This window comes from Serpentinimonas sp. SSL01, from assembly GCF_056323735.1.
Genome location: NZ_CM150487.1, coordinates 2,412,496 through 2,468,422, shown reverse-complemented (window position 1 = coordinate 2,468,422; position 55,927 = coordinate 2,412,496). Strand labels below are relative to the sequence as shown.

48 protein-coding genes and 6 pseudogenes (1 of these 54 cut by a window edge) are annotated in these 55,927 nt (G+C 67.1%); 32 read left to right on the top strand and 22 right to left on the bottom strand.

The features are described from left to right. Positions 1–820: the 5' portion of an aminoglycoside phosphotransferase family protein gene (locus ACVMK0_RS11545; protein ID WP_045537202.1), read on the bottom strand. It extends 290 nt beyond the left edge of the window; the window shows 820 of its 1,110 coding nt (coding positions 1–820); it begins with the start codon at positions 818–820; its stop codon lies beyond the left edge, outside the window. Between the two features lie 58 nt (positions 821–878). On the opposite strand from ACVMK0_RS11545, the gene ACVMK0_RS11540 reads away from it, so the two are divergent. The 3 genes from ACVMK0_RS11540 to rsmA are packed head-to-tail and all read left to right on the top strand — an operon-like array spanning position 879 to position 5,841. Beyond that, on the top strand, positions 879–3,497 hold the full coding sequence (locus ACVMK0_RS11540; protein ID WP_476463873.1) for an LPS-assembly protein LptD: 2,619 nt from the start codon (positions 879–881) through the stop codon (positions 3,495–3,497). Continuing rightward, the gene (locus tag ACVMK0_RS11535; protein WP_045537201.1) at positions 3,490–4,920 is read left to right on the top strand and encodes a peptidylprolyl isomerase; all 1,431 of its coding nucleotides are present in this window, start codon (positions 3,490–3,492) and stop codon (positions 4,918–4,920) included. The genes ACVMK0_RS11540 and ACVMK0_RS11535 overlap by 8 nt, the downstream gene beginning before the upstream one ends. Positions 4,921–4,935: 15 nt before the next feature. Continuing rightward, a complete protein-coding gene (gene rsmA, locus ACVMK0_RS11530; protein ID WP_476463872.1) occupies positions 4,936–5,841 on the top strand; it encodes a 16S rRNA (adenine(1518)-N(6)/adenine(1519)-N(6))-dimethyltransferase RsmA in 906 nt (301 codons plus the stop codon). Positions 5,842–5,978: 137 nt separating this feature from the next. On the opposite strand, the pseudogene ACVMK0_RS11525 reads toward rsmA, so the two are convergent. The 4 genes and pseudogenes from ACVMK0_RS11525 to ACVMK0_RS11510 all read right to left on the bottom strand — a co-directional run. Then, positions 5,979–6,374, bottom strand: a pseudogene (locus tag ACVMK0_RS11525) (barstar family protein); the annotation flags it as partial. Between the two features lie 304 nt (positions 6,375–6,678). Next, positions 6,679–9,006 (bottom strand): NADP-dependent malic enzyme, encoded by a 2,328-nt coding sequence (locus tag ACVMK0_RS11520; RefSeq protein ID WP_476463871.1) that lies wholly within the window; start codon positions 9,004–9,006, stop codon positions 6,679–6,681. Between the two features lie 145 nt (positions 9,007–9,151). Beyond that, positions 9,152–10,057: a CoA transferase gene (locus ACVMK0_RS11515; protein WP_476463870.1), complete on the bottom strand. Its 906-nt coding sequence runs from the start codon at positions 10,055–10,057 to the stop codon at positions 9,152–9,154. Further along, positions 10,054–10,623 (bottom strand): thioredoxin family protein, encoded by a 570-nt coding sequence (locus ACVMK0_RS11510; protein WP_476463869.1) that lies wholly within the window; start codon positions 10,621–10,623, stop codon positions 10,054–10,056. The genes ACVMK0_RS11515 and ACVMK0_RS11510 overlap by 4 nt, the downstream gene beginning before the upstream one ends. A 250-nt stretch (positions 10,624–10,873) precedes the next feature. On the opposite strand from ACVMK0_RS11510, the pseudogene ACVMK0_RS11505 reads away from it, so the two are divergent. The 3 genes and pseudogenes from ACVMK0_RS11505 to ACVMK0_RS11495 all read left to right on the top strand — a co-directional run. Then, a pseudogene (locus tag ACVMK0_RS11505) lies at positions 10,874–11,182 on the top strand (sodium-dependent bicarbonate transport family permease); the annotation flags it as partial. Positions 11,183–11,243: 61 nt separating this feature from the next. Next, positions 11,244–11,687 carry a sodium-dependent bicarbonate transport family permease gene (locus ACVMK0_RS11500; RefSeq protein WP_476463868.1) on the top strand — a complete coding sequence of 148 codons (444 nt, stop codon included), beginning with the start codon at positions 11,244–11,246 and terminating at the stop codon, positions 11,685–11,687. Between the two features lie 79 nt (positions 11,688–11,766). Then, positions 11,767–12,147, top strand: a complete 381-nt coding sequence (locus ACVMK0_RS11495; protein WP_476463867.1) for a hypothetical protein — start codon at positions 11,767–11,769, stop codon at positions 12,145–12,147. Here the strand turns inward: ACVMK0_RS11495 and fba are convergent. The 8 genes and pseudogenes from fba to ACVMK0_RS11455 all read right to left on the bottom strand — a co-directional run bounded on the left by fba (position 12,144) and on the right by ACVMK0_RS11455 (position 21,039). Then, positions 12,144–13,211, bottom strand: a complete 1,068-nt coding sequence (gene fba, locus ACVMK0_RS11490) for a class II fructose-bisphosphate aldolase (RefSeq protein ID WP_476463866.1) — start codon at positions 13,209–13,211, stop codon at positions 12,144–12,146. The genes ACVMK0_RS11495 and fba overlap by 4 nt on opposite strands. A 65-nt stretch (positions 13,212–13,276) precedes the next feature. After that, complete coding sequence (locus ACVMK0_RS11485; protein ID WP_476463865.1) at positions 13,277–14,467, bottom strand: phosphoglycerate kinase; 1,191 nt, start codon at positions 14,465–14,467, stop codon at positions 13,277–13,279. Between the two features lie 13 nt (positions 14,468–14,480). Further along, positions 14,481–15,488: a type I glyceraldehyde-3-phosphate dehydrogenase gene (gap, locus tag ACVMK0_RS11480; RefSeq protein WP_476463864.1), complete on the bottom strand. Its 1,008-nt coding sequence runs from the start codon at positions 15,486–15,488 to the stop codon at positions 14,481–14,483. Between the two features lie 62 nt (positions 15,489–15,550). After that, on the bottom strand, positions 15,551–16,249 hold the full coding sequence (gene gph, locus ACVMK0_RS11475) for a phosphoglycolate phosphatase (protein ID WP_476463863.1): 699 nt from the start codon (positions 16,247–16,249) through the stop codon (positions 15,551–15,553). Between the two features lie 80 nt (positions 16,250–16,329). Further along, positions 16,330–18,351 carry a transketolase gene (tkt, locus tag ACVMK0_RS11470; RefSeq protein ID WP_476463862.1) on the bottom strand — a complete coding sequence of 674 codons (2,022 nt, stop codon included), beginning with the start codon at positions 18,349–18,351 and terminating at the stop codon, positions 16,330–16,332. Between the two features lie 27 nt (positions 18,352–18,378). Beyond that, a pseudogene (locus tag ACVMK0_RS11465) lies at positions 18,379–19,262 on the bottom strand (phosphoribulokinase). Between the two features lie 55 nt (positions 19,263–19,317). Next, a pseudogene (locus ACVMK0_RS11460) lies at positions 19,318–20,192 on the bottom strand (class 1 fructose-bisphosphatase). A 79-nt stretch (positions 20,193–20,271) separates the two neighbouring features. Then, positions 20,272–21,039: an HAD-IA family hydrolase gene (locus tag ACVMK0_RS11455; RefSeq protein WP_476463861.1), complete on the bottom strand. Its 768-nt coding sequence runs from the start codon at positions 21,037–21,039 to the stop codon at positions 20,272–20,274. A gap of 99 nt (positions 21,040–21,138) precedes the next feature. On the opposite strand from ACVMK0_RS11455, the gene ACVMK0_RS11450 reads away from it, so the two are divergent. After that, on the top strand, positions 21,139–22,086 hold the full coding sequence (locus ACVMK0_RS11450) for a LysR substrate-binding domain-containing protein (protein ID WP_476463860.1): 948 nt from the start codon (positions 21,139–21,141) through the stop codon (positions 22,084–22,086). On the opposite strand, the gene pyk is transcribed toward ACVMK0_RS11450, so the two are convergent. Then, positions 22,064–23,494, bottom strand: a complete 1,431-nt coding sequence (pyk, locus tag ACVMK0_RS11445) for a pyruvate kinase (protein WP_045537177.1) — start codon at positions 23,492–23,494, stop codon at positions 22,064–22,066. The genes ACVMK0_RS11450 and pyk overlap by 23 nt on opposite strands. Before the next feature lie 127 nt (positions 23,495–23,621). Next, entirely contained in the window at positions 23,622–24,566 is a 945-nt protein-coding gene (locus ACVMK0_RS11440; RefSeq protein WP_476463859.1) for a LysR family transcriptional regulator, read from the bottom strand. A gap of 154 nt (positions 24,567–24,720) precedes the next feature. Between ACVMK0_RS11440 and ACVMK0_RS11435 the strand changes: the two genes are divergently transcribed. From ACVMK0_RS11435 to ACVMK0_RS11410, 6 genes are all read left to right on the top strand, one after another. Beyond that, positions 24,721–26,142, top strand: coding sequence for a form I ribulose bisphosphate carboxylase large subunit (locus ACVMK0_RS11435; RefSeq protein WP_476463858.1), 1,422 nt, complete (start codon positions 24,721–24,723; stop codon positions 26,140–26,142). A gap of 53 nt (positions 26,143–26,195) precedes the next feature. Then, entirely contained in the window at positions 26,196–26,522 is a 327-nt protein-coding gene (locus tag ACVMK0_RS11430; RefSeq protein WP_476463857.1) for a ribulose bisphosphate carboxylase small subunit, read from the top strand. 108 nt (positions 26,523–26,630) lie between these two features. Then, positions 26,631–28,478 carry a CsoS2 family carboxysome shell protein gene (locus ACVMK0_RS11425; RefSeq protein WP_476463856.1) on the top strand — a complete coding sequence of 616 codons (1,848 nt, stop codon included), beginning with the start codon at positions 26,631–26,633 and terminating at the stop codon, positions 28,476–28,478. Positions 28,479–28,525: 47 nt separating this feature from the next. Then, positions 28,526–29,581, top strand: coding sequence for a carboxysome shell carbonic anhydrase (locus ACVMK0_RS11420; protein WP_476463855.1), 1,056 nt, complete (start codon positions 28,526–28,528; stop codon positions 29,579–29,581). Positions 29,582–29,585: 4 nt separating this feature from the next. After that, positions 29,586–30,413 carry a S1 family peptidase gene (locus ACVMK0_RS11415; protein WP_476463854.1) on the top strand — a complete coding sequence of 276 codons (828 nt, stop codon included), beginning with the start codon at positions 29,586–29,588 and terminating at the stop codon, positions 30,411–30,413. Between the two features lie 74 nt (positions 30,414–30,487). After that, positions 30,488–30,781, top strand: coding sequence for a DciA family protein (locus ACVMK0_RS11410; protein ID WP_052468525.1), 294 nt, complete (start codon positions 30,488–30,490; stop codon positions 30,779–30,781). Here ACVMK0_RS11410 and ACVMK0_RS11405 read toward each other — a convergent pair. The 4 genes from ACVMK0_RS11405 to ACVMK0_RS11390 all read right to left on the bottom strand — a co-directional run bounded on the left by ACVMK0_RS11405 (position 30,753) and on the right by ACVMK0_RS11390 (position 36,154). Continuing rightward, positions 30,753–32,156: a sensor histidine kinase gene (locus tag ACVMK0_RS11405; RefSeq protein WP_476463853.1), complete on the bottom strand. Its 1,404-nt coding sequence runs from the start codon at positions 32,154–32,156 to the stop codon at positions 30,753–30,755. The two genes, ACVMK0_RS11410 and ACVMK0_RS11405, sit on opposite strands and share 29 nt — an antisense overlap. Positions 32,157–32,225: 69 nt before the next feature. Further along, positions 32,226–33,710, bottom strand: a complete 1,485-nt coding sequence (locus tag ACVMK0_RS11400) for a nickel-dependent hydrogenase large subunit (protein WP_476463852.1) — start codon at positions 33,708–33,710, stop codon at positions 32,226–32,228. Between the two features lie 21 nt (positions 33,711–33,731). Further along, positions 33,732–34,727, bottom strand: a complete 996-nt coding sequence (locus tag ACVMK0_RS11395) for an NADH-quinone oxidoreductase subunit B family protein (RefSeq protein WP_476463851.1) — start codon at positions 34,725–34,727, stop codon at positions 33,732–33,734. Then, the gene (locus ACVMK0_RS11390) at positions 34,724–36,154 is read right to left on the bottom strand and encodes a sigma-54-dependent transcriptional regulator (RefSeq protein WP_476464699.1); all 1,431 of its coding nucleotides are present in this window, start codon (positions 36,152–36,154) and stop codon (positions 34,724–34,726) included. Before ACVMK0_RS11390 ends, ACVMK0_RS11395 begins: the two co-directional genes overlap by 4 nt. Positions 36,155–36,405: 251 nt before the next feature. Here ACVMK0_RS11390 and ACVMK0_RS11385 point away from each other — a divergent pair, with 251 nt between their 5' ends. From ACVMK0_RS11385 to ACVMK0_RS11340, 10 genes and pseudogenes are all read left to right on the top strand, one after another. After that, positions 36,406–36,852, top strand: a complete 447-nt coding sequence (locus ACVMK0_RS11385) for a single-stranded DNA-binding protein (protein WP_476463850.1) — start codon at positions 36,406–36,408, stop codon at positions 36,850–36,852. A gap of 53 nt (positions 36,853–36,905) precedes the next feature. After that, entirely contained in the window at positions 36,906–37,253 is a 348-nt protein-coding gene (locus tag ACVMK0_RS11380; RefSeq protein WP_250960372.1) for a hypothetical protein, read from the top strand. 15 nt (positions 37,254–37,268) lie between these two features. Then, positions 37,269–37,703 (top strand): annotated as a pseudogene (gene dgt, locus ACVMK0_RS11375) (dGTP triphosphohydrolase); the annotation flags it as partial. After that, positions 37,652–38,602, top strand: coding sequence for a dGTP triphosphohydrolase (gene dgt, locus ACVMK0_RS11370; RefSeq protein ID WP_476463849.1), 951 nt, complete (start codon positions 37,652–37,654; stop codon positions 38,600–38,602). The pseudogene dgt (ACVMK0_RS11375) and the gene dgt (ACVMK0_RS11370), both read left to right, overlap by 52 nt. Before the next feature lie 82 nt (positions 38,603–38,684). After that, entirely contained in the window at positions 38,685–39,497 is an 813-nt protein-coding gene (locus tag ACVMK0_RS11365; RefSeq protein ID WP_476463848.1) for an HNH endonuclease, read from the top strand. A 43-nt stretch (positions 39,498–39,540) separates the two neighbouring features. Further along, positions 39,541–39,870 carry a type II toxin-antitoxin system RelE/ParE family toxin gene (locus tag ACVMK0_RS11360; protein WP_250960367.1) on the top strand — a complete coding sequence of 110 codons (330 nt, stop codon included), beginning with the start codon at positions 39,541–39,543 and terminating at the stop codon, positions 39,868–39,870. After that, positions 39,863–40,021: pseudogene (locus ACVMK0_RS11355) on the top strand (helix-turn-helix transcriptional regulator); the annotation flags it as partial. The gene ACVMK0_RS11360 and the pseudogene ACVMK0_RS11355, both read left to right, overlap by 8 nt. Positions 40,022–40,084: 63 nt before the next feature. Next, on the top strand, positions 40,085–41,017 hold the full coding sequence (locus ACVMK0_RS11350; RefSeq protein ID WP_476464698.1) for an ImmA/IrrE family metallo-endopeptidase: 933 nt from the start codon (positions 40,085–40,087) through the stop codon (positions 41,015–41,017). 174 nt (positions 41,018–41,191) lie between these two features. Continuing rightward, positions 41,192–42,886 (top strand): long-chain-fatty-acid--CoA ligase, encoded by a 1,695-nt coding sequence (locus ACVMK0_RS11345; protein ID WP_476463847.1) that lies wholly within the window; start codon positions 41,192–41,194, stop codon positions 42,884–42,886. Between the two features lie 12 nt (positions 42,887–42,898). Continuing rightward, entirely contained in the window at positions 42,899–43,654 is a 756-nt protein-coding gene (locus tag ACVMK0_RS11340; RefSeq protein ID WP_476463846.1) for a 5'-methylthioadenosine/adenosylhomocysteine nucleosidase, read from the top strand. A 43-nt stretch (positions 43,655–43,697) separates the two neighbouring features. On the opposite strand, the gene corA is transcribed toward ACVMK0_RS11340, so the two are convergent. Beyond that, on the bottom strand, positions 43,698–44,684 hold the full coding sequence (gene corA / locus ACVMK0_RS11335; protein WP_476463845.1) for a magnesium/cobalt transporter CorA: 987 nt from the start codon (positions 44,682–44,684) through the stop codon (positions 43,698–43,700). A gap of 409 nt (positions 44,685–45,093) precedes the next feature. Here corA and hpf point away from each other — a divergent pair, with 409 nt between their 5' ends. The 3 genes from hpf to hprK all read left to right on the top strand — a co-directional run bounded on the left by hpf (position 45,094) and on the right by hprK (position 47,019). Then, on the top strand, positions 45,094–45,426 hold the full coding sequence (gene hpf, locus ACVMK0_RS11330; RefSeq protein ID WP_476463844.1) for a ribosome hibernation-promoting factor, HPF/YfiA family: 333 nt from the start codon (positions 45,094–45,096) through the stop codon (positions 45,424–45,426). Between the two features lie 132 nt (positions 45,427–45,558). Continuing rightward, positions 45,559–46,029: a PTS sugar transporter subunit IIA gene (locus ACVMK0_RS11325; protein ID WP_045537135.1), complete on the top strand. Its 471-nt coding sequence runs from the start codon at positions 45,559–45,561 to the stop codon at positions 46,027–46,029. A 39-nt stretch (positions 46,030–46,068) separates the two neighbouring features. Beyond that, entirely contained in the window at positions 46,069–47,019 is a 951-nt protein-coding gene (hprK, locus tag ACVMK0_RS11320) for an HPr(Ser) kinase/phosphatase (RefSeq protein ID WP_045537134.1), read from the top strand. A 52-nt stretch (positions 47,020–47,071) separates the two neighbouring features. On the opposite strand, the gene fur is transcribed toward hprK, so the two are convergent. Then, on the bottom strand, positions 47,072–47,509 hold the full coding sequence (gene fur / locus ACVMK0_RS11315) for a ferric iron uptake transcriptional regulator (RefSeq protein WP_045538129.1): 438 nt from the start codon (positions 47,507–47,509) through the stop codon (positions 47,072–47,074). A 108-nt stretch (positions 47,510–47,617) separates the two neighbouring features. Here fur and ACVMK0_RS11310 point away from each other — a divergent pair, with 108 nt between their 5' ends. From ACVMK0_RS11310 to ACVMK0_RS11285, 6 genes are all read left to right on the top strand, one after another. Further along, positions 47,618–48,178 carry an outer membrane protein assembly factor BamE gene (locus ACVMK0_RS11310; protein WP_250960363.1) on the top strand — a complete coding sequence of 187 codons (561 nt, stop codon included), beginning with the start codon at positions 47,618–47,620 and terminating at the stop codon, positions 48,176–48,178. Positions 48,179–48,319: 141 nt separating this feature from the next. Next, positions 48,320–49,081 carry a 4-hydroxy-tetrahydrodipicolinate reductase gene (gene dapB, locus ACVMK0_RS11305; RefSeq protein WP_250960444.1) on the top strand — a complete coding sequence of 254 codons (762 nt, stop codon included), beginning with the start codon at positions 48,320–48,322 and terminating at the stop codon, positions 49,079–49,081. A 77-nt stretch (positions 49,082–49,158) separates the two neighbouring features. Next, positions 49,159–52,020, top strand: coding sequence for a leucine--tRNA ligase (locus ACVMK0_RS11300; RefSeq protein ID WP_476463843.1), 2,862 nt, complete (start codon positions 49,159–49,161; stop codon positions 52,018–52,020). A 58-nt stretch (positions 52,021–52,078) separates the two neighbouring features. Beyond that, the gene (locus ACVMK0_RS11295; protein ID WP_250960361.1) at positions 52,079–52,624 is read left to right on the top strand and encodes an LPS-assembly lipoprotein LptE; all 546 of its coding nucleotides are present in this window, start codon (positions 52,079–52,081) and stop codon (positions 52,622–52,624) included. A gap of 8 nt (positions 52,625–52,632) precedes the next feature. Beyond that, the gene (locus ACVMK0_RS11290) at positions 52,633–53,412 is read left to right on the top strand and encodes an MBL fold metallo-hydrolase (RefSeq protein ID WP_045537125.1); all 780 of its coding nucleotides are present in this window, start codon (positions 52,633–52,635) and stop codon (positions 53,410–53,412) included. A gap of 72 nt (positions 53,413–53,484) precedes the next feature. Further along, on the top strand, positions 53,485–53,946 hold the full coding sequence (locus ACVMK0_RS11285; protein WP_476463842.1) for a FecR family protein: 462 nt from the start codon (positions 53,485–53,487) through the stop codon (positions 53,944–53,946). Here ACVMK0_RS11285 and ACVMK0_RS11280 read toward each other — a convergent pair. Further along, positions 53,933–55,891: a TolC family outer membrane protein gene (locus ACVMK0_RS11280; protein WP_476463841.1), complete on the bottom strand. Its 1,959-nt coding sequence runs from the start codon at positions 55,889–55,891 to the stop codon at positions 53,933–53,935. The two genes, ACVMK0_RS11285 and ACVMK0_RS11280, sit on opposite strands and share 14 nt — an antisense overlap. Positions 55,892–55,927: the final 36 nt, after the last annotated feature.

The following is a 55,927-nucleotide window of genomic DNA, read 5'->3' as shown; positions in this document are numbered from 1 at the left end:
GCTCCCAGTAGCGCACCGTCACGTCGAGCACCACTTCTTCGTCCCAGCTCAAAAAGGCGTCGCGCATCAGGCTGGCGATGTCGTAGGTCAGCGGGCCATAGACGGCGTCCTGGAAGTCGAGCACGCCCAAGCGGCGCTGCGCTTGGCTGGGCTCGAAACCGCCGTGGGGCAGCATGAGGTTGCGCGGCATGAAGTCGCGGTGCACAAAGCCCAGCGGGGCCGCGAGGTTGCGCTGCACGATCAGATCGAAGCTGTGCTGCAAGCTGGCCTGCTGCGCCGCGCTCAGTTCGAACGCCTTGTGGCGCCCCAGATACCAATCGGGGAACAGCTGCAGCTCGCGCCGCAGCAAGGCAGCGTCGTAGGCCGGCAGCAGCCCCGGCTGGCTGGCTTGCTGCCAGGCCAGCAAGGCGGCGAGCGCGTCTTTGAAGTAGGGCAAGGCGGCGTCGGGCTGGGCCGGGTCCAGCACCTCGAGCAAGGTCTGCGCGCCCAGGTCGCTCAGCAGCATGAAGCCCTGCTCGGGCTGCCACGCCAGTACCTCGGGCACGCGCACCCCGGCTTGGCGCAGCAAGGCCGCCACCTGCACGAAGGGCCGGCAGTCTTCGCGCTCGGGCGGCGCGTCCATGACGATGCAGCTGCCCCCCTGCAGGCGGTCGAGGCGCAGGTAGCGCCTGAAGCTGGCGTCGGCCGAGGCCAAGCGCAAGCTGGCGGGCACCAAGGCGTGCGCCGGCGCTTGCTCGGCCAGCCAGGCCTCAAAGGCGGCCGCACGCGCCGGGTCGCTCCAGGTGATGGGCTCGGGCGCAATCGGGTCGGCAGGGTTCATGGGTGGAGCGGTCGGGCGCAGCGCTGGTGGATAATGGCCGCTGATTCTACGCAGCCGCATGGACCGTGCCTTTGGCCGTGCTGGCTGGCTGCTTGGCTCGGTGGCCACGCCACCTGATCGCCCCCCGATCGTTTTGCACCTCATGCCCTTGTTGCCGCGCTCCGCACAACTTCTGACTCCAGGCAGCCCCGTCCAGCGCGCCGCGCCCGCTTCGGTGCGGCTGCGCTTGAGCGCGCTGGCGCGCGCCAGCCTGCTGGCCTGCTGCGCACCGGCGCTGCTGGCGCAAGCGCACGCACAGGCGGCGCAGGCCGCCGCAGCCACGCCAGCTGCGGCTGCTCTGGCGCCTGCTGCGCCCAAACCCAGCGCAGCCGGCGCTGGCGCCGTTGCATTGACGCTGAGCGAACGCTTGCAAGAGGCGCTGCCCGCTGCGGCCTTATCCGAAGCGGCGCTGCTGCTGTCGGCAGAGCGCATGAGCGGGCAAGCCGGGCACGAGGTGCAGCTCGAGGGCCAAGCCGAGTTGCGCCGCCACGACCTCGTGCTGCGCGCCGACACCCTGCGCTACGAGGCGGCCACCGGCACCGCCCATGCCCAAGGGCAGGTGCGCATCAACCGCCTAGGCGATGTGTTCGAGGGCCCGGCGCTGACGCTGCAACTCGACACGCGCCAAGGCCAGTTCGAATCGCCTAAATTTAGCCTTTTGCGCCACGGCGGCTACGGAGAAGCGAGCCGGGTGGACTTTGAGGGGCCGGGTCGCACCGCGGCGCACCAGGTGCGCTACAGCACCTGCCCGCGCCCGCGCGACGGCAGCTGGGAGCCCGACTGGTACCTGAGCGCCAACCGGATCGTGTTCGACCAGCAGACCGATACCGGCACCGCCACCGGCGCGGTGCTCAATTTCAAAGGTCTGCCGATTCTGGCCGCGCCGTGGATCAGTTTTCCGCTCTCGGACCGGCGCAAATCGGGCTTTCTGGCCCCGACTTTCAACCTTGACAACATCAGCGGCCTCGAGCTCACCCTGCCCTACTACTTCAACCTGGCTCCGAACCGCGACGCCACCCTGTTTCCGACCCTGATGAGCGAGCGCGGCATCGATTGGGCGGGCGAGTTTCGCTACCTTGAGCCGCGCTACGCCGGCCAGGTGCGCGCCGCCTTCATGCCCGACGACCGCCTGCGCGACGCCGACCGCTGGGGTGTGTCGCTGCAGCACCAGCACGCGCTGCCTGCCTTGGGCGGGCTCGGCGCGCCCAGCCTGCGGCTGGACCTGAACCGCGTCAGCGACGACAACTACTGGCGCGACTTCCCGCGCACCGGCACCTCGCTCACCTCGCGCCTGCTGCGCAACGACATCGAACTGCTTGCCAACCGCGGCAACTGGGCCTTGCGCGCTGGCGCCTACACCTGGCAGACGCTGCAAGACCGCGACGCCCCCATCGAAGCCCCCTACGACCGCCTGCCTTCGCTGTCGGCCAGCTACCGCAGCGGCCCCTTTGGCTGGGCCGGGAGCGCGGGTTGGAGCGTGTCGCTGCTGACCGACGTGACGCAGTTTCGCACCGACCGCCAGCCGCTGATCGGCGCCTTCAACCAGCGCACCGACGTCAACGGCACGCGCTGGCTGGGCGTGCTCAACGTGGACAAAACCTGGCAGACCCCCGGCGCCTACCTGCGCCCGGCTTTGCAGCTGCACGCTCGACAATATCAGCTCGAACAGGCCGTGGGGCCGCTGGGGGCACGCGAACGCAACCCGAGCGTGCTGGTGCCCACGGTCTCTGTCGATACCGGCTTGGTGCTGGAGCGCGACGCGGTCTATTTTGGTCGCGCGGTGCTGCAAACGCTGGAGCCGCGCCTGTTTGTGGCGCACACCCCGTACCGCCGCCAAGGCTATCTGCCGGTCTATGACAGCTCGGCCTTCGACTTCAACCTGAACTCGATTTTTTCTGCCAACCCCTTTGGCGGCCACGACCGCATCGCCGATCTGAGCGCCGTCACCCTGGGGGCCACCACGCGCCTGCTCGACCCGGCCACCGGGGCCGAATGGGCCAACTTGAGCGTGGCGCAGCGGCTGCGGCTGCGCGACCAAGAGGTGGTGCTGCCCGGGCAGCAAGCCATACGCGAGGAGCTGAGCGATGTGCTGTTCGCTGCCAACCTTAACTGGAGCCCGCAGTGGGCCTTCAACGGCACGCTGCAATACAACCCCGAACTGGGCCAGACCGAGCGCACCACCTTGGCCGCGCGCTACAGCCCGGGCGATTTCCGCGTTTTCAACGTCGCCTACCGCTTGCAGCGCGACACCAGCGAGCAGATCGACTTTGGCTGGCAGTGGCCGCTGAGCGATCTGCTGCGCGGCCCCTCGGTGGCTGCGCTGGGGCCAGGGCGCGGCTTGGGGCCGGGGCACTGGTTCAGCGTGGGGCGCGTCAATTACAGCTTCACCGAGCGCCGCATCGTGGATCTGATCGCTGGTTTCGAGTACGATGCTGGGTGCTGGATCGCCCGCATCGTGGTCGAGCGGCTGCAACAAAGCCGCACCCAGGCCAACCAGCGCATCCTGTTCCAGCTCGAGTTTGCTGGCTTTTCGCGCCTTGGCTCCAACCCCTTGCAGGTGCTGCGCGACCACATCCCGCGCTACCAGTTCCTGCGTGAAGAGATCAACCCGCCCAGCCGCTTTCAGCGCCATGAATAAACACCCCTCCAGCCGCCGGGCCCGCCCCGCTCCCTTGGCCCTGTTGCTCTGGGCCACGTTGGCCTGCCTCTGGTCGCCCGCCCACGCCCAACTGCAAAGGCCGGCCCAAGCCGCCCCGGCGTTGCAAGCCGCCCCCGTTTCCGCCCCGCAAGCCGCACCCACTGCCCCCCGCCCAGCGCCGCTGCCCGCCGCCGCGCCGGCGCGCGAGCTCAACCGCATCGTGGCCTTGGTCAACTCGGAGCCGATCACCGAGCGCGAGCTGCGCCAGCGCATCGAACGGGTGCAGGCCACCCAAGCGGCCAACTTGCCGCCCCCGGCGCAACTCGAGGCCCAGGTGCTGGAGCTGCTGATCGTCGAGCGCACCCAGATCCAATGGGCGCGCCAGACGGGCATGCGCATCGACGCCGCCGCCTTGGCCGAAGCCGAAGCCACGGTGGCGCGCCAAAACGGTGTGACCGTGGCACAACTGCACCAGCGCCTGCAAGCCGATGGCCTGAGCCTGAGCGGCTTTAGGGCCAACCTAGAAAACGAGCTGCTGCTGCTGCGCGTGCGCGAGCGCGAAGTGGCGGCGCGGGTGCGCATCAGCGAACTCGAGATCGACGCCTACCTGCGCCAGCACGGCGGTGCGGTGGCCTTGGCCCAGACGGCCCTGCACCTTGCCCAAATCGCCATCGCCGTGCCCGAGGGCGCCGACGCGGCCACGGTGGCCGAGCGCCAAGCGCTGGCCACCGGTTTGGCGCAGCGCGCCCGCGCCGGCGCCGACTTCGCCGCGCTGGCGCGCCAGTATTCCGAAGGCCCCGAGCGCGCCATGGGCGGCCAGATGGGCTTGCGCAGCGCCGACCGCTACCCCACGCTGTTCGTGGAAGCGGTGCTGGGCCAGCCGCGCGGCGCCGTGGTGGGGCCGCTGCGCAGCGGCGCCGGCTTTCACGTGCTGCAGGTGCTCGAGCAGCGCAACCTCAACCTGCCGCCCACGCACCAGGTGCAAACCCGCGCCCGCCACATTCTGCTGCGCCCGACCAACGCCGCCGAAGAAGCCGCTGCCGTACAGCGCCTCAACGAATGGCGCGCGCGCTTGGTGGCCGGCACGGCGCGCTTCGAGGAGCTGGCGCGCGAGCACAGCGCCGACGGCTCGGCCTCCGAGGGCGGCGACTTGGGCTGGGCCAGCCAAGGACAGTTCGTGACCGAATTTGAGCAAGTCATGAACCGGCTGGCACCGGGCGAGGTGTCGCAACCGCTGCGCTCGCGCTTTGGCCTGCACCTGATCGAGGTGGTGCAGCGGCGCGAGGTCGAGACCACGGCGCTGGAGCGGCGCAACTGGGTGCGCGCGCGGTTGCGCGAGCAGCGCAGCGATCAGGCCTACGAAGAGTGGGCGCGCGAACTGCGCAGCCGCGCTTTCGTCGAGCTGCGGCTCACCGAGCGCTAAGCGGCTGCAACCCCGGTGTCGCCGCGCAACCCCGCACACAGCCCATCGGCCAAGCTCGATGGCCACCGGGCGCGCAAGCGCTTTGGCCAGCATTTTTTGTCCGACCCAGCGATCATCGGCGCTTTGGTGGACGCTATCGCGCCCCGCCCCGGCCAGCTCATGGTGGAGATCGGGCCCGGCCTGGCGGCCCTGACGCAACCGCTGGTCGAGCGCCTGGGCAGCCTGACGGTGATCGAGCTCGACCGCGACCTCGCGCAGCGCCTGCGCGCGCACCCGCAACTGCGGGTGATCGAGTCCGACGTGCTGCGGGTCGATTTTGCCGCCCTATTCCCCACACCCGAGCCCGGCCCCGCGCCGTGCGCTGTGGACGCACCGGAGGCCGCTCCAGCGCCGCGCTTGCGCATCGTCGGCAACCTGCCCTACAACCTCTCGAGCCCGATTCTGTTTCACCTGCTGCCTTGGGCGCAGTGGGTGCAAGACCAGCACTTCATGCTGCAAAAAGAGGTGATCGAGCGCATGGTGGCCGCCCCGTGCAGCGCCGACTACGGCCGCTTGAGCGTGGTGCTGCAATGGCGCTACGCGATGGACAACGTGCTGGAGGTGCCACCGCACAGCTTTACGCCGCCGCCGCGGGTGGACAGCGCGGTGGTGCGCATGGTGCCGCGGGCGCAGCCGGCGGCGCTGCACATGCCGACACTAGAAAACCTGGTGCGGGTGGCGTTTTCGCAACGGCGCAAGCTGCTGCGCCACAGCCTAGGGCGCTGGCTCGAGGAACAGGGCTACGGCGGGCGCTTTGACGTGCAGCGCCGGGCCGAAGAGGTGCCGGTGGCCGAATACGTGGCGCTGGCGCAGGCGCTGGGCACCGGTGCAACGCCAACCCCGGCGGCCCACCCCGCCACCGCCGCCACCTTGGGCGCTTAAGCCGCCGACAACCAATAGCCGGCGTTGAAGGGGCTGCTCATGCGCAGCGCCTGCGGGCTCACATCGACCAGTTTGTCGGTGAGCACCGGCTCTACCCCGGCCTGCAGGTCGGCCGCCTTGGGCGCACGGGCCACCGAGAACGAGTAAAAGCAGCGAAACGCCACCTTGCGCTCGCTCCAGTAGTCGGCCACGTCGCGGAAAATGTCGAGCAGCTGCTCGCGCGCCTCTTTGTCGAACTTGGGCCCGGTGGGGATGTGTTCGAGCACGACGATGAAGCCGGCTTGCGGGCCCGACTTGTGCAGGGCATCGGTGAGCTTGTCGTGCAGGGCGTCGAAGTTTTTGGTCGCCTGAGCCGGCAAGCTGGGGTGCTGACCGACGAGGTCGATCACGTCTTGCTTGGTCAGGGCAGCGGCCAAGTCGGCGTACAAAAAGCGGTGTCCGAGTTGCTCGGCCGCGGCTTGCAAGTCTTTGACCGTGTGGGCACGGATCGACTGCACGATGTTGGTTCGCACGTGACGAAGGGGGTTGTCCATCTCGGCGCAAGTCCAAAAAAATAGTAAAAAATCGAGGAAATCGAAACCGGCAACTGTTCGTGTGCGCTGGGCCTCACGCCTTGCTAAGCCACGCCATGGCACACCCAGCCACAGCCCGAGGCGGCATTGCGTCTGACGTAGCGACACGTGGCTAGAGACAGGGGGCTGTGCGCAACAAAAAACATGAACCGGCAGCTTGGGCAAGGTCTGCACCTGCCTACCCCACCCAAGCTGTGAAACGAAGTGGCGATTTTGCCTCAAGCCCCCCAAAAAAGCAAGCCCAATCCGCTGCGGCGCACCGGCATCACTCCGGTTCTGCGCCCGAGACGACGGCACGCGGCCCCACATTGGCCTCGGCCACGCACAGCGCCGTCATGTTGACGATGCGCCGCACCGTGGCGCTGGCGGTGAGCACGTGCACCGGCTTGGCCACCCCCAGCAGCATCGGCCCCACGGCGATGCCACCGCCGGCGGCGGTCTTGAGCAGGTTGTAGGCGATGTTGGCGGCATCCACGTTGGGCAGCACCAGCAGGTTGGCCTCGCCTTCGAGGGTGTTGCGCGGCATCAGGCGCGCCCGCGCCGCGGCGTCGAGCGCCACGTCGCCGTGCATTTCACCCTCGACCTCGAGCCAAGGCGCGTGCTCGCGCAGCAGCTCCAGCACGCGGCGCATCTTGAGCGCCGAGGGCTGATCCGACGAACCAAAGTTGGAATGCGACAGCAGCGCCGCCTTGGGCGTGACGCCAAAGCGCAGTATTTTGCGCGCCGCCATCTGGGTGATTTCGGCCAGTTGTTCGGCGCTCGGGTCGTAGTTGATGTGGGTGTCCACCATGAACACCTGGCGCCCGGGCAGCATGAGCGCGTTCATGGCCGCGTAGCAGCTGGCGTGGGGGCGCTTGCCGATCACCTGATCGATGTAGTTGAGGTGGATCTGCGGCGTGCCCCAAGTGCCACAGATCAGGCCGTCGGCGTCGCCGCGGCGCAGCAGCATGGCGCCGATCAGGGTCAGGCGGCGGCGCATCTCGATTTTGGCGATCTGCTCGGTCACGCCCCGGCGCTCTTGCAGGCGGTGGTAATCCTGCCACAGCTCGCGGTAGCGTGCGTCGTGCTCGATGTTCACGACATCGAAATCGCGCTCGACTTGCAGGCGCAACCCGAAGCGCTCGATGCGCTGCCCGATCACCGCCGGGCGCCCGATCAGCGTCGGGCGCGCCAGCCCCTCATCGACCAGAATCTGGCAGGCGCGCAGCACGCGCTCCTCTTCGCCCTCGGCAAAGGCGATGCGCTTGTGCTGCGCCTGCTTGGCGATGGCATAGACCGGCTTCATGATGGTGCCGGAGGCAAAGACGAAGCTCTGCAGCTTCTCGCGGTAGGCCTCGAGGTCGGCGATCGGGCGCTGTGCCACGCCCGAGCGCGCGGCCGCCTCGGCCACCGCCGGCGCGATCTTGATCATCAGGCGCGGATCAAAAGGCTTGGGGATCAGGTATTGCGGCCCAAAAGACAGCTGCTCGCCCACGTAGGCCGCCGCCACGACCTCGTTTTGTTCGGCCTCGGCCAGCTCGGCGATGGCGTGCACGGCGGCGATTTCCATTTCATCGGTGATGGTGCGCGCCCCGGCATCGAGCGCCCCACGAAAGATGTAGGGGAAGCACAGGACGTTGTTGACCTGATTCGGGTAGTCGCTGCGGCCGGTGGCCATGATGGCGTCGCCACGCACCGCGTGCACTTCGTCGGGCAAGATTTCGGGCGTGGGGTTGGCCAAGGCAAAAATCAGCGGCCGCGCTGCCATGCAGCGCACCATGTCGGGCTTGAGCACACCCCCGGCCGACAGGCCCAGAAACACGTCGGCGCCATCGATCACCTGCGCCAGCGTGCGCAGCGGCGTGTCTTGCGCAAACTGCACCTTGTCGGGGTCCATGAGCTCGGTGCGGCCTTGGTGCACGACGCCGGCGAGGTCGGTGACCCAGATGTTGCTGCGCGGCAGCCCGAGCTTGACCAGCAGCCCCAGGCAGGCCAGCGCCGCCGCCCCGGCGCCCGAGGTCACGAGCTTGACCTGGTCGATGCGCTTGCCCACCACTTTGAGGCCGTTGAGCAGCGCGGCCCCGACCACGATCGCGGTGCCGTGCTGGTCGTCGTGAAACACCGGGATCTGCATGCGCTCGCGCAGGCGGCGCTCAATGTAGAAGCAGTCCGGGGCCTTGATGTCTTCGAGGTTGATGCCGCCAAAGGTGGGCTCGAGCGCGGCGATGATCTCGACCAAGCGGTCGGGGTCTTTTTCGTTGATTTCGAGGTCGAAGACGTCGATGTCGGCGAACTTTTTGAACAACACGCCCTTGCCTTCCATCACCGGCTTGGCCGCCAGTGGGCCGATGTCGCCCAGCCCCAGCACCGCCGTGCCGTTGGTGATGACAGCCACCAGGTTGCCGCGGCTGGTGTATTTGTAGGCGTTGACCGGGTCGGCGACGATCTCTTCGCACGGCGCCGCCACCCCGGGCGAGTAGGCCAGCGCCAGATCGTGCTGGTTGGTGAGCTGCTTGGTGGCGCGTATCGCGACCTTGCCCGGGGTCGGGAACTCGTGGTACTTGAGCGCGGCGCGCCGCAATTCGGCGCGTTGGTCATCGGAATGGGTGGACATGGTGCTGGCCTTCGTCTGGTCTAAGGGTCGACCGCTGGGGTGGGCGGCGCCAAAGCATTGTAGGCGCGAAGCCATGTCGATGCTGCCAGAGCGGGCCGCTTCCATTTAGCCATCAAGCTCAAGATGGCGCCGACGGCTGGGCGTGTCAGGCAGTCAAAATGTGCAGGGGCAGATCGTGGGCCGTGGCCAACTGCTCCAGCTGCACGCAGCTGCGCTGCGCCATGAAGGCGGCCACCGCCCGGTGCGCCTGTGCGCTGCCCCAGTCGGGCGCATCGGGCGTGCCCAAATCGGCTAGGCCGACCAAACGCGCCAAGGTGGCCGCGAAATGCGGCTCCAGCGCCGCCAGCGCCACCCGGCCGTCCAAGCAGGGGTAAATGCGGTACGTGGCCTGCCCACCGCCCAGCAGGGCACCGGCTGGCGTAAGGCCCCATTGCCGTGGCAAAGCCAGCCAGTGCGCGGCCTCGGTGAGCGAGACTTCGCGGTGCGCGCCGCTGCCGCTGCCGCTGCGCTGGCGCTGTGCCAGCACCTGCAGCACCGCCTCGCTGGCCAGCAGGGCCCCGGCCATGTCGGCCAGCAGGCTCACGGGCATCTCGAGCCCCGGCACCAGCCCGGCCTCGGCCTGGTAGCTCAGGTCGTGGCCGGGCTCGTCGGCGCGCGCACCCGCTGCCCCGACGATGGCCACCGTGCACAGCTTGGGGTAACGCGCCTGCATAGACTCGGCATCGAGGCCGAGGCGGCGCAAGGCTGCGGGCCTAAAAGATGTCAGCAGCACGTCCGAGCGCCCCAGCAGGGCGTGCAAGCGGCGCTGGCCGGCAGGGCTTTTGAGGTCGAGCGTGGTCTGCCAGATGCCGCGGCACAGCTGCTGCTGCGCCTGCGGGCTGTACTGCGCCATCGGGTCGCCGCTGGGCGGCAGCACCTGGGTGCAGCGCGCCCCCATGGCATGCAGGCGCTGCAAGGCCGCTGGACCGGGCAGATTCAGCGCCAGACTGAGCAGGCGCGTGCCTTGCAAGGCGTTGAGCTTGAGGCTGCCCGAGGCGCGACCCGAATTCATTGTGGCTCGTGGCCCGGCTTCCACTTGATATTGCAGCCCAGACTGGGACGCTGCTCGGCCGCAGGGGCGCGCCCAGCCAGCACGGCCTCGATGGCGGCGCGCAAATCCTGCCCCGTCACCGGCACGCCATTGCCGGGGCGGGCGTCGTCGAACTGACCGCGATAGACCAGCCGGTGCGCCGCGTCGTAGAGGAAAAAGTCGGGCGTGCAGGCGGCTTGGTAAGCCTGCGCCACCGCCTGCGTTTCATCGTAGAGGTAGGGAAAGGCAAAGCCGCTGCGCTGGGCCAGTTGCGCCATTTGGTCGGGCGCGTCGTCGGGGTAGCGCGTCACGTCGTTGGCGTTGATCGCCACCACCGCCAAGCCTTGGGTTTGGTAGTGGTTGAGCAGCCGCACCAGCTCGTCGAGGATGTGCAGCACGAAGGGGCAGTGGTTGCAGGTGTACAGCACCAGCAGCGGCTGGCCGCTGAAGTCCGACCGCTGCACCAGCCGGGCGCTGAGCGGCTCGGGCAAAGAGAAATCGGGGGCGGCGCTGCCCAGCGCACGCATGGTCGAGGGGGTGCGGGCCATAGGTGTGTTGCCTCCAACGTGGCGAGGTGGTCTGACAAGGCGAGGCGAGCGTGGGCGCGCAAGACTGGCCCTGCGTGCGCCCCAGCGGCTGGCGCTCATTCTAAGCCCAGCCTTTTGCGTCGGCTCAGTTTGGGCCAGCGGTCATGGTTAATTTTCACCTTACTCGACTATAAATTATTTATGACTTTACCTGAATCATCATCATCGGTCTAATGCGCAACTGCCCTGAGCAACAACTGAAAGTGACACCATGCCTGGCTTCGACTTACTCATCGCCAACCTGATTCAACCTATCATTCTGGCCTTCATTCTGGGGGCGATTGCGGGTTTTTTGCGCAGCGAGCTCGAGCTGCCCGCCGCCGTCATCAGCCTGCTGGCGATCTACCTGCTGTTTTCCATCGGCCTCGAGGGCGGGCGCGGGCTGGCGCAGGCCGACTTGGGCGGCCTCATGCCCCTGATCGGGCTGACGCTGCTCATGGTCGTGGCCATCCCGCTGCTGGTCTATTCGGTGACGCGGCTGCTGGGGCGCTTTGACATCAGCAACGCGGCGGCGCTGGCGGCGCACTACGGCTCGGTCTCGACCGCCACCTTTTTCTCCTCGCTCACCTTGAGCCACCGCCATGGGCACACCGGCGGGCGGCTACATGGTGGCGATGGTGGCGCTGATGGAGTTTGCCGTGATCTTCTCGCTGCTCATCGCGCGCGTGGCCATGGCGCGTGTCTTGCTCGAGATGGGCATGACGGCGGCGCGCCACATCCGCGCCTTTCGCGAAGTGGGCTGGTTCATGCTCGGTTTTGGCACCCTGATGCCGGTGCTCAACGGCATCGTCGGCGTGACGCTGGGGCAATTGATCGGGCTGGACGTGGGCGGCTCCTTCGTCTTTGGCGCCCTGTGCGCCAGCGCCTCGTTCATCGACGCGCCTGCGGCCTGCCGCGCCTCGCTGCCCGAGGCCAACCCGGGCATCTACCTGACTTCGTCGTTGGGCATCACGCTGCCCTTCAACCTGCTGCTGGGTTTGCCGCTCTACTATAGCTACGCGCTCTGGCTGTACCGGGTTATTTGAGCATCGACGCATCAGCGCGCTGGATCTGCCCCTTTTGCCCTATCGGCCCAATCTGCCCCCCTTTTTCTGGAGACCCGCCATGAAACGCCAACTCGAACAAAAAAAGATGCTCATCCTGATCGCCGCCAAGCCCTTGCAGCGCATGGCGATCGAAACCTTGGCCCCGCGCGGCATCGGCGGCTACACCATCTCCACGGTCACCGGCTCCGGTACCTCGGGGCTCAACACCGGCACCCTGCCCAGCGACAGCAATGTGATGATCCATCATCATTCTGTCGGAGCGGCGCTTGGTCGGGGTGCTCGAAGACATCGACGCTCTGATGGAGCGCGGCTACCGCATCAAAGCGATCGTGCAAGACATCCAGATCCTGCCGCGCAAGGTGGCAGAGGCTCCGGCCAGCGCATAAAAAAACCCGCTTTGAGGGCGGGGGTCGGTTGCTTGGGGGGCTTCGGTGTTTAGCCGATCAGCGGCTTGAGCTCGCCTTTGTCGTAGCGCTTTTGCATCGCTTCCAGCGAGTAGATGGCGCCGATTTTGGACGCCATGCCGGCCGAGCCAAAGGCGCGGTAGCGGTCTTCGCAGATCGCTTGCATGGCTTTGGTGGCTTCTTTGAGGAATTTGCGCGGGTCGAAGTTTTTGCGATCGGCGGCCAAGTGGCGGCGGATGGCGCCGGTGCTGGCCATGCGCAAATCGGTGTCGATATTGACCTTGCGCACGCCGTTTTTGATGCCTTCGACGATTTCTTCCACCGGCACGCCGTAGGTCTGACCCATGTCGCCGCCGTGCTGGTTGATGACCGCCAGCCAGTCTTCGGGCACGCTCGAGCTGCCGTGCATCACCAAGTGCACGTTGGGGATGCGCTGGTGGATGGCTTTGACGCGGTCGATGCGCAGCACCTTGCCGGTGGGCTTGCTGCTGAACTTGTAGGCGCCGTGGCTGGTGCCGATGGCGATGGCCAGCGCATCGACTTGGGTTTTTTGCACGAAGTCGGCGGCTTCGTCGGGGTCGGTGAGCAGCATCGAGTGGTCGAGCTCGCCCTCGGCGCCGTGGCCGTCTTCCTCGCCGGCTTTGCCGGTTTCGAGCGAGCCCAAGCAGCCCAGCTCGCCCTCAACCGAGACGCCGCAGGCGTGCGCGAGCTCGACCACTTTGCGCGTGACCTCGACGTTGTACTCGTAGCTGGCCGGGGTTTTGCCGTCTTCGCGCAGGCTGCCGTCCATCATCACCGAGCTAAAGCCCGACTGGATGGAGCGAAAGCACACGCCCGGCGTGGCGCCGTGGTCTTGGTGCATGCAGATCGGGATGTGCGGGTACATCTCGATGGCGGCGGCGATCAGGTGGCGCAAAAAGGGCTCGCCGGCGTAGGAGCGCGCGCCGGCCGAGCCTTGCAGAATCACCGGGCTGTTGACTGCGGCAGCGGCCTGCATGATGGCCTGCACCTGCTCGAGGTTGTTGACGTTGAAGGCGGGCAGACCGTAGCCGTGTTCGGCGGCGTGGTCCAGCAGTTGACGCAATGAAATCAGGGCCATGGAAAATCCTCTGGTTCGGGGCTGGGGGGGTGTAAAAGGGGAAGCTCGCAGAGGCTTGCAGCCTCTCAGGCACGCCGCGCCAGCACCTCGAAGGCCGGCAGCGTTTTGCCCTCGAGCACTTCAAGGAAGGCGCCGCCGCCGGTGGAGATGTAGCCGACTTGCGACTCGATGCCGTATTTGGCGATGGCCGCCAGCGTGTCGCCGCCACCGGCGATGCTGAAGGCCGGGCTGGCGGCGATGGCGCGCGCGATGGCCTCGGTGCCTTGGGCGAAGGCGTCGAACTCGAACACGCCCACCGGACCGTTCCAGACGATGGTGCCGGCGCGCTCGAGCATGGCCGCCAGCCGGGCGGCGGTCTCGGGGCCGATGTCCAAGATCAGGTCGTCGGCGGCCACGTCGGCCACCGCTTTGACGCAGGCCTCGGCGTCGGCGGCAAAGCGCTTGGCCACCACCACGTCGGTGGGGATGGGCACCTCGGCCCCGCGCGCCTTCATGGCTTGCATCACGCTGCGCGCTTGCTCCACCAGGTCGGGCTCGGCCAGGCTGTGGCCGATCGGCAGCCCGGCGGCGAGCATGAAGGTGTTGGCGATGCCGCCGCCCACGATCAGGCCATCGACCTTGTCGGACAGGCTTTGCAAAATGCTGAGCTTGGTGCTGACCTTGGAGCCGGCCACGATCGCCAGCAGCGGGCGCTTGGGGTTGGCCAGCGCCAAGCCGATGGCGTCCATTTCGGCCGCCAGCAGCGGGCCGGCGCAGGCCAGCGGCGCGGTCTCGGCGATGCCGTAGGTGCTGGCTTCGGCGCGGTGCGCGGTGCCAAAGGCGTCGTGGACGAAAATATCGCACAGGCGCCCGAGTTTGGCCGCCAGCTGCGGGCTGTTTTTCTTCTCGCCGGGGTTGAGGCGGCAGTTTTCCAGCAGCACCACCTGGCCCGGCTGCACTTCAAAGCCGCCATCGACCCAATCGGTGACCAGGGGCACCGGGCGGCCCAGCAGCTCGGCCATGCGCGCCGCCACCGGGGCCAGCGAGTCCACGGGGCGCCACACGCCTTCGCTCGGGCGCCCGAGGTGCGAGGTCACCATCACCGCCGCGCCGGCCTCGAGCGCCATGCGCACCGCCGGCATGCTGGCGCGCACCCGCGTGTCTTCGCTGATCTGGCCGTCCGGGGTCAGCGGCACGTTCAGGTCGGCGCGGATGAACACCCGCTTGCCCGTGGCCTGGCCACTGGCGCATACATCAGAAAACCGCAGGAAGTTCATCGCGCGCCCTTGGTTATTTGGCTGCCTGGGCAACCACGCGCGCCATGTCGAGGCACTTGCAGGAGTAGCCCCACTCGTTGTCGTACCACGTCACCACCTTGACGAAGGTGCTGTCGAGCGCAATGCCGGCATCGGCGTCAAACACGCTGGTGCAGCGCTCGCCGCGGAAGTCGCTCGCCACCACCTTGTCTTCGGTGTAGCCGAGCACGCCCTTGAGCGCGCCTTGGCTCTGGGCCTTCATTTCGGCGCAGATCTCGGCGTAGCTGGCCGGGTTGCTGAGCTCGACCGTGAGATCGACCACCGACACGTCGCTGGTGGGCACGCGAAACGCCATGCCGGTGAGCTTTCCCTTGATCGCCGGAATCACCACGCCCACCGCCTTGGCCGCGCCGGTGCTGCTGGGGATGATGTTCTCTAGGATGCCGCGGCCGCCGCGCCAGTCTTTGTTGCTGGGCGAATCGACGGTTTTCTGGGTGGCGGTGGCGGCGTGCACGGTGGTCATGAGGCCGCGCTTGATGCCCCACTTGTCGTTGAGCACCTTGGCCACCGGGGCCAGGCAGTTGGTGGTGCAGCTGGCGTTGCTGATGATGGCCTGACCGGCGTAGCTGTTGTGGTTGACGCCATAGACGAACATCGGCGTGTCGTCTTTGGACGGGGCCGACATGATGACCTTTTTGGCCCCAGCGTCGAGGTGCTTTTGCGCGCCCTCTTGGGTCAGGAACAGGCCGGTGGCTTCGATCACCACCTCGGCGCCGACTTCGCCCCATTTGAGGTTGGCCGGGTCTTTTTCGGCCGTCAGGCGGATGCGCTGGCCGTTGACGATCAGGTCCTTGCCCTCGACCGCCACCTCACCCTTGAAACGGCCGTGCACGCTGTCGTATTGCAGCATGTAGGCCAGGTACTCGGGCTCGAGCAAGTCGTTGATGGCAACGATTTGGATGTCTTTGAACTCGGCGATGGCGGCACGGAAAACCATGCGCCCGATGCGCCCGAAACCGTTGATGCCGACTTTGATGCTCATGATGGAATGTCTCCGGGGTTGAAAACAAAAATTGTAAGGCTTGCCCTGCGGCGCTCTGGTTTTTAAAACGCCGTGGGCAGCAAGGCGCTCACATCGACGATGACGCGATCGGGCGCGCTGGCGGCGATCGGCTGACCCATGTTGTAACCGTAGGGCAGCACCCAGACCGCGATGCCGGCGTTGCGCGCCGTGGCCACGTCGATCGACGAGTCGCCGACGAACAGCGCACGCTCTGGCGCCACGCCAAACTGCTGCAAACAGGACTCGATGCCGGCCGGATCGGGTTTTTTGACCGCCAGCGTGTCGCCGCAGACGACGCGGTCAAAGGCTGCGTCGAGCTGGTGCGCGTCCAGCACGGCTTGGGTGTAGCGCGCCTCTTTGTTGGTCACCAGCGCCAGCCGCACGCCGGCAGCGCGCAGCGCCGTGAGCGTGGCGCGCACCTGCGGGTAGAGCTGGCTGCGGCTGCCGCAACGGCGCAAATAGTGCTCGCCAAAGGCGGCCTCGATGGTCGCAAACTGCGCCGAGCCGCGCACCGCCTCGGCCGTGGTGTGGGTGGCTTGGGCCAGGGCTTGGATCAGCAGTTCGCGCGTGCCATGGCCGATCCAGTCGGTGATCTGCTGCTGGCTGGCCGGGGCGTGGCCAAATTGCAGCAGGGTGTCGTTGACGGCGTCGGCGATCTCGGGTGCGGTTTCGATCAGCGTGCCGTCGAGGTCGAACAGAATCAGGTCGTGGGGGCGGTCGCCAAGGGGGGTGGTGTTCACGTCGTGCGGCAAGGGGTGTGCTGGGGGCTGGGCTGTAAGGGTTGGCTAGGGGGTGGGCTCTAAGAGTTCGAGCCAAAGTTTCAGGCGCTGCGGCGCAGCAGGGCGCGCACCGCGTCGGCGGCGCGCTCGGGCGTGAGGCCGAAGTGGCGGTACAGGTCTTTGGCCGGTGCCGATTCGCCATAGGTGGCGATGCCCAGCACCTTGCCGCTGCGGCCCACGTATTTGTGCCAAAAGTCGGGCTGCGCCGCCTCCAGCGCCAGCGCCGGCAGCCCCGGCGGCAGCACCTGGTCTTGGTAGGCTGGCGGCTGGCGGTCGAACACGTTGGTGCAAGGCATCGAGACCACGCGCACGCGCACGCCCTCGGCGGCCAGCAGGGCCTGGGCCTGCAGGGCGATTTCGACTTCGGAACCGGTGGCCACGATCAGCGCCTGCGCAGCGGCCACTTCTGCCAGCACGTAGCCGCCCTGGCGGATGGCGTCGACCTGCGCCAGCGTGCTCACGCGCGGCAGGTTCTGGCGCGACAGGCACAGGGCCGCCGGGCCGTCGCGGCGCTCGATCGCGCAAGCCCAAGCCACGGCGGTCTCGAGCCCGTCGGCCGGGCGCCAGACGTCGAGGTTCGGGATCAGGCGCAGGCTCGGCACGTGCTCGATCGACTGGTGCGTGGGGCCGTCTTCGCCCAAGCCGATGCTGTCGTGGGTGAAGACGTGGATCACGCGCTGCTTCATCAGCGCCGCCATGCGGATGGCGTTGCGCGAGTAGTCGCTAAAAGTGAGGAAGGTGCCGCCGTAGGGCAGGTAGCCGCCGTGCAGGGCGATGCCGTTCATGATCGCGGCCATGCCGAACTCGCGCACGCCGTAGCTCAGGTGGTTGCCCCAGGTGTCGCGGCCGGCCTTGACGCAGCCCTTGAAATTGGTCAGGTTGGAGCCGGTGAGGTCGGCGCTGCCGCCAAAGAACTCGGGCAGCAGCGGCGCCAGCGCGTCGAGCGCGTTTTGGCTCGCTTTGCGCGTGGCGATGGCTTCGGGCTTGGCCGCGATGGCCTCCAGCAGCGCCGGCAGGCGGGCTTCAAAGTCGGGCGGCAGCTGGCCCGCCATGCGGCGCTCGAACTCGGCCGCCTGTTGCGGAAATTCGCGGCCATAGGCTTGCCAGCGCTGCTGCCATACGGCCTCGGCTTGGGCGCCGGCGGCGCGCGCATCCCACGCGGCGGCGACGTCGGCCGGCACCACGAACGGGGCGTGCTCCCAGCCCAGCGCGGCGCGGGTGGCCGCGACTTCGGCCGCGCCCAAGGCGGCGCCGTGCACGTCGTGGGTGCCGGCTTTGTTGGGCGCGCCCTTGCCGATCACGGTCTGGCAGCAGATCAGGGTCGGCTTGCCGTCGGCGGCGGCGGATTGCTGTTTGGCTTGCCGCAGCGCCGCGTCCACCGCCGCTGGGTCGTGGCCATCGACGCGCGCGATCACGTTCCAGCCATAGGCCTCGAAGCGCTTGGGCGTGTCGTCGGTGAACCAGCCCTCGACGTGGCCGTCGATGCTGATGCCGTTGTCGTCGTAAAAAGCGATCAGCTTGGGCAGGCGCAGCGTGCCGGCGAGCGAACAGACTTCGTGGCTGATGCCCTCCATCAGGCAGCCGTCGCCCAAAAAGACGTAGGTGTGGTGATCGACCACGCGGTGGCCGGGGCGGTTGAATTCGGCCGCCAGCAGCTTTTCGGCCAGCGCCATGCCGACCGCGTTGGCCAAGCCCTGCCCCAGCGGGCCGGTGGTGGTCTCCACCCCCGGGGTGATGCCGACTTCGGGGTGCCCGGCGGTCTTGCTGTGCAGTTGGCGAAAGTTTTGCAGCTCGCTCAGCGGCAGGTCGTAGCCGCTCAGGTGCAGCAGCGCGTAGATCAGCATCGAACCGTGGCCGTTGGAGAGCACGAAGCGGTCGCGGTCGGGCCAGTGCGGGTTCGTGGGGTTGTGCTTGAGGTGGCGGTTCCAGAGCACTTCGGCGATCTCGGCCATGCCCATCGGGGCGCCGGGGTGGCCGCTCTTGGCTTTTTCCACGGCATCGACGGCCAACATGCGGATCGCGTTGGCCATCTGTCGGGCCAGTTCGGGGGTGGGGGTGTTCATGCGTAGGGTTTGAGGTCGGAATCGGTTTCAGGCCAGACCGAGCGCGCGTTTTTTGCGCTCCATCATGCGCCAGATGAAGGGCGTGAAGATGAGCTGCATCGTCAGTTCCATCTTGCCCCCGGGCACCACGATGGTGTTGGCGCGGCTCATCCACGACCCGTTGATCATACTCAGCAAATACTGGAAATCGATGCCCTTGGGCTGGGCAAAACGCACCACGCACACGCTTTCGTCGGCGGTGGGGATGTCGCGCGTGATGAACGGGTTCGAGGTGTCCACCACCGGCACGCGCTGGAAGTTGACGTGCGTGAGGCCAAACTGCGGCACGATGTAGTGCACGTAGTCGGGCATGCGGCGCAAAATCGTGTCCACCACCGCCTCTTGGCTGTAGCCGCGCTGGGTTTTGTCGCGGATCAGCTTCTGGATCCACTCGAGGTTGATGGTCGGCACCACGCCGATGAGCAAATCGGGGTAGCGTGCCACATCCACGCTCTCGGTCTTGACGGCGCCGTGCAGGCCCTCGTAGAACAGCAAGTCGGTGCCAGCGGGCAAGTCGGTCCACGGGGTGAAGGTGCCGGACTCCAATCCGTAGGGCGCGGCCTCGAGCTCGTTGTGCAGGTACAGGCGGCTTTTCCTTGGCCGCTGGCGGCGTAATCGCGAAACAGCGCCTCGAGCTGCTCAAACAGATTGCCCTCGGCGCCAAAGTGGCTGAAGTGCCGGTTGCCGCTGGCTTCTTCCTCGGCCATGCGCTGCTTCATGGCCTTGCGCTCAAAGCGGTGGAAGCTGTCGCCCTCGATCACGGCGGCCTTGACGCCCTCGCGCCTAAAGATATTCTGAAAGGTGCGCGTGACGGTCGAGGTACCGGCACCCGACGAACCGGTGATGGCGATGATGGGGTGGCGTTCGGACATGGCGGGGTCTCCTAATGGGTATTTGGCTAAGGGCGGCTTGCGCCGCTGCGGGGCTTCAGTCTCTGAACAACGAGCGCGAAGCGAACAGCGGCTCGCCCTCTTTGGCCTGCGCGGGTTCGCGGTGGTAGCGCTCGATGCGCTCAACTTCGTTCTTGCTGCCAAACACCAAGCCAATGCGCTGGTGCAGCGAGGTCGGAACCACGTCCATCATGGGTTCGCGCCCGGTGCTGGCGCGGCCACCGGCTTGCTCCATGAGCATCCCGACCGGGTTGGCTTCGTAGAGCAGGCGCAGACGGCCCGGCTTGAGCGGGTCTTTGGTGTCGCGCGGGTACATGAACACGCCGCCGCGCATCAGGATGCGGTGCGCCTCGGCCACCATCGAAGCGATCCAGCGCATGTTGAAGTCTTTGCCGCGCACGCCCGTCTTGCCAGCTAGGCATTCATCGACGTAGCGCTTGACCGCCGCCTCCCAGAAGCGGCTGTTGATCACCTCTTTGGGCGCGCGCAGCACTGAAAAGATGCTGCCCACCGAGACGTTGACGTCGATGTTGCTGGAGCCGTCGAGCGGGTCGAACACCAGCAGGTAGGGGCCGCGCGGGTACTGCGCCGGGATCTGGTGCGGCAAATCCATCTCCTCGGACGCCATGCCCGCCAAGTGGCCCGACCACTCGGTGCGCTGCAGGAACAATTCGTTGCTCAGCACGTCGAGCTTCTTTTGCGTTTCGCCCTGCACATTGACGCTGCCGCCGTCCTCGGGGGCGTAGTTACCCATGGCCCCCCGAGCTCGCCGTAGGCCACGGTGCGCGCTATCGCTTTGCAGGCCAAGGTCACGTCGAGGATCAGGGCGTTGAAGTCGCCACTGGCCTGCGGGAAGCGGCGCCGCTCCTCGATCAGAAACTGGGTCAGCGTGGAGCGGTTGGTCTGGAGCATGGTTTGTCTCGCTGGTTTTTTATGAAAATGGCGCGGTGCGGGTGTGCGGCATCCGCTGTGGCTGGGCGCTGTGGGCGCATCAGCGCTTGGTTGCACCCGGCGGCTTAATCACGGGCCGTCGGCTGCCCCGTGCCGCCTCGCGCTCGCTCAGCCACTGGCGCAACTGCCCCAAATCGAGCTGGCTCAAGTCGGGCAGCACGCGCAGCGCGGTGCCAAAATCGTGCTGCGCGGTGTAGCTGCTGGGGGTGATGACGGTTGCCAGCCCCGCCGCCGTGGCCGACTGCAGGCCATTGGCCGAGTCCTCGAAGGCCACGCACTGCGCCGGGTCGAGGCGCATGTCGGCCAGCACCTTGAGATAGACCTGCGGGTGCGGTTTTTTGAGGGGCGCGTTGCTGGCGTCGCCGATGGCCAGAAAGTGGCTGCGCCAGTCTGGCCCGATGGCCGTGCGCAGCAGCGCCGCGATGTTCACCGGCGAGGTGGTGGTGGCGATCGCCAGCTGCAGGCCCTGGTTGAGCGCGGCCTGCATGAGCGTGAGCACGCCCGGGCGCAGCGCCACCGCGCCGGCGCTGATGGCTTGCTCGTAGCAAGCGGTTTTGATTTCGTGCAGCCGCGCCACGGTGTCGCGCACGGCGCCGCCATCGACCTCTTTCAGACCCGGCTGCACCATGCGCCAGTAGTGCAGCAGGCGCTCTTTGCCGCCCGAGACGTCGAGCAGTTGGGTGTAGAGCGGCACGTCCCAATGCCAGCCCAGCCCCTCTTGCGCGAAGGCGTGGTTGAACGCTGCGAGGTGCACGCTCTCGGTGTCGGCCAGGGTGCCATCGACGTCGAAGATCAGGGCATTGAGCATAGAAAGCGGCGTGCAAATTTAGGGGGAAACCGCAATGTAGTTTCAAAGCCAGATAAGGTAAATTTACGTTTTATTCACAACCGATTCAGGATAAGCTGAGTGAAAAACACCACCTTTCGCCAACTCAGGGTTTTCACTGAGGTCGCGCGCCACCTCAGTTTTGCCCGCGCCGCCGAAGCCCTGCACCTCACGCCGCCTGCCGTGACCATGCAAATCAAGGAGTTGGAAGACAACGTGGGGCTGCCGCTGTTCGAGCGCAGCGGCCGCAAGGTGTCGCTGACCACCGCCGGCGAGTACATGCTGGTCTATGCGCGCAGGATTTTGGCCACGCTCAAAGACGCCCAAGACGCCGCCGCGCGCCTGAAACGGGTCGAGGTTGGGCAGCTGACGATCGGCATGGTGGGCACGGCGCAGTATTTTTTGCCGCACCTGATCGGCCAGTTCCGGCTCGAACACGCGGGCGTGGAAACGCGGCTGGTGCTGGGCAACCACGACCAGCTGCTGCGCATGCTGCAAGGCGGTGAGGTGGACATCGCCATCATGGGCCAGCCGCCCAAAGAACTGGCCACGCGCACCGAACCCTTTGCCGCCAACCCGCTGGTGTTCGTGGCCTCGACCGATCACCCCTTGCTCAAAATCGGCCACCCCACGGCGCAAGCGCTGGAGCCCTATGGCTTCATCGTGCGCGAGCGCGGCTCGGGCACCCGGGCGGCGATGGAGAAGTTTTTGCAAAGCACCCGCTTGCAGCCGCGCGTGGTGATGGAGATGTCGAGCAACGAGGCCATCAAGCAGGCGGTGATGGCCGGCATGGGCTTGAGCTTTTTGTCGCTGCACACCATCGGGTTGGAACTGCAGCACGGCCTGATTGCCCGGCTCGAGGTGGAGGCCACGCCGGTGGTGCGGGCGTGGAATCTGGTGCACACCTTGTCGAAAGTGCTCTCGCCGGCGGCCGAGGCCTTTCGCTACTTCATCCTCGAGCGCGGCGAGGGTTTTCTGGCGGCGCGCTTCGGACAGTTGCTGCCCTTTAACCCACCCGCGAAATTCTGAGCATGTTGGTGCCGCCCGGGGTGCCCATGGGTTCGCCGCAGGTGATGGCATAGACGTCGCCGGCGGCGACGATACCGCGCGCCTTGAGGTGCTGCTCGGCCTGGGCCAGCGCGGTGTCGCGGTCGGTGCTGGAGTCCACCAGCATCGGGTGCACGTTGCGATAGACCGCCATGCGCCGCTGCGCCCGCAGGCGCGGCGTCAGTGCGTAGATGGGAATGTGCACCTTGTGGCGGCTCATCCAGAGCGCGGTCGAGCCCGATTCGGTCAGCGCCACGATCGCCTTGGCGCCTAGGTGCGAGGCGGTGAAGAGCGCGCCCATGGCGATCGACTGGTCGATGCGGGTGAAGGTTTTGCCGCTGAAGTCGGACTCGAGGTCGTGCCGGTCGGCGCGTTCGGCGGCCTCGCAGATCAGGGCCATTTCGCGCACCGTTTCGAGCGGGAACTTGCCGGCGGCGGTTTCGGCGCTGAGCATCACGGCGTCGGTGCCGTCGAGCACGGCGTTGGCCACGTCGCTGACTTCGGCGCGCGTGGGCATGGGGGCGTGGATCATGCTCTCCATCATCTGCGTGGCGGTGATGACGAAGCGGTCGTGCGCGTGCGCCAGCCGGATCATGCGCTTTTGCAGCGCCGGCACGGCTGCGTTGCCGACCTCGACCGCCAGATCGCCGCGCGCGACCATGATGCCGTCGCTGGCCAGCACGATGCTCTCGAGCACCGGGATGGCTTCGGCGCGCTCGATCTTGGCGATCAGGGCCGGCTGCGGGCCGTCTGGGTTGGCCAAGTGGCACAGCTGGCGCGCCAGCTCCATATCGGCCGCGTCTTTGGGGAAGCTCACGGCCACAAAATCGACCTGCAGCGCCATCGCCACCTTCAGGTCTTCCATGTCTTTGGCGGTGAGCGCCGGGGCGGTGAGGCCGCCGCCGCGCTTGTTGATGCCCTTGTGGTTGGAGAGCTCGCCGCCTTGCAGCACCTCGGTGTGCACCGCCGCGCCCTCAAGGCGCAGCACCTGCAGCACGATCAGGCCGTCATTGAGCAGCAGCACGTCGCCCACCTGCACCTCGTCGGGCAGGCTCTTGTAGTCGAGCCCCACGGCGGTTTCGTCGCCCGGCAGGCTGCGCGCGGCGTCGAGCACGAAGGGCTGGCCCGTTTGCAGCTGCACGCGCCCTTGGGCAAATTTGCCGACGCGGATTTTCGGCCCTTGCAGGTCGGCCATGATGCCCACCACCCGCCCGGCGCTTTGCGCCGCAGCGCGCACCATGGCTGCGCGCTGGCGGTGCTCGTCGGCGGTGCCGTGCGAGAAATTGAGCCGCACCACGTTCACGCCGGCCTCGATGATGGCTTGCAATATCTCGGGCGTGTTGGAAGCCGGCCCGAGGGTGGCGACGATCTTGGTGGCGCGTGGGGTCATGGGGGCTCCGGGCTGCTGCGGTGATGGATGAAACATTATTCCAGATCGTGAAGTGCGGCCCGTGACGGCGCCGCCCCTGCTTGGCCCTTGTGCCCTGCCAGCGCCTTCAATACTTCTGTGGCCCCGCTTAAGCATCGCCTGAGGCGGCGCCAGCGCTGTGGTCTCCGGCCCTCTCGGGGCTGCGGTGGGTGTACAGCCAGTCTTTGAAGGCCAGCGCCGCCGCCGACAGGCGCTTGCCCTGCGGATAAACCACGTACCAGCGCCGGATCAGCGGGAAACCCTGCACGTCGAGCTGCACCAGCTCGCCCAGCGCCAGTTCGGCGACCACCGTGTGCGCCGACAGCACCGCCAACCCCAAGCCACCGGCCACGGTCTGCTTGATGGCCTCGTTGCTGGCGAGTTCGAGCCGGGGTTTGATTGCAATCCCCTGGCTGGCAAAAAAGCGCTCGCTCGTCAGGCGCGTGCCCGATCCCGGTTCGCGCAGCACAAAGGGCAGGCCCTGCAGGCGCTGCGAGTCGATCTGGCGCTGGCCGGCCAAGGGGTGATCGGGTGGCGCCACCAGCACCAGCGGGTTGTCGGCCAAGGGCTCGCTCACCAGCGCCAGCTGCTCGGGCGGTTGGCCCATGATGGTCAGGTCGTCCAGGTTGTGCGCCAAGCGCTGCAGCAGCAGCTCGCGGTTGCCCACCTGCATGCTGACCTCGATACCAGGATGAACGGCGCAAAAACGCCCCAGCAGCTTGGGCACGGTGTATTTGACGGTGGTCAGGATCGCCAGCTTGATGCTGCCGCGCTCCACCCCTTGCAGGGCCGACAGGTCGGCGCTCAGGCGCTCCATGCGCGTTTCGATGTCGTGGCAGGCATCGGCCAGCGTGCGCCCGCTGGCGGTGAGAAAAATCTTTTTGCCGATCTGCTCGAACAAGGGCTGCCCGACGGTCTCGGACAGCTGCTTGACTTGCAGCGACAGCGTGGGCGGCGACAGGTGCAGCGCCTCGGCGGCGCGGGCGAAGCTGGCGTGGCGCGCCACGGCGTGAAAGATGCGCAGCTGGTGCAGGGTGAGGTGACGCAGATTCATGGCCGTGAGTTTACCTCAATAAAACATGACAGTCTAAACAATTTACTTGTATCAAACAAAAAAGGGGCCAACAATGCACCACATTGGATCGGCACCCAACAACACAGCAAGGGTGCAGGTACTTGGTTCCACCCTTCTACAAACAGGAGCAAGCATGGCTGTCAAGTCTTACAGTGCCGGTGTCAAAGAATACCGTCAAACCTATTGGATGCCCGATTACATCCCGCTCGACACCGACCTGCTGGCGGTGTTCAAAATCACCGCACAGGCGGGGGTGGATCGCGAAGAGGCCGCAGCGGCGGTGGCAGCCGAATCGTCCACCGGCACCTGGACCACGGTCTGGACTGACTTGCTCACCGACCTCGACTACTACAAGGGCCGCGCCTACCGCATCGAAGACGTGCCCGGCGACGACAGCTGCTTCTACGCCTTCATCGCCTACCCGATCGACCTGTTTGAAGAGGGCTCGGTGGTCAACGTCTTCACCTCGCTGGTGGGCAACGTGTTCGGCTTCAAGGCCGTGCGTGCGCTGCGCCTCGAAGACGTGCGCTTCCCGATCGCCTACGTGAAAACCTGCGGCGGGCCACCGCACGGCATTCAGGTCGAGCGCGACATCTTGAACAAGTACGGGCGCCCGATGCTGGGTTGCACCATCAAGCCCAAACTCGGCTTGAGCGCCAAGAACTACGGCCGCGCCGTCTATGAGTGCCTGTGCGGCGGGCTCGATTTCACCAAGGACGACGAAAACGTCAACAGCCAACCGTTCATGCGCTGGCGCCAGCGCTTTGACTTTGTGCAAGAAGCCACGCTCAAAGCCGAGACCGAGACCGGCGAGCGCAAGGGCCACTACCTCAACGTCACGGCACCGACGCCCGAGGAAATGTACAAGCGCGCCGAGTACGCCAAAGAGATCGGTGCGCCGATCATCATGCACGACTACATCACGGCCGGCTTTTGCGCCAACACCGGCTTGGCCAACTGGTGCCGCGAAAACGGCATGCTGCTGCACATTCACCGCGCCATGCACGCCGTGATCGACCGCAACCCGCACCACGGCATCCACTTTCGCGTGCTGACCAAGATTTTGCGCCTCTCGGGCGGCGACCACCTGCACACCGGCACCGTGGTCGGCAAGCTCGAGGGCGACCGCGAGGCCACGCTGGGCTGGATCGATCTGCTGCGCGAATCGTTTGTGCCCGAAAACCGCGCCCGCGGCATCTTCTTTGACCAAGACTGGGGCTCGATGCCGGGTGTGTTCGCAGTCGCCTCGGGCGGCATCCACGTCTGGCACATGCCGGCGCTGGTGAGCATTTTTGGCGACGATTCGGTGCTGCAGTTCGGTGGCGGCACGCTCGGCCACCCTTGGGGCAACGCCGCCGGCGCCCACGCCAACCGGGTGGCGCTCGAGGCCTGCGTGCAAGCGCGCAACGAAGGCCGGCAACTGGAAAAAGAGGGCAAAGAAATCCTCACCGCCGCCGCCGCCCACAGCCCCGAGCTGAAGATCGCGATGGAAACCTGGAAAGAGATCAAGTTCGAGTTCGACACCGTCGACAAGCTCGACGTGACCCACAAGTGATGCCCGCATCCACACCTTCCAGCAACCCCATCGAGCATTGACAGGAGCCCATCATGGCCGTACAAGCCTACCAACAAACCCAGCGCTACGAGACCTTTTCCTACCTGCCGCCGATGAACCCCGAGCAGGTGCGGCGCCAGATCGCCTACGCCATTGCCCAAGGCTGGAACCCAGCGGTCGAGCACACCGAGCGCGGCACCGCCGCCACCAGCAGCTTTTGGTACATGTGGAAGCTGCCGCTGTTTGGCGAACAAAGCGTGGATGCGGTGCTGACCGAGGTCGAAGCCTGCCACCGCGAGTTTCCAAACCACGTGGTGCGCTTCGTGGCCTACGACAACTACTCGCAGAGCCAGGGCCTGGCCTTCGTGGTCTACCGCTGACACCGGCGGGCGCGCGGCAGCCGCTGTTGCGCCCACTTTTTTGTATCCACAAGCATCGCAAGGGCGGCGCGGTTTTGCTGCGCGCCAGAAAGTATCGAGGGGTGTGCCATGGGGCCTAGCACTGTCAAATACGGCGACGTGACGCTTTCCGGGCGCGAACTGGCGCGCCTGCGCCGCCAAGCCATGGCCACGGCGGGCAAGACCGCGAGCCGCGCCAGCGCGCAGTCGCTGTTGGCTCAGGTTCAATCCGGCAACCGCATGGGTTTGGGTGGGGTCGTGCTGGCCGCTGCCCATGTGAGCCCGAGCCCGCAGATTGAACAGCCACGCGGCGATGCAGCCAGCGAATGCGCTTGCACCGGCGCCGCGGGCGGTTGCGGTTGCAGCACCGAAGCCCACAGCGCCGCCCCGTCCCCGCAGCGCAACCCCTACGCCGCCCCCACGGGTCGCACCTTGGCCCGGGCCCGGCGCCAAGCGTTGGCGGCGGTGGGCAAACCCGGCATCCAGCGCGTGGCCAACGCCACCCGCATCGCTGCCTCGATGCCGGATCGCGCCGATTGGCAGACCGCGCTCGAGCAAGGCGCCACCGGTCGCCAGTTGGCGATGCAAAAACGGCTGGTGGCCTCGCTCACCGGACGCACCGAAGCCAACAGCCATGCAGCCGCCGTGCGCCCCAGCGGGCGCACCCGGCCGGCGCTGCAAAAGGTCGAAGCCGGCCACACCCTGAGCGGGCAAGAAGTCACCGGCACCCAAGTCGAGCGCAGCGGCAAGGTCACCGGCCAAGAACCCGGCACCTGCCGCAACGTCACCGGCACCGAATACATCGGCCAAGAGCAGTTTGAAGCCTGGTGCGAAGCGCGGCCGCAGCCACGGCCGCCCAAAGTCGGGCAGTCGCTCACCGCGGTGCAACAGCAGACCGTGAGCGGCACCGCAGTCGATCCCAAACCGCTGGTCACCGGCAACCAGACCGGCGCCTGCCGCGGCATCACCGGCACGCAGTACCTGGCCGCCGAAACGCTGCAACTGTGCCAAGACGAGGGGCTGCGGGGCGGCCCGCACAAGGTCAGCGTGATGTCCAGCCGTGGCCAGCAGACCGTGACCGGCGTCACGCTGCACAGCGGTGGCAGCGTCACCGGTGGTGAAGCCGGCGCGCAGCGCCCGATCACCGGCACCCAGTACGCCCGCTCCAGCAGCGCCAAAACGCAAGTGCAGCCAGCCAGCTGGCGGCCGCAATCGCTCACCGGCGACCGGCCCGGCGTGGGCGGCGGCGGTGTCACGGGCGACGAACGCGGCGCCTGCGAGCCGGTGACTGGCACGGCCTACATCGGGCCCGACAACCAGCACGCCTCGTGCCGCATCGACGGCGCCTGGCTCACGCGCCACCCCGAGCTGGCCCTAGAGCAGGTGCCGGCAGCACCGCAGGGCTTTAGCATCGTGCCGCCAGCGCGCCAGCGCGCCCCCGAGCGCGAGCGCTCGGTCACCGGCGTGGCCAGCGGCAGCGGCGGCGCCAGCGAGCGCATCACCGGCCCCGGCTTCAAGGCCCAAGGCATGATCACCGGCACGCCCGAGTTCCGCCACGGCTCCAGCCCCCGTGCCACTGGGCGCCTGCTTGCCAGCGATCGCACGCCAGCCGCGCCGACCGCACCCGCCGCCCCGGCCACACCGCCTGCAACGGCCTCCAGCCAGATCTCGGGCGACGGGCGCCAGCAGGGCAGCCGCGTCACCGGCGACGCCTGGAGCGGCAACAGCCGCGTCTCGGGCACCGAAGGCGCTTGGTCCCAAGGACGCAACCCGACGCTGCGCGGCCAGCCGCGCGGCGTGGGCATGGATGCACGGGCAGCGCGCGAGCAGGTGCGCGAACAAGTGCGCCCCGAAATTCCGCCCAGCCCAGTCACCGGCTCCTCGGGCAGCACCGGGCGCGGCGCCACGGTCACGGTATCGGGCGGCGCGCGCGGCTGAGCGCTACTACCGCCTAGTCCACCTCGTTTGACCTTGAAGCGCCAACCATGAACACCCTGCAACGCCGTCTGGCCCTGAGCGCACGCGCCAGCAGCCACCCTGCGCCCAGCGCACGGGCAGGAACGTCGGCGCGCACCCGGTCGGCTGGTGCGCCGCTGGTCCCAGAGCGCCCACAACATGCGCTGGTGGATGCGGCGCTCAACGACTGCCTGCGCCACTACGAGCTGACGCTGCGCGGCCGCTTTGCTGCCGTCACCGATGTGTTGCGCACACTCTCCAATCTGCAGCACGAGCGCGACTTTGCGCAGCAGGCGCAAGCGCTGGCGCTCGAGCGGCTGGGCTTTGAGTTGCCCGCCGACTGGCTGGCCAGCGCCTGGGTGCAGGGTGTCGATATGTCGGCAATGTACGCACACTGCCTGTTTGCGACCATTGCCGCTTCGGTGGATCACGCCGGCATCGACCAAGCCTGCTGGCAGCCGCGCATGACGCTGCAGAGCGTGCACTGGCACGCCTTGGGTTTTCACACCATCGACATCAGCCCCTGCGCCGACGGCCGCTTGCAGGGCCTGCTGCCCTTTGTGCTGCGCACCGCGCCCGCGCCTTTCGTCTGGGTCAAGGCCTACGCCGGCGCGCTGTTTGACGTCGAGCACGACGTGGCCGACTGGACCCAGCGCGAGCTCGAGCGCCTCACCGGGGCCATCGAAGGCGGCGACCGGCTCGACTACCTCAAAGTCGCGGCCTACCACTACAGCAGCTCGGCCCCCTGTGACCAAGGTTGCGCCGCCCACGGCGGCCACGACGCCGCCGCTGTGGCTGCGGCGATCGAGCGCCTGCACGCGCTGCAAGTGGCGGTGGACAACACCTATGGCCACGGCGCGGCACCGCAGGTGCTTCTGCTGGGGGTCGATACCGATTGCGACGCGATCCGCATCCACCTGCCCGACGCCAGCGGCCAGTTGCGCGCCGAACGCTACCTCGACAGCGCGGCGCTGTACCGCGCCACGCTGGGCCTGAGCGCCGCAGCGGCGCAGCAGGCGCTGGAGGCGGCCGAGCGCGCCATCGCCGCCATCAACCTGAACGCCGCCCCCCTAGGCGAGGACTAAAATCATGCACGTCGACACCGCCGCCAAACGCCTGCTGTTCCACACCGTGCGCGTCGATACCGTGCTCGCCGACGGCAGCTTGGGCTCGGGCACCGCCTTTGTGATCGAGCACGCGCACGCGCGCGGCCGCAGCCGCTTCGTGGTCACGAATCGGCACCTGGTCGAGGGCGTGCAGCGCGGCGCGCTGGTGTTCACGCGCGCCCACAATGGCCAGCCGCTGATCGGGCAGCGCTTTCAGATCGACATCGAAGACTTCCCACAGGCCTGGTTTTGCCACCCGCAGCCCGAGGTCGATCTGGCGCTGGTGCCGCTGCGGCCCTTGCTCGAGGCCGCGCAGGCCCAAGGCGTGGAGCTGTACGTGCAGCCTATCGACAGCCGCACCATGCCCAACGCGGCGGACAGCGCCGCTTTCGATGCGCTCGAGGATGTGCTGTTTGTCGGCTACCCGAGCGGCGTCTGGGATCAGGTCAACGCGCTGCCGATTCTGCGCCGCGGCAGCACCGCCACGGCGCTGGCGCTGGACTTCGAGGGCCGGGCCGAATTTCTGATCGACGCCGCCGTCTATCCGGGCTCCAGCGGCTCGCCGGTGTTCGTGCGCCGCCGCCGCAGCGACGGCGCGCCCGACGACACCAGCCAGAGCGCGCCTTGGTTTGCCGGCGTGGTGGCGGCGGTGTTTTTTCGCGAAGAAGCCAGCCGCCTGGTGCCGGTGCCGGTACCGGCCAGCGTCGGCGGCACGGTGCTGGGCAGCGAGATGATCGACCTCGGGCTGGTGATCAAGGCCAGCGCGGTGCAAGAGCTGCTGGCGGCCTACCTAGGGCGCTGGCTGGACTGAGCGGCTGGCGAGGCAATCGGTCGTGCCCGCCTTGAGGCTCCAAAACAGCGATAAAACAGCGATACTCAGGCTCCATGATTCCGCTCGAACAAGCCGTGCGCGCCTCCAGCGTGTTGTCGGCCATCACGCAGCGCGTGGCGCAGTCGCAGCAGCTGCTGCGCTTGGTGCTGCCGCTGCTGCCGCCGCCGCTGCGCGATCAGGTGAGCGCCGGCCCGCTCGACGACGGCGTCTGGTGCCTGCTGGTCCACAACCCCGCCGTGGGCAGCAAGCTGCGTCAGCTCGCCCCGGCCTTGCTGCAGGCCTTGCAGGCCAGCGGGCAGCCGGTGAGCGCGCTGCGCTTCAAGGTGCGCAAGCCCGTGGCAGGCTGAGCTCGAACTCGGCCCCGGCGTGGGCGCTGTTGCGCGCGCGCAGCTGGCCGCCGTGTTCCTCCACGATGCCGTAACTGATCGACAGCCCCAGGCCCGTGCCCTGCCCAACCGGTTTGGTGGTGTAAAAAGGGTCGAAAATGCGCGGCAGGTGCTCGGGCGCAATGCCCGCCCCGGCGTCGAGCACGCACACCCGCACCCAGCTGGCGTCGGCGGTCGCGCGGATCTCTACCCAGCGGCGCTCGGGGGGCTGGGTGGCCACGGCGTAGCAGGCGTTTTGCAGCAGGTTCATCAGCACCTGCTGCAACTGGCCCGCGCTGCCACGCACCGGCAGCGCCGTGGCCGGGCGCTGCCAGCGCAGCTGCACCGGCTCCGCCTGCCCCTTTTGCACCCAGGCGATCGCCAGCTCGATCACCGCCGCCAGCTCCAGCGGCTGGTGCTCCTGCGGGTCCATGGCCGAAAAGCGCTTGAGCCCCTGCACGATGTCGGCGGTGCGCTGCGCGCCCTCGAGCGTGCCGGCGATCAGTTCGGGCAGGTCGTCGAGCAAGCGGTCGATGCGCAGGCGCTGGCGCAGCGCACTCAGCTCGGCTAGGTCGGCCAGATCGGCCAGATCGGCATTGGGCCGCTGCTGGTGCACCGCGCTCAAGTAGCTTTGCAAGCGGTTGCAGTATTTTTGCAGCGCGTGGGTGTTGCCGAGCACGAAACTGATGGGGTTGTTGAGCTCGTGCGCCACCCCGGCCACCAGCTGCCCGAGCGAGGCCATTTTTTCGGAGTGCAGCAGCTGCTGCTGCGCGCTTTTGAGCGCCGCGTGCGCCGCTTGCAGCTCTTGGTAGGCGCGCTTGAGCTCGCCCGTGGGGCGCCCCACCCACACCGTGCCCAAACGGCGCCGCGCACCGCCGAAGCGCGGGGTGCAACTGGCATCGACCGATAGCGGCTGCCCATGGCGGTCGAGCAGGTTGAGCTCGATCTCCACCCCCTGCTGGGTGCTGCCTTGCATCGCCCGCTGCGCCCGCTCTTGGCTGCCTGCATCGGCCAGCAAGCGCGCCACCGGCTGGCCCACCAGCTCGGCTTCGCTGCGCCCCACCAGCTCGCACAAGGCGCGGTTGACCTGTTCGATGCGGCCGCTGCGGTCGCACACCACCAGCACGTCAGACATCGAGGCCATCACGCTGGCGATGAACTGCTGCTGCAACTCCAGTTCGGCGTTTTTTTGCTCCAGCTTGACCTCGTCGTCGATCAACTGGGTATAGACCTGCTCCATTTTCTGGATCACATCCAGCCAGGCGGATTCGTCCACGCCCTCGAGCGCACCGAGGCGCTCGAGGCTGCTGGCGGGCTCGGGCACAGCCCGGGCGGGCAAGGGTGGGCGCGCTGCCATGCGGGGCTCTGAAGGCTGGAGAGGCTGAATGGGAAGGGTGCTGGGTGTCGCCTTGTGGGCTGCGGCTTTTCAGTGTACCGTGCAGACCATGCAGGGGTCAAAGGAGCGCACCACGTGCTGCACCGCCACCGGCGTGTCTTCGCCGGCGCGCACCGGCGCCCCCACCAGCGCCTGTTCGAGCGCGCCCGGCACACCGGCGGCGTCGCGCGGGGCAAAGTTCCAGCTCGTGGGGGCCACGATCTGGTAGTTGGCAATGCGGCCCTGCTGCACCACCACCCAATGCCCCAAGCTGCCGCGCGCGGCCTCGGTCAGGCCCATGCCGCGCCCAGCCTCGGGCAGCGGCGCCGGCACGCAGAAGGCCTCGCCGGGCTGTATGGCTTGCAGCCAGCGCTCCATCAGCGGCAAGACTTGCGCAAGCTCGAGGGCGCGCGCCAGCACCCGCGTCAGCACGCTGCACCCATGCAGCGCCACCGCCTCGCACACCAGCGGCTGCCCGGCCACCAGCTGTCGCGCCAGCGCCCCCGTCTCCACCACCTGGCCGGCCCAGCGCGGCGCCTTGTTCCAGGTGTAGGCATCGGCTTTGTCGGGGGCCGGGCGGGTCAGGCCGCTCCAGGGGTGCAGCGCCACCGCAGCGCCCTCAGCGCCCGCCGGGCCCGACTCGAGCCAGCTGCGGCTGGCGTCTTCGCTGATGGCCTCGGGCTGCAGCGCCAGCACCTGCGCGCCACCGGGCTGCTGCTGCCAGACCCCGGCCGGCAGCGTCAGCGTGCCGTCGGGCTGCGGGTAGGTGCCGTAGCTCAGGCAGCGCCCCGGGCCCGCCCCCAAGCCGGCCAGCCCGGTGTCACGCGCCAGCATGAGGAAAAAACGCAAATCGCCGGCCTCGGGCTGCGCGGCGTGCCAGCGCCACAGCGCGGCTAGGCTGTCGAGGTCGTTGACGCGCTCCAGCGTATCGGCAAACAGCTGCTGCTCCAAAAAGGCGCGCCATTCGCGCAATTTGGCCCGCAGCCGCACCCGCTCGGCGGCGTCGATGGCGCGCGTGCTGCCGCCGGGCTCGATCGATTGCGTGTGCGGCCACTTGCCGCCCAGGGTGCCCAGCAGGGTGAAGGCGCGCTGGCGCGCCGCCAGCGCCTGGCGGGTCTGCACCCCGTGTTCGGGCAAGTAGCGGCGCCGGGCTTCACCGTGCCAAGGCCGGTCGGCGTACACCGGCCGGCAGAAGTCGGGCATAAAGAAGGCGTAAAAATGCGTCAGGTGGTCGGCCAGGTTTTCGGTCGCCAGCATCAGGTTGATGGCGTGCTGGCCGTTGGGCGGCGGCCGCACCCCGGCCAGATCGGCCAAGGCACGCGCCCCAGCCACCGACTGCGACACCGAGCAGATGCCGCAGATGCGGGGCACGAACACCAGCGCATCGTGCGCCAGCTTGCCGTGCAAAATCTGCTCGAAGCCGCGGTACATGGGCGCGTTCACGTGCGCCGCACGCACCGCGCCGTCGGCCACGTCGAGCGTGACCTCGAGGTCGCCCTCGACGCGGTTGAAGGGCCCAACGATCAGGCGGCTCATGGGCGTGCGTTCATGGTGCGTTCATTTGAGCCGCGTGCGCCGCAGGGCGGGTTTTTGCAGCAGGTGGTCGGCTTCGGCGTTGTCGCGCACGCGCTTGGGCGTGGCGCTCTTGGACAACGCGGCCAGCGCGATGAACCAGGCCTTGGGCATGTCGGTCGGCAGCCCGATCGGGATGCCCGCCACCTTGGGCGTCTGGGCAAAGGCGTGGCCCGGCTCCTGGAAACCCGGCTCGGTGCAAGCGATGCAGGCGTAGCCGCCGCGGGTGCAGCTGCCCTCGCCGTTCCAGAGCCGGATGTTGCAGTCGGCGTGCACCTGGGTGCCCTTGCAGCCCATGTGCTCCATCAGGCAACCCAGATCGGAAGGCTTGACGGCGCTGGCCTTGAACTCGTAGTACTCGTTGCGCGTGCAGCCATGGTGCACCAGCTGGTCGGCGTAGAAGCGCGGCCGCGCCAGCGCGTCGTGGTCGGCGGCGCTCAGGCCGTCGGCCGCCAGCGCCGCCAGCGTGTCGAGCACCCAATTCGGGTGCGTCGGGCAGCCGGCGATGTTGATCACCGGCAGGCCGCTGGCGCTGCGAAATTCGGCTCCCAGCAGGCCACCGGGGCGCTCGTCCTCGTACTGCAGGCCGCAGGCGTCGGTCGGGTTCTCGCCCGCCGCAGTGACCCCGCCCCACGCGGCGCAACTGCCCACCGCCAGCACGTGCCGCGCCCGGGCGGCCAGACGGCGCACCCAATCGATCATCGGCACCCCGGTGCCCGCCAGCACATGGAAGCGCCCCGTGCCGTGCGGGCCGCGCAGCAGCGCGCCTTCGATGCACAGCGCGTCGAGCGGCTGGCGGCCATCGGCGCAGCGCTGCAGCAGCTCCAGCACCTCGGCGCCGCTGGCCAGCGAGAGCGAGGGGTGCCAGAGCAGCTCGATGTCGGCGGCGCGCAACTGGCCGTGCCAGTCGGGGGTGTCGGCGCACAGCAGCGACATGCTGCAGCCGCCACAGCCCCCGGCTTGCAACCAGAGCAGGTTCATGCGCCGGGCTCCAGCCCAAAGCGCTGGATTTTGCTGCGCAGGCCCACGCGCGACAGGCCCAGCTCTTGGGCCGCACGGGTTTTGTTCCAGCGCTGGCGCAGCAGCGTTTCGCGCAGCAGCATGGCCTCGATCACTTCGAGCCGCTGCGCCAAGGTGCCGCTGCTGGGCACCAGCGCCGCCAGCTGGGCCGCGGCGCTGCCGGTGCCGTGCCCTTGCAGCACGCGCGGCGAGAACACCTCGGGGGGCAGCCGCGCGCCGTCGTGCAGCGCCAGCGCGCGCGCGATCTCGTTGCGCAGCTCGCGGATGTTGCCCGGCCACGGGTAGGCCAACAGGCAGGCCAGGGTGCCATCGGGCAGTTCGGGCGCCGGGCGGCGCAGCTCGGCGGCCACTTGGTGCAGCAGCTGCTGCGCGATCGGCCCGATGTCGGCCACGCGCTCGCGCAGCGGCGGCATGGTGAGCGTGACCGCGGCCAGGCGGTAGTACAAGTCTTCGCGAAACAGCCCGTCGCGCACGCGCTGCTCAAGATCGCGGTGCGTGGCGGCCAGCACGCGCACATCGACCGGCAGCGGCCGCGCCGCACCCACCGGCCGCACCTCGCCCTCTTGCAGCACGCGCAGCAGCTTGACCTGAAACGCGGCCGAGGTCTCGCCGATCTCGTCGAGCAGCACGGTACCGCCGTGGGCACGCTGAAACAGCCCGACGTGGTCTTCGTAAGCGCCGGTGAAGGCCCCGCGCTTGTGGCCAAAGAGCTCGGACTCGAGCAGCGTGTCGGTGATGGCGGCGCAGTTTTCGACCACGAACGGGCCGCTCGCGCGCGGCGAGGCGTAGTGGATGGCGCGCGCCAGCAGCTCCTTGCCGGTGCCCGATTCGCCCAGCACCAGCACCGGCAAATCGTAGCGCGCCACCTTTGCCGCCAGCGCACAGACGCCGTCGAGCGGGCTGCCCGCTGCACGCACGATGCGCTCGAAGCCGTACACCTGCTGCACCTGCTGCTGGCGCTGGCTCACGCGCTGGCGCAGCGCCGGGGTGCTGGTGCGCAGCTCCAGATCCAGACGCGCGGTCTGGCGCTGCAGGGCTTGCGCCTCCACCGCGTTGCGCACCGAGTCGAGCAGGTGCTCGGGCGCCCAGGGTTTTAGGATGTACTGGTAGATGCCGGCTTCGTTGATGCCGGCCACGATGTCGGCGCTCTCGGAGTAGCCCGAAACGATGATGCGCACCACCTCGGGCCAGCGCTGGCGCACCTGCCTGAGAAAAGCCACGCCGCTGGTGCCGGGCATGCGCTGGTCGCACAGCAGCACCGCCACCGGCTCGCGCTCGAGCAAGGCGCTGGCCTGTTCGGCGCTGCCTGCGGTGAGCACGCGAAAGTCTTCCTCCAGGGTGCGCCGGATCGCTTCTTGCGAACGCAGTTCGTCATCGACCACCAGCACGGTGGGCTCGGGGTTGAGGGGCAAAGGGGGCGTGGTCAAAGCACTGGGCCGATCGGGAAACAAGGGTTGCGCGCTGGCCATTGTAGGCAAGCGCCAAACCAATGCTCGCAGCCGGGTCGTCGGCGGCGATCGCTTTGGCCTGCAGCTGCAGCTTGGGCTGCGAATCAGGCCTCAGAACCGGGCTTGAAATGCTGCACAATCCTTCGCATCCCACCCATCATCACCCACCCTCAGAGAGGAGCACCCGCGCCATGGCATCCGTCAACAAAGTCATACTGGTCGGCAACTGCGGCCGCGACGCCGAGATCCGCTACCTGCCTTCGGGCCAAGCAGTGGCCAACGTCACACTGGCCACCACCAGCCGGCGCAAAGACCGCACCAGCGGCGAAATGGTCGAAGACACCCAGTGGCACCGCATCACCTTCTACGAGCGGCTGGCCGAAATCGCTGGCGAGTACGTGAAAAAAGGCCGCCCGATCTACGTCGAAGGCCGCCTGAAATACGGCAAGTACACCGACCAGTCCGGCGTCGAGCGCAACACGGTCGACATCGTGGCCTCCGAGCTGCAGCTGCTGGGCGGCCGCGAAGGCAGGGGCACCCCCACCTCAGACGACGCTGGCGCCGCCCCGCGCGTTGTCGCCAAACCCCCCGTCGTTTCGACCGACTTTGACGGCATGGAGGACGATATTCCATTTTAGGCAGTTTTTTGCTGTTTGCCTCCCGACTGCTACACCGCCGCCGACCTCGCTTCATGGTCCCCCGCGTGCTCGAACTCACCTACACCGCGCACGACCTGCAAGCTTGGGGCCAGAGCCTCGCCGCCTACGACCCGCGCCCGGCAGCCGACCAAGGCCGCCCCTACACCTGGAACCGCGAGCGCCGCGCCGTGCTGCGCGCCGAGCTCGACGCCTACTTCGCCCGCCTCTACGGCCTCAGCCGCGACGAGCTGCGCTATATCCTCGACCCCAGAGACGTGCTGGGCGCCGACTACCCGAGCGAAACCTTCCGTGTGCTCAAAGAAGGCGAGCTGCGCGCCCACGCCGAGTACCGTACGCGGCGGCTGGTGCTGCAAGCGTGGGACCAGCAGAACAACCACTGACCACAGGGAGTGCCCATGGACTGGAACAAACTTCTGTCGATGAAGCGGCTGGGACGAACCGCCGGACCTGTCGATGCGCCACCGCCGAGAACCGAGTTCACTCGGGACTACGACCGCATCATCTTCAGCTCGGCCTTCCGACGCCTGCAGGACAAGACCCAAGTCTTTCCGCTCGCGAAGAGTGACTATGTCCGGACGCATCTGACCCACAGCCTTGAGGTTGCCAGCGTGGGCCGCTCGCTTGGCATGCTGGCCGCCGAGGTGATTGCCCAGAAGCAGCCCGAGTTCAGGTCAGTCGCACAGCCTCACGACATTGGAACCATCGTGGCCACGGCCTGCCTAGCGCATGACATTGGCAACCCACCATTCGGGCATGCGGGTGAGTCGGCCATCCAAGAGTGGTTCGAATCCAGCGGTGCCATCGACGGGCTCAGCGGCGCCGAGCGCATGGACTTGTTGATGTTCGAAGGCAACGCGCAGGGCTTTCGGACCCTGTGCACGCTGCAGCAGGCCCCCAGCGCGGCGGCCTGCAGCTCACCTCTGCTGTACTCGGCACGTTCACCAAGTACCCACGGGCGTCAGAGGTGGATGAGACGCCAAGGAGCGGCATCAGCGGGAAGAAGTTCGGCTTCATGCAAAGCGAGGCACCACTCTTCCAGGAGCTCGCCGATGAACTAGGCCTGACTCGAAAGCCGGGCACCGCAACAGCTTGGCACCGACACCCGCTTGCATTCCTGGTCGAGGCAGCCGACGACATTTGCTACCACGTGATGGACGTCGAGGATGGCTACAAGGCGGGCTGCATCTCGTTCGAAGAGATTGCCAACCTTCACAAGCCTTTGCTCACGGATGAGCGCTGGAAGCGAGGGAGCGAAATTGATGACCGAGGGCGCCGAGTGGAGTACTTCCGGGCTGTAACAGTCGACGCCATGATCCAAGCGGCGGTGAAAGCGTTCGCCGAGAACTACGACGGGCTCATGGGCGGGTCGTTTGACGAGGAACTGACCGCGAAGGTGGAGCGGAGTCTAGAGTTCAAGGCGTTCAAGACGCTCGCCAGAGAGAAGATCTACAGCGCCCGACCCGTGGTAGAGATTGAGGCATGCGGCTTCGAGGTCATTGCCGGCTTACTGGAAGCCTTTGTGGGCGCCATCAACGCGGAGGCGACAAAGTCTGAGACCGGCAAGGTTCGTGCGTGCACCTTGCTCAGTCTGATGCCCAAGCGCGAGGCAGGCCTCGAGCGGCTGAGTGTCTATGAAAGAACCCTGCTCGCGACCGACTTTGTGTCTGGCATGACCGACACTTTTGCCGTCGACCTGTACCAGCGCATCCGGGGAATCTCGCTGCCATGATCGATGCAATGACGATCGTCGTCGAGCACCGCGACGGCCGACTGATGCCGATGCTGAACAACTGACGCGCGGGAGCACAACCATGCCGCAACCACAGCAACAAACAGACCGCGATCGACAGCGGTCCGATGAGATGTGTCGATACGACACTGAAGGCAACCAAGCCCCGCTACCTTTAGACAAGCATCGCTATCTGCATCCAGATGGGCGCCGACTCATCACCACGTGGTTTGACCGAGCTTGGCAGAAGCGCGACAACGAGGACGCCACATTCGAAGCCTTCATCTTCGCGTGGGTGCGCGTGCGCGTGACCGGTGAAATGGGCTTTGAGTTAACCGCCTCAGACCCGGCCCTATTGGACCAGAAGGCCGGCGGCGCCCCTTTGAAGATCGAGGGTTATGGCGGGCTCTACGCGGTGCTGCGCACGACGGCAGCCCATGCCCGCACCAAACCGAACCGGGTCGCAGACGAGTTCAAGCAAAAGACCGCGGCGCTGCCTACCGCCACCGAGGCCGAGCGGCTGGTCGTACAGCGCGTGGGGCAAGGCCTGTTTCGCATTGCGCTGCTGGACTATTGGCAGGGGCAGTGCTGCATCACCGGCTTGGATGTGCCGGCCCTGCTGCGGGCCTCGCACATCCGCCCTTGGGCACAGTGCGAGACCGACGAGCAGCGGCTGGACGTGTACAACGGGCTGCTGCTGGCGCCGCACCTTGACGCACTTTTCGATGCCGGGCTGATGACGGCGGACACCGCGGGCGTGGCACAGCTTTCTGCCCAGCTGACCGCCAAGCGGCGCGCTGCGCTTGGCCTCGAGGGCGAGATGCGGATTGCCGACCTGCGCGCCGAGCACCACGCCTACCTGCGCTTTCACCGGCTTCACGTTTGGGCTGGCTAAAAAAATTTACCTGATAGGTAAATATTGGTAGAATGGAGGGCTCTTGCAGATTCGTTACAAAGACAAGAAGGTTCGCGATCTGTGCGAGAAGCGCGTTGTCGCTGAGCAGAAATTGGGCGCCGCGTGCGCTGGGAAACTGCGCCGCCGCTTGAGTGATCTGGAGGCCGCCGGTCGGGTGTCAGAGCTGGTGGCAGGCAACCCCCACCCACTCAAGGGAGACCGGTCCGGCCAGTTTGCACTCAACCTTGCGGGTGGCTGGCGGCTCGTGTTCTCTCCTGCCCACGACCCCTCGCCGACCCGGCCAGATGGCGGGGTTGACTGGTCCCAAGTAACCATCGTCTGCATTGATTTCGTAGGGGATTATCATGACTGAGCTGAGTGCTCCTTTCGCGCCAGACTGGGTCTCCCCGCCTGGCGAAACCGTCCTCGACATTGTCGAGGAACGCGGCTGGACCCAAGCCGAACTGGCCCTCCGACTGGGGTATAGCGAAAAACATGTCAGCCACCTCATCAACGGCAAGGTGCCGCTGAGTGTCGATGCGGCCCTGCGCCTAGAGCGTGTGCTGGGCAGCTCGGCCGATTTTTGGTTGGCCCGCGAAGCCAATTTTCAACGCCACAAGGCACGGCTGGAAGCCGCCAAACGACACGCCACTTGGGCAGGTTGGCTGGACGAATTGCCGCTCAAAGAGCTGATGGCCTGCGGTGCAGTACCCAAAATGCGTGCAGATGCCAAAAACAAGCCTAGGCTGGTTGAAGCTTGCTTGCGATTTTTTGGCGTCGCATCGCCCGATGAATGGCGCAACCTTTACGCCGGCATGCACGTGGCCTTTAGGCGCAGCCGCGAGGACCAAAGCGACGTGGGTGCGATATCGGCTTGGCTGAGACTGGGCGAACAGCAAGCTGAAAAGCTGGACGGACCCAAGTACGACAGGGCCCGCTTCGAAAAAGCACTGGTGGCCATCCGAGCTCTGACCCGTGAGCAGCCCCAGGTTTTTGAACCCAAGCTGCGCAGCCTGTTGCAGGACGCGGGCGTGCTGCTGGTGCTGGTGCCTGCCATACCCCGCGCCCATGTGAGCGGGGTGGCGCGCTGGCTCAGCCCCACGCGCCCCTTGATCCAGCTGTCGCTCTACGGCAAGACCAACGACAAATTCTGGTTCAGCTTTTTCCATGAAGCCGCCCATATACTGCTGCATGCCAACAGCCCAGAAGACAAAAAATCCATCTTTCTGGATGACACCAACGCAGCACACACCACCGACCCGCGGGAACATGAAGCCAACACTTGGGCAGGCAACTGTCTCATCCCTGAGCAACATGCGTCAACCCTTGCGAAGCTTCGCACCAAGAGGAAGGCGGAAGAGTTTGCGCAAGCCATTGGCATCCACCCTGGCATTGTGGTGGGCCGCCTGCAGCATGACGGGTACATCGAACCCTCATGGATGAACGACCTCAAGCAGAGCTTTAGCCTCGAGGCGTCAGCCTGCGCGCAACCTGCATGCGCTGGCTCGTCTGGGTCGTAGCCGTGATTGCAAGGGCGCCCACGCAAACCCTGCCGCACCCGTCCCTCTGTCAGAGTCAGGTCAGGGACTTGCGCTAGCAAACCCTCAGCCTTGATGCCTGCATAATGGTGGGCCCAGCGCAGGCCTTCAGTTTGGCCTGAACGCTGCGATCACCACTACAAGCAGGAGCATCCATTGTCCACCCTCCCCAACGCCGCCGACCGCCCGTGGCTGAGCGCCTACCCAGACGGCGTGCCCGCCGACATCGACCTCTCGCCGTACCGCTCGCTGGTGCAATTGCTCGACGAGAGCCTGGCCAAGTACGCCGCGCGCAGCGCCTACCACTACATGGGCCACGACATGGCTTATGCCGAGGTGGACGCGCAAGCGCGTGCGCTGGCGGCTTATTGGCAGAGCAAGGGCTTGGTCAAAGGCGACCGGGTGGCGGTGATGATGCCCAATGTGCTGCAGTACCCGGTGGCGGTGGCGGCGATCCTGCGCGCCGGGCTGGTGGTGGTCAACGTCAACCCGCTCTACACCGCACGCGAGCTCGAGCACCAGCTGAACGACTCTGGCGCCAAGGCGATCGTGATCATCGAAAACTTTGCCGCCACCTTAGCCGCCTGCTTGGGCCAAACGCCGGTCAAGCACATCGTGCTGGCCTCGATGGGCGAGCTGCTGCCTTGGCCTAAGCGCTGGCTCGTCAATTACGTGGTGCGCCACGTCAAAAAACTGGTGCCGCCCTTTGAACTGCCCAGCGCGGTGCGCTTTGCCGACGCCGTGCACCAAGGCCGCGCGCTGAGCTTTAAACCGGTGGACATCGGCCCGGACGACATGGCGGTGCTGCAATACACCGGCGGCACCACCGGGGTGAGCAAGGGCGCCGTGCTGCTGCACCGCAACGTGCTGGCCAATGTGCTGCAATCCGAGGCTTGGGACGCGCCGGTGATGCACCGCATTCCGGCCGGTGAGCAGCCCACCGCCGTGTGCGCGCTGCCGCTCTACCACATCTTTGCCTTTACGGTGAACATGATGCTGAGCCTGCGCAGCGGCGGCAAAAACATCCTCATCCCCAACCCGCGCGACTTGCCGGCGGTGTTCAAAGCCCTCAAGGGCCAGACCTTTCACAGCTTTCCGGCCGTCAACACGCTGTTCAACGGCATGCTGCACCACCCCGAGTTTGGCAGCGTGGACTGGAGCCACCTCAAGGTCTCGATCGGCGGCGGCATGGCGGTGCAGGCCGCCGTGGCCAAGCTCTGGCTGGAGCGCACCGGCTGCCCGATCTGCGAGGGCTACGGCCTGTCCGAGACCAGCCCCTCGGTCAGCTGCAATCCGGTTACGGTCACGGCCTTTAGCGGCAGCATCGGCGTGCCGCTGCCGGGCACGCGCATGAAGTGCATCGACGACGAGGGCCACGAGGTGCCGCTGGGTCAGCCGGGCGAGATCGCCATCCAGGGCCCGCAAGTCATGGCCGGCTATTGGCAGCGCCCCGACGAAACCGCCAAAGTGATGAGTGCCGACGGCTGGTTTCGCAGCGGCGACATCGGCGTGATGGACGAGCGCGGCTACTTTCGCATCGTGGACCGCAAAAAGGACATGATCCTGGTCAGCGGCTTCAACGTCTATCCCAACGAAGTCGAAGACGTGGTCATGGGCATGGGCGCGGTGCTCGAATGTGCGGCGGTGGGCATCCCAGACGAGCACTCGGGCGAAGCGGTCAAGCTGATCGTGGTCAAAAAAGACCCGGCCTTGAGCGAGCAGACTGTGCGAGACTACTGCCGCGAGCGCCTGACCGGGTACAAGGTGCCCAAGCTGATCGAGTTCCGCAGCGAACTGCCCAAAACCCCGGTCGGCAAAATTTTGCGCCGACAATTGCGCCAGCCAAACTAATCCGGAGTGTTCATGGGTCAACGCATCGCCATCCTCAGTGCCGTCCACGATGAACTGGCCGAAATCCTGCAGCTCATGCCCGACGAACAGCAGGTGGCCTTGGGCGGGCGCACGTTTTGGCAGGGGCATTTGCAAGGTCACGAGGTGGTGGCGGTGCTCAGCGGCATAGGCAAGGTGGCGGCCGCAACCACCACTGCGCTGCTGATCGAGCGCTTTGCGCCGCAGCAGGTGATTTTTACCGGTGTGGCCGGCGGGCTGATGTCGGGCGTGGAGGTGGGCGACATCGTGGTCGGCAGCGCCTTGGTGCAGCACGACCTCGACGCCTCGCCGCTGTTTGCGCGCCACGAGGTGCCGGGCTACGGCCGCAGCCGCTTCCAGCCCGATCTGGCCCTAACCCAGGTGCTGCACACGGCCGCCAAAGACGCCGTGACCTGGCTGCCCAAGTTGCTCAGCCCCGAGGTGTTGCGCGCCATGGGCCTGCATTCGCCCAGCGTACACCAGGGCGAGATCGCCACCGGCGACCGCTTCGTGTCCTGCGAGGCCGACAGCGCGGCCCTGCGCGCAGCCCTGCCCGAGGCCCTGGCGGTGGACATGGAAAGCGCCGCCGTGGCGCAGGTGTGCCACGATTGCGGCCTGCCCTTTGCGGTGGTGCGCACGATCTCGGACCGCGCCGACAGCCAAGCGCACATCGATTTTCGGCTCTTTTTGCACGAAGTGGCGCGCCACTACAGCGCGCGCATCGTGCGCAAGGCGCTCAATCTGCTCTAAGGGGGCTGGACCAGCCTCTAATCGGCTGCGCGGCTTTGGGGCCCTAGCGCAGCCAGCCGCGCTTGCGGAAATACAGCATCGGGATCACCGCCGCCAGCACCATCATGCCGATGGCCATCGGGTAGCCCAGCTCCCATTGCAGTTCGGGCATGTGCTCGAAGTTCATGCCGTAGCTGCTCGCCACCAGCGTGGGCGGCAGCAGCGAGACCGCGGCCACCGAGAAGATTTTGATGATCTTGTTCTGGTTGATGTTGATGAAGCCGATGGTGGCGTCCAGCAAGAAGTTGATTTTCTCGAACATGAACGCGGTGTGGCTGTCGAGCGAGTCGAGGTCGCGCAGGATCTGGCGCGCGTCCTCGTGCTGCGCCGCGCTCAGCAGCCGGGTGCGGATCATGAAGCTGACCGCGCGCCGGGTGTCCATCATGTTGCGCCGGATGCGGCCCGACATGTCTTCGTAGCGCGCGATCGCCGCCAGCACCTCGCCCGCTTTGTGGTCGGTCACGTCGCCGGCCAGCACCTGGCGGCTGACTTTTTCGAGGTCGTCGTAGATTTCTTCGACCGTGTCGGCGCAGTATTCGGCGTCGGTGTCAAATAGGCTCAGCAGCACGTCTTTGGCGTCTTCGATCAGGCCCGGCATGCGGCGCGCGCGCAGGCGCAGCAACCGAAACACTGGCACGTCTTCGTCGTGGATCGAAAACAGCACGCCGCGGCTTTTCAGGGCGTCGTTGTGTTCGTTCAGGATGAAAGCCACGCGCACCGCGCGCGGGTCGGCGTCATCGGCGATCAGAAAGTCGCTGCGCACGTGCAGCTCGCCGTTGTCTTCTTGGAAAAAGCGGGCCGACTCTTCGATGTCCTCGTCCATCGCGTCTTCGGGGATGGACAGGCCAAAATGCTGGCGCACCCAGCGCCGCTCTTCGGGCGTGGGCGCTTCCATATCGACCCACACCGGCGTGAAGCGGGCCAGGTCTTCGAGCGATTCGATTTCTTCTTGAAACAGGCGGCCGTTGGCCAAGGTGAACACGTTGAGCATGGGGCAAGCTCCTTGAGGATAAAGGTGGTGGCTCGGGCGGCAGGAGGCGCTGCCCGATGCGGCAAGGTGGGAGCGATGCGCTTTCGGCATCCCAGGCACCCCTTGCGCCACCCCCCAAAGGGGCTCGACGTCAGCGAAGCGCTGCGGAAACCGAAAGCGCGCGACTAGGGCTACTGTCCAATCGGGGCTTTCAGTGGTTGATTCAACTTCTCATTATGCCCGCAAAGTGTGACGCCCAAGTGGATGCCGCAGCTGCGCTTTGAGCCAGCTCAAGGCCTTTGCGCCCACATTCGTGGCACACTTGTCCCTAGCCACCGAACATGGCATAGTGCCTACAAGGCGGCGGCCAATTTTCGCCGGCCGGCCCTGCGGGGTCGGCCTTTACTTCCCGAGCTTTAGGAGGCTCTCCATGAACCTGTCGATCAACGGCCATCATCTCGAAGTCACCCCGGCGCTGCGCACGTATGTCACGACCAAACTCGACCGGATTACTCGGCATTTCGACCAAGTCGTCGATGTGCGCGTGTTGCTGACGGTGGACAACCAGACCGAGAAGGCCCTGCGCCAGAAAGCCGAGTGCACCATCCGCATCAAAGGCAAAGACATCTTTGCCGAAAGCAGCCATTCGGACCTCTACGCCGCCGTCGATGAGCTGGCCGACAAGCTCGACCGGCAGGTGCTGCGCCACAAAACCAAGATGCAAGACCACCACCACGAAACGGCCAAGCGCGAAACGCACTGACGCCGCCCCCTGAGCCCGCGCAGCTTTTGTGCTGCGCTGCAACAAGCCGCCCATTTTGTCAAGCGGCTTGTTTGTTTTCTGCACTTGCCAACGCGTCGCAAAAGCGCATAATTCGCGCCTTGCGAGGTCTTTATGAACCGTCTTTCTGCCATTTTGCCTGCCGATCAGGTGCTGGTCGCGCTCGATGCCACTAGCAAAAAGCGCGCCTTCGAAGAAGCTGGGCTGCTGTTTGAATCCCTGCACGGGCTCAACCGCGCCCTCATCACCGACAGCCTGTTTGCGCGCGAGCGGTTGGGCTCGACCGGGCTCGGGCACGGGGTGGCGATCCCGCACGGGCGCATCAAAGGCCTCAAGCAGCCCTTGGCGGCGGTGTTTCAGCTCGCCGAGCCGATCGGCTTTGACGCCCCCGACGAGCAACCGGTGCGGCTGATGTTTTTTTTGCTGGTGCCTGAAGCGGCGACGCAAAAACACCTGGAAATTCTGTCCGACATCGCCGAGTTGCTCAGCGATGCGGCGCTGCGCGAGCAGATGAAGCGCAGCACCGCCGCGTCCGATCTGCACGCCCTGATCCACAACTGGCACTCGGCGCACGCACTGGCCTGAGCGGCACAGGCGCAAACCAGTCATGGCCGCACACTGCCGATGAAGCCGGTTGCCATCAACGCCGACGCCTTGTTCGAAGAGCACCGCGAGACCCTCAAGTGGCAGTGGGTGGCCGGGCAGAGCGCGTCCGAGCGCCGCTTTCTCGAGCAGGCGGTGAGCGCAGCGCGCTCTGGGGCCGACTTGGTCGGCTACCTCAACTACATCCACCCCTACCGGGTGCAGATTCTGGGGCGGCGCGAGGTGGACTACTTGCTCAACGCCAGCGCCGACGATTGCCGCCGCCGCGTGGCGCGCATTGTGGAACTCGAGCCCCCGGCCTTGGTGCTGGCCGACGAGGTGCCCCCACCGGCCGAACTGGTGGCCATGTGCGAGCGCGCCCAGATTCCACTCTTTATCACCGCATCTTCAGCCGCCTTTGTCATCGACGTGCTGCGCGCACACTTGTCGCGCCTGTTTGCCGACAGCGCCACCTTGCACGGCGTGTTCCTGGATATTTTTGGCCTCGGTGTGCTGATCACTGGCGAATCGGGCCTGGGCAAGAGCGAACTCGGGCTCGAGCTGGTCTCGCGCGGGCACGGCTTGGTGGCCGACGACGCCGTGGACATCGACCGCATCAACCAAACCGTGCTCGAAGGCCGCTGCCCCGAGCTATTACAAAACCTGCTGGAAGTGCGCGGCATCGGGCTGCTCGACATCAAGGCCATTTTTGGCGAAACCGCCGTGCGGCGCAAAATGCGGCTGCGCCTGATCGTCTATCTGGTGCGCAAAGAGACGCTGGAGCGCGACTTTGAGCGCCTGCCGCACGAGCCGCTGTACCACGACGTGCTCGGGGTGGCGGTGCGCAAGGTGGTGATTCAGGTGGTGGCAGGGCGAAACATGGCGGTGCTGGTCGAAGCCGCCGTGCGCAACACCATTTTGCAGCTGCGCGGCATCGATACCTACCAGGAGTTCGCCCAGCGCCAGCGCGCGGCGATGCTGCGCGGGGGGTGAGCAGGTGCGACTCAGCCTCTGAGGCCGCAGGCTGAAAGCGAGGGGGGTGCCTTCAGCGCCGGCCCGGCACGCGGTGCGCGCAGTCGGGCTTGGTGCAGTGCGCGTACAGCGACAGCGCGTGCTCTTGCAGCTTAAACCCGCGTTGCTCGGCCACCGCGTGCTGGCGCTGCTCGATCTCGGCGTCGTAGAACTCCTCCACCCGGCCGCAATCCAGGCACACCAAATGGTCGTGGTGCTGGCCTTCGTTGAGTTCAAACACCGCTTTGCCCGACTCGAAATTGCTGCGCACCAGCAGCCCGGCCTGCTCAAACTGCGTCAGCACCCGGTACACGGTGGCCAGCCCGATGTCGGCGTGGTCGGCCAGCAGCACCCGGAACACGTCTTCGGCCGTCATGTGGCGCTGGCGGCCGGTCTGAAAGATCTCCAAGATTTTCAGCCGCGGCAGGGTGGCCTTGAGGCCGGTGCTTTTGAGTTCGTCGATGTTGCTCATGCGGTTGGTGCGGGTGGCTGCCTGGGTCGGCAAGGGCTACAATGGCCTGCATCATAGTACGGTGCGCCTTGGTGTGCACCGGTGGTTTCCATCATCCGCACCGCCCACATGTTCAAACCTTTGTTGTCGTGCGCTCGCCCGGTCGGAGTGGGCGCACTCGTGGCTGCCGCCTTGGCCCTGTCGGGCTGCGCCAGTTTCCAAAACGCCGGCACCCAAATGAGCACCTTGGGCGGCCTACTCACGCCACACCGCATGGACATCCAGCAGGGCAACGTGGTGGTGCGCGAGCAGCTGCAAGCGCTGCAGCCGGGCATGCCGCGCGCGCAGGTGCAGGCGATCTTGGGCACGCCGCTGGTGGCCAGCGCCTTTCATGCTGCGCGCTGGGATTACGTCTTCACCTTCAACCGCCAAGGCCAAGAGCCACAGCTGCGCCGCGTGACGGTGTTCTTTGAGGGCAACGCCTTGCAGCGCGTCGAGGCCGACGAACTGCCCACCGAGCAAGAGTTCGTGGCCGCGCTGCAAGCCGAACGTGCCGCCGGCCGTGTGCCGGTGTTGCAAGCCAGCGAGGAGCAGTTGCGCGCCTTTCGCGAACGCCACCCCGCGCCTGCGGTCCAGCCAGCCCCGGCCCCCGTGCCCGCCGGCCCGTTCCCGCCGCTCGAAGCGCGCTAGGCGCTGCGCAGGCGTCGCCGCCAAAGCTTCCCGAACGGTTGTTGGTGCTCGCCCTGCCCCTTTCCCAACCCCCTTCTTTTTTCGCGCACCGTGACCCCCTCTCCCCCCCACCGCGTCGGCATCGCCGGTGCCAGCGGCCGCATGGGCCGCATGCTGGTCGAGGCCGTGCTGGCAGCCGACGACTGCCGGCTCGGCGCCGCCTTTGACCAGCCCGGCAGCGCGGCGCTGGGCCAGGATGCCGCCGCCTTTTTGGGCCAGACCAGCGGGGCCGTGATCGGCGCCGACCTGTCGGCCTTGGCCGGCTGCCAGGTGCTGATCGACTTCACGCGCCCCGAAGGCACGCTGGCGCACCTGCAAGCCTGCGTGCAGCAGCGGGTGCAGATGGTGATCGGCACCACCGGCTTTGATGCGGCGCAAAAGGCAGCCATCGAGGCCGCGGCGCAGCACATCGCCATCGTCATGGCGCCCAACATGAGCGTGGGCGTCAACGTCACGCTCAAGCTGCTCGAGCAGGCGGCGCGCGCGCTCGGCCCCGACTACGACATCGAGATCGTCGAGGCGCACCACCGGCACAAGGTCGATGCACCCAGCGGCACCGCGCTGCAGATGGGCGCGGTGATCGCGGCGGCTCAGGGGCGCGAGCTGGCCGACTGCGCGGTCTATGAGCGCTACGGCCACACTGGCGCCCGCGCGCCGGGTAGCATCGGCTTTGCCACGGTGCGCGGTGGCGACATCGTGGGCGACCACACGGTGCTCTTTGCCGGCACGGGCGAGCGCATCGAGATCAGCCACAAATCGAGCAGCCGCACCACCTACGCCCAAGGCAGCCTGCAAGCCGTGCGCTTTTTGGCCGGGCGCAGCAGCGGCCTCTACGATATGTATGACGTGCTGGGTTTGCGCTAAACCCTAGCCCTGCTGGGCCGCGCAGTGGGCTGTGCGGCACGCGGGCCGCCACCACCCTTCGGCCTAAAATAAGGCCCATGCAAGAAAAATACCAGCCCCTAGACGTCGAGCGCGCCGCCCAAGCGCATTGGCAGGCCCGCGACGCCTACCGCGTGCATGCACACGCGCTCAACGCCCAAGGCGCGCCCAAGCCCAAGTACTACGCCTGCTCGATGCTGCCCTACCCCAGCGGCAAGCTGCACATGGGCCACGTGCGCAACTACACCATCAACGACATGCTGGCGCGCCAGCTGCGCATGCAGGGCTACAACGTGCTCATGCCGATGGGCTGGGACGCCTTTGGCCTGCCGGCCGAGAACGCAGCGATCAAAAACCAGGTGGCGCCGGCGCGCTGGACCTACGACAACATCGCCTACATGAAGCGCCAGATGCAGGCGCTGGGGCTGGCGATCGACTGGAGCCGCGAAGTCGCGACCTGCTCGCCCGACTACTACAAGTGGAACCAGTGGCTGTTTTTGCAGATGCTCGAGCGCGGCATCGCCTACCGCAAAACCCAGGTGGTGAACTGGGACCCGGTTGATCAGACCGTGCTCGCCAACGAGCAGGTGATCGACGGCCGCGGCTGGCGCACCGGGGCCCCGGTGGAGCGGCGCGAGATCCCGGGCTACTACCTGAACATCACGGCCTATGCCGACGAGTTGTTGCAACAGGTGCAACTGGGCCACCCTCAAGCCACGCTGGAGGGCTGGCCGGACAAGGTGCGGCTGATGCAGGAAAACTGGATCGGCAAGAGCGAAGGGCTGCGCTTTGCCTTCACGCACTCCATCTGCGGCCACGACGGCAACCCGATACTAGACGGCCGTCTGTACGTGTTCACCACCCGCGCCGACACCCTCATGGGCGTGACCTTTTGCGCCGTGGCACCCGAGCACCCGCTGGCGCGCCAAGCCGCTGAGGGCAACCCAGCGCTGGCGGCGTTCATCGAGGAATGCCTCACCGGCAGCCACACCGAGGCCGAACTGGCGACGCAAGAAAAGCGCGGCATGGCCACCGGCCTGCACGTGCAGCACCCGCTCACCGGTGAGCAGCTGCCGCTGTGGGTGGGCAATTATGTGCTCATGAGCTACGGCGACGGCGCGGTGATGGGCGTGCCGGCGCACGACGAGCGCGACTTCGCTTTTGCGCTCAAGTACGGGTTGCCGATTCGGCAGGTGGTGGGGGCGCCGGGTGGCGCAGGCGTGGGTCCGTCAGGGCCGGGCTGCCCCCCCGGTTCGTCAGTCACACGTTCCGATTCCTCACCGGGGGGGCAGCCCAGCCCTGACTCGTTGGCGGGCGCGAAAATTTTCGACCCCACTCGCTGGCAGGACTGGTACGCCGACAAGCACGGGTTGGTCTGCATCCAGTCGGACGTGCTCGACGGGTTGGGCTACCAAGCGGCGGTGGACAAGGTGGCGCAGCTGCTGGCCGAGCGCGGCTTGGGTGCCAAAAAAACCACCTGGCGCCTACGCGACTGGGGCATCAGCCGCCAGCGCTACTGGGGCACACCGATCCCCATCATCCACTGCCCCGAACACGGCGCGGTGCCGGTGCCCGAGCGCGACTTGCCGGTGCTGCTGCCCGAAGACTGCGTGCCCGACGGCTCGGGCAACCCGCTGCTCAAGCACGCGGATTTTCATGCTGGTGTGACCTGCCCGGTCTGCGGGCAGCCGGCGCGGCGCGAAACCGACACCATGGACACCTTCGTCGATTCGTCCTGGTACTTCATGCGCTACTGCGACCCCGGCAACGAGCAGGCCATGGTGGGCGCGGGCACGCAGTACTGGATGCCGATGGACCAGTACATCGGCGGCGTCGAGCACGCCATTTTGCACCTGCTGTACGCGCGCTTTTGGACCAAGGTCATGCGCGATTTGGGGCTGGTGCAGATCGACGAGCCCTTCAAGCGCTTGCTGACGCAGGGCATGGTGCTCAACCACATCTACTCGCGCCGCAACCAGCGCGGCGGCAAAGACTACTTCTGGCCGCACGACGTGGAACACGTGCTCGACGCCAGCGGCAAGATTGTCGGCGCGCGCTTGCTCAATGCCGCCGACAGCGCCGACGGCCGCCTGCCGCCCGGCACGGCCATCGACTACGAGGGCGTGGGCACGATGTCCAAGTCCAAAAACAACGGCGTCGATCCGCAGGATTTGATCGAAAAATACGGTGCCGACACCGCGCGCCTCTACACCATGTTCACCGCCCCGCCCGAGGCCACGCTGGAGTGGAACGATGCCGCGGTCGAGGGCAGCCACCGCTTCCTCAAGCGCGTCTGGGCGCTCGGGCAGCAGCTCGGGCAGGCCGACTGGGCCGCCACCGAAGCCAGCGCCAGCGCTGCGCAGCAGCTGTCGGACATCGCTTTTGGGCCAGCGGCCAAGGCGCTGCGGCGCGAAGTCCACAGCCTGCTCAAGCAGATCGACTACGACTACCAGCGCCTGCAGTACAACACCGTGGTCTCGGGCTGCATGAAGTTGGGCAACGCGCTCGAAGCCGCCTTGGCCGAGCAGCGCCGCGCCAGTGCCGCCGGCACCGCGCCCGACCCCAGCTTGGGGCTGGCACTGGCCGAGGGCATGGGGATATTGCTGCGCTGCCTCTACCCCGCCACCCCGCACTTGGCGCACGCGCTCTGGCAGCAACTGGGCTACGCGGCCCAACTGGGCGATTTGCTCGACGCCCCTTGGCCGCAGGTGGAGCCGCAGGCGCTGGAGCAGGACGAAATCGAACTGGTGTTGCAAGTCAACGGCAAGCTGCGCGGCGCGCTGCGCGTGAGCGCGCAAGCCGAGCGCGCGGCCATCGAAGCCGCCGCGGTGGCCCACGAAGCGGTGCAAAAATTGTCCCAAGGCGCCGCACCCAAAAAGGTGGTGTGGGTGCCGGGGCGATTGGTCAACGTGGTACTCTGATCGGGTTGTCGCTGATTTTGACTAGCCCAACGGACCGCCCGCTTTTGTATCCTGCCCCATGACCCACCGCACCAGCGTTCAACCCGCACCCACCCGCCGCCGCTGGCTGGCGGGCTTGGCGCTGGCCGCTGCGCCGCTGCTGCTGAGCGCCTGCGGCTTTCGCCTGCGTGGCACTGCCACCCCGCTGGTCTTTAGCCGGCTGCAGCTCAGCGCCCCGCCGCACAGCCCGGTGGCACGTCTGCTGATCCCGCAACTGCAGGCCAGCGGCGTGAGCTTGGTGGCGCAGCCTCTGCCGCCGGGCGGCGCGCCGCCCGAGGTGCTGCTCGACATCGCCCAGGACCAGAGCGAGCGCGCCGTGGCCGGCACCACCGCCGCCGGGCAGGTGCGCGAGCTGCAGCTGCGCCAGCGTCTGCGTTTTCGCTTGCGCACCTTGGCCGGGCGCGAGCTCATCCCCGACACCGAGCTGCTGCAGCAGCGCGAGCTCAGCTTCACCGAAGCCCAGGCCTTGGGCAAAGAAGCCGAAGAAGCGCTGCTGTACCAGGACATGCAACAAGCCTTGGCGCGCCAACTCATGGCGCGGCTGGCAGCGTTGCGCTCACTCTGACCAAGCCTATGCAAGTGCGCGTACTGGGCTGCTCCGGCGCCATCGCCCGCGATGCCCGCACCACCTCGTTTCTGCTGGACGAGCGCATCCTGATCGACGCCGGCACCGGCGTGGGCGACCTCACGGTCGATGAAATGCTGCGCATCGAGCACGTCTTTCTGACCCACGCCCACCTCGATCACATCGCCGCACTGCCCTTGATGATCGACTCCATGGCCGCCGGCTTGCGCCGCCCCCTGCTGGTGCACGCCCTGCCAGAGACCATCGCGGCGCTGCGCCAGCACATCTTCAACCACGTGATCTGGCCCGATTTTTCGCTCATCCCCTCGCCCGAGCACCCGTTCCTGCGCTTCGAGCCGCTGCAAGTGGGTGAGGTGCACGAGGTCTGCGGCCACCGCGTGCAGGCGCTGCCCGCCCAGCACAACGTGCCCGCCGTGGGCTACGCCGTGGCGACTCCCAGCGGAAACTGGGTTTTCACGGGCGACACCTGCTCGAACCCGGCCTTTTGGCGCTGCGTCAACGAGCTGCCCCTGGCCATGCTGGTAATCGAATGCGCCTTCAGCGAACGCGAGCACTGGCTGGCGCTGCGCAGCCAGCACCTCAGCCCGAGCCTGCTGGCGCTCGAGCTGGCCCAGCTCGACCTCGGCCGCCACCCGGGGCTGCGCATCGGCCTCACCCACACTAAACCGGCCGAGCGGCCCCAGATCGAGGCCGACATCGCGGCGCTGGGCTTGGCGCAGCGCTACCCCTTGATCTGGCTCGAATCGGGGCAGCGCTTCGACTTCTGATGCGCGCTGACGGCCATTGACGCGGCCGGCAAAAAACGCTTACACTGATACCTCATTCAAGAGGATCTCGCCATGCTCAAATCTGCTCTCACGCTGCTGCTGTTGTCGGCCATGGCAGCCGCCCAGGCCACGGGGGTGCCGATCGGTTTCGTCAAAACCGTCTCGGGCCAAGCCGAGGTGGTCACCGGCGCCCAGACGCAAACGGCGGCGGTCGGCACACCGGTGCATCTGGGCAGCGTGCTGCGCACCGGGGCGCGCAGCAGCATGGGCGTGACCCTGCGCGATGAAACCGTGATGTCGTTTGGCCCCAACACCGAACTCACGGTCGATGAGTTCGTCTATGCGCCGGCGCAGCGCGACGGCCGCCTGAGCACCCGGTTGGCGCGCGGCACCCTGAACTACGTCTCGGGGGCGATTGCGCGCCAGCGGCCGGATAACGTCCAAGTGCGCACCCCCACCGGGACCATCGGCATCCGCGGCACCCACTTCGTGGTTGAAGTGGACGCCGTCACCGGCCAAGTCAGCGCGCGCTGATCACCACGCGCCGGTTGCGCGCTTCGCGCGTGCCATCGGGCGTGGGCACCTCGAGCAAGCGCTCGCCAAAGCCTTCGATGGCGATCTCGGTGTCTTGCAAACCGCTGGCGCGCAGCCTTTGCGCGATGGTTTGCGCCCGGCGCAGCGCCAGCGCCTCGTTGAGCCGTGCCGGGCCGCTGGTGTCGGTGTGGCCGGCCACGGTCAGGTCGAGCGCTTGGCGCGCCCGCAGCCTCTGCACCACTTGCGGCCACTCGGCGGCGCTGGCCCGGGTCAGGTTGACGCTGCCGTCTTCAAAAAACAGCGTAAAACGCTCGGGCCGTTGCGGTTGGGCCTCGAGCGCGGCAGCGAATTCGCGCCGCACCTGCTCCTCGGGGATGGCCACGACGGGGGCTGCGCCCGTCAAAACCGTGCCCGTGAAGGCCGCGCCCAGCACCTGCTGCCCCGCGCGGCCAGTCACCACCACCTGGCCCACGCTGCCATCGGGGTTGGGCAGCAGCACCACGCGGTCGGCGCGCTGCGGCAGCGGCGGCAACACCAACGAGGCCTTGATGCGCTCGAGCGACTCCATGTGCGTGACCTGAGCCGGGCACAGCGCTGCGGCATCGAAGCCGCTGGGCTGCGCCGCCAGCGCCTCGAGCTCGGCGGCCTGGTCGGCGGGCGCGGCGCCAAACAGCGCCACCAATTGGCCCATCGAGGCCAGGGTGCGGGCCTCGGCACGCAACTGCTCGTAGCGCGAATCGACGTAGGTGCGCGTGGCGTCAAAAAACTCGGCCTGGGTGTCGAGCACGTCCAGCAGGCTGCGCTGGCCGATGTCAAACTGCTGGCGCAAGGCCGTGACGGATTTTTCCACCGCCAGCCGCTGCGCGTCGGCCAGGCGCTGGCGTATGCCCAAGGTCTGCGTGTCGTTGAAGGCGATCGAGAGGTTTTGCTGCACCTGGCGGCAAACGAGGTCCATTTCGGCCCGCGAGCGCGCCTGCAGCGCTGTGGCGCGCTGCAGCGCCGCCGTGTCGGCCCCGCCGCGATACAGGTTGTGCGACAGCACCAGCTCGGCCACCTGATCGCGAAACTCGCCGCGCACGCCGTCGCGGTTGCGGCTCTCGCTGGCCGACAGGCGCCCCTCGAAGCGCGGCATGAAGGCGGCTTGCCGGCCCTCAACCGCGTGCTGGGCCTGCTGCCAGCGGTGGTAGGCGGCGCGCAGCTGCGGGTTGGCCTCCAGCCCCTGGCGCAGCGCCGCCGCTGCCGAGTCGGGCAGGGGCGCCACGCTGCGTCCGGCTGGCCAGGCTGGCAGCTCGGTAGGCGGCAGTTGCCCGACGAAGCGCTGGTAGTTCAACCGCGCTTCATGCAAAGCCCTGGTCTCGGCCACCAGCGTCGATTCGGCCACCGCCAGCCGTGCCTGCGCCTGCTCGGAATCCACCCGCCGCCCCACGCCGGCGCGGGTGCGCTCGCCTATGGCGTCGAACAGCTTGCGGTGCTCGACGTAGTTTTCGGTGGCCAGTTCCACCCGCTGCTGCAGGCGCAGCAGCTCGAGATAGGCCAACACCACTTGCAGCGCCACCGTTTCGCTGCCGTGGCGCAGATCGAAATAGGCCGCCACCTCGGCCTGGCTGGCCTGGCGCAGCGCAGCGGCGGCCTGCCCACCATCGAACAACAACTGATTCAGGCTGATCTGCACCCCACTCACCCCCATCCAAGCCCCGCTCTGGGTGGGGGTGCGCCGCTCTTGGCGCCCGACGCTGGCCTGCAGATCAACCTGCGGCCGCCAGCCGGCTGCTGCCAACGGCGCCTGCTGGCGTGTGGCCTGCAAGGCGCGCCAGCGCTCCTGCACCTCTGGGCTGTGCAGCACAGCCGCTTGGGTGGCTTGCACCAAAGGAGCCGGCAAAGGCTGCGCACTGGCCGCCGCTGCGGCCAAACAAAGGGCAAGCCCCAGGGGTTTGAAGGGTGGCATGACACGTAGCTCCTGAGAAAATAAAAAAGGCTCACA

Bases quoted from the DNA above. Each gene is read 5' to 3' on its own strand.
- ACVMK0_RS11540 (WP_476463873.1), top strand. From the start codon at position 879: ATGGACCGTGCCTTTGGCCGTGCTGGCTGGCTGCTTGGCTCGGTGGCC.
- ACVMK0_RS11535 (WP_045537201.1), top strand. From the start codon at position 3,490: ATGAATAAACACCCCTCCAGCCGCCGGGCCCGCCCCGCTCCCTTGGCC.
- ACVMK0_RS11520 (WP_476463871.1), bottom strand. From the start codon at position 9,006: ATGTCCACCCATTCCGATGACCAACGCGCCGAATTGCGGCGCGCCGCG.
- ACVMK0_RS11515 (WP_476463870.1), bottom strand. From the start codon at position 10,057: ATGAATTCGGGTCGCGCCTCGGGCAGCCTCAAGCTCAACGCCTTGCAA.
- ACVMK0_RS11510 (WP_476463869.1), bottom strand. From the start codon at position 10,623: ATGGCCCGCACCCCCTCGACCATGCGTGCGCTGGGCAGCGCCGCCCCC.
- ACVMK0_RS11500 (WP_476463868.1), top strand. From the start codon at position 11,244: ATGGGCACACCGGCGGGCGGCTACATGGTGGCGATGGTGGCGCTGATG.
- ACVMK0_RS11495 (WP_476463867.1), top strand. From the start codon at position 11,767: ATGAAACGCCAACTCGAACAAAAAAAGATGCTCATCCTGATCGCCGCC.
- fba (WP_476463866.1), bottom strand. From the start codon at position 13,211: ATGGCCCTGATTTCATTGCGTCAACTGCTGGACCACGCCGCCGAACAC.
- ACVMK0_RS11485 (WP_476463865.1), bottom strand. From the start codon at position 14,467: ATGAACTTCCTGCGGTTTTCTGATGTATGCGCCAGTGGCCAGGCCACG.
- gap (WP_476463864.1), bottom strand. From the start codon at position 15,488: ATGAGCATCAAAGTCGGCATCAACGGTTTCGGGCGCATCGGGCGCATG.
- tkt (WP_476463862.1), bottom strand. From the start codon at position 18,351: ATGAACACCCCCACCCCCGAACTGGCCCGACAGATGGCCAACGCGATC.
- ACVMK0_RS11455 (WP_476463861.1), bottom strand. From the start codon at position 21,039: ATGCTCAATGCCCTGATCTTCGACGTCGATGGCACCCTGGCCGACACC.
- pyk (WP_045537177.1), bottom strand. From the start codon at position 23,494: ATGACCCCACGCGCCACCAAGATCGTCGCCACCCTCGGGCCGGCTTCC.
- ACVMK0_RS11440 (WP_476463859.1), bottom strand. From the start codon at position 24,566: ATGAATCTGCGTCACCTCACCCTGCACCAGCTGCGCATCTTTCACGCC.
- ACVMK0_RS11435 (WP_476463858.1), top strand. From the start codon at position 24,721: ATGGCTGTCAAGTCTTACAGTGCCGGTGTCAAAGAATACCGTCAAACC.
- ACVMK0_RS11430 (WP_476463857.1), top strand. From the start codon at position 26,196: ATGGCCGTACAAGCCTACCAACAAACCCAGCGCTACGAGACCTTTTCC.
- ACVMK0_RS11425 (WP_476463856.1), top strand. From the start codon at position 26,631: ATGGGGCCTAGCACTGTCAAATACGGCGACGTGACGCTTTCCGGGCGC.
- ACVMK0_RS11420 (WP_476463855.1), top strand. From the start codon at position 28,526: ATGAACACCCTGCAACGCCGTCTGGCCCTGAGCGCACGCGCCAGCAGC.
- ACVMK0_RS11415 (WP_476463854.1), top strand. From the start codon at position 29,586: ATGCACGTCGACACCGCCGCCAAACGCCTGCTGTTCCACACCGTGCGC.
- ACVMK0_RS11410 (WP_052468525.1), top strand. From the start codon at position 30,488: ATGATTCCGCTCGAACAAGCCGTGCGCGCCTCCAGCGTGTTGTCGGCC.
- ACVMK0_RS11405 (WP_476463853.1), bottom strand. From the start codon at position 32,156: ATGGCAGCGCGCCCACCCTTGCCCGCCCGGGCTGTGCCCGAGCCCGCC.
- ACVMK0_RS11400 (WP_476463852.1), bottom strand. From the start codon at position 33,710: ATGAGCCGCCTGATCGTTGGGCCCTTCAACCGCGTCGAGGGCGACCTC.
- ACVMK0_RS11395 (WP_476463851.1), bottom strand. From the start codon at position 34,727: ATGAACCTGCTCTGGTTGCAAGCCGGGGGCTGTGGCGGCTGCAGCATG.
- ACVMK0_RS11385 (WP_476463850.1), top strand. From the start codon at position 36,406: ATGGCATCCGTCAACAAAGTCATACTGGTCGGCAACTGCGGCCGCGAC.
- ACVMK0_RS11380 (WP_250960372.1), top strand. From the start codon at position 36,906: ATGGTCCCCCGCGTGCTCGAACTCACCTACACCGCGCACGACCTGCAA.
- ACVMK0_RS11365 (WP_476463848.1), top strand. From the start codon at position 38,685: ATGCCGCAACCACAGCAACAAACAGACCGCGATCGACAGCGGTCCGAT.
- ACVMK0_RS11340 (WP_476463846.1), top strand. From the start codon at position 42,899: ATGGGTCAACGCATCGCCATCCTCAGTGCCGTCCACGATGAACTGGCC.
- corA (WP_476463845.1), bottom strand. From the start codon at position 44,684: ATGCTCAACGTGTTCACCTTGGCCAACGGCCGCCTGTTTCAAGAAGAA.
- hpf (WP_476463844.1), top strand. From the start codon at position 45,094: ATGAACCTGTCGATCAACGGCCATCATCTCGAAGTCACCCCGGCGCTG.
- ACVMK0_RS11325 (WP_045537135.1), top strand. From the start codon at position 45,559: ATGAACCGTCTTTCTGCCATTTTGCCTGCCGATCAGGTGCTGGTCGCG.
- hprK (WP_045537134.1), top strand. From the start codon at position 46,069: ATGAAGCCGGTTGCCATCAACGCCGACGCCTTGTTCGAAGAGCACCGC.
- fur (WP_045538129.1), bottom strand. From the start codon at position 47,509: ATGAGCAACATCGACGAACTCAAAAGCACCGGCCTCAAGGCCACCCTG.
- ACVMK0_RS11310 (WP_250960363.1), top strand. From the start codon at position 47,618: ATGTTCAAACCTTTGTTGTCGTGCGCTCGCCCGGTCGGAGTGGGCGCA.
- dapB (WP_250960444.1), top strand. From the start codon at position 48,320: ATGGGCCGCATGCTGGTCGAGGCCGTGCTGGCAGCCGACGACTGCCGG.
- ACVMK0_RS11300 (WP_476463843.1), top strand. From the start codon at position 49,159: ATGCAAGAAAAATACCAGCCCCTAGACGTCGAGCGCGCCGCCCAAGCG.
- ACVMK0_RS11295 (WP_250960361.1), top strand. From the start codon at position 52,079: ATGACCCACCGCACCAGCGTTCAACCCGCACCCACCCGCCGCCGCTGG.
- ACVMK0_RS11290 (WP_045537125.1), top strand. From the start codon at position 52,633: ATGCAAGTGCGCGTACTGGGCTGCTCCGGCGCCATCGCCCGCGATGCC.
- ACVMK0_RS11285 (WP_476463842.1), top strand. From the start codon at position 53,485: ATGCTCAAATCTGCTCTCACGCTGCTGCTGTTGTCGGCCATGGCAGCC.
- ACVMK0_RS11280 (WP_476463841.1), bottom strand. From the start codon at position 55,891: ATGCCACCCTTCAAACCCCTGGGGCTTGCCCTTTGTTTGGCCGCAGCG.